Origin of the sequence: Endozoicomonas numazuensis, from assembly GCF_000722635.1 — a bacterium.
GTDB lineage: Bacteria > Pseudomonadota > Gammaproteobacteria > Pseudomonadales > Endozoicomonadaceae > Endozoicomonas_A > Endozoicomonas_A numazuensis.
On the sequence record NZ_JOKH01000007.1, the window covers coordinates 116951 to 158908 of the forward strand.

Annotated in this window: 30 protein-coding genes (1 of these 30 running past the window's edge); 14 read left to right on the top strand and 16 right to left on the bottom strand. The window is 45.9% G+C overall.

All coding sequences use genetic code 11. The features are described from left to right. A protein-coding gene (locus GZ78_RS22685) for a lytic transglycosylase (protein WP_051786473.1) crosses the window boundary here: on the bottom strand, nucleotides 1-822 show its 5' portion. 795 nt of this gene lie to the left of the window's left edge; 822 of the gene's 1617 nt are visible here — the first part of the coding sequence; its start codon is at nucleotides 820-822; the stop codon falls past the left edge of the window. 39 nt (nucleotides 823-861) lie between these two features. Then, nucleotides 862-1647 (bottom strand): hydroxyacylglutathione hydrolase, encoded by a 786-nt coding sequence (gene gloB / locus GZ78_RS22690; RefSeq protein ID WP_034841376.1) that lies wholly within the window; start codon nucleotides 1645-1647, stop codon nucleotides 862-864. 254 nt (nucleotides 1648-1901) lie between these two features. Here gloB and GZ78_RS27840 point away from each other — a divergent pair, with 254 nt between their 5' ends. From GZ78_RS27840 to sohB, 5 genes are all read left to right on the top strand, one after another. Then, complete coding sequence (locus GZ78_RS27840; RefSeq protein WP_051786474.1) at nucleotides 1902-2675, top strand: class I SAM-dependent methyltransferase; 774 nt, start codon at nucleotides 1902-1904, stop codon at nucleotides 2673-2675. Next, nucleotides 2672-3124, top strand: coding sequence for a ribonuclease HI (rnhA, locus tag GZ78_RS22700; protein ID WP_034841379.1), 453 nt, complete (start codon nucleotides 2672-2674; stop codon nucleotides 3122-3124). Before GZ78_RS27840 ends, rnhA begins: the two co-directional genes overlap by 4 nt. Next, a complete protein-coding gene (gene dnaQ / locus GZ78_RS22705; RefSeq protein WP_034841381.1) occupies nucleotides 3121-3807 on the top strand; it encodes a DNA polymerase III subunit epsilon in 687 nt (228 codons plus the stop codon). The genes rnhA and dnaQ overlap by 4 nt, the downstream gene beginning before the upstream one ends. Before the next feature lie 203 nt (nucleotides 3808-4010). Continuing rightward, on the top strand, nucleotides 4011-4808 hold the full coding sequence (nudC, locus tag GZ78_RS22710) for an NAD(+) diphosphatase (RefSeq protein WP_051786475.1): 798 nt from the start codon (nucleotides 4011-4013) through the stop codon (nucleotides 4806-4808). Between the two features lie 244 nt (nucleotides 4809-5052). Beyond that, on the top strand, nucleotides 5053-6093 hold the full coding sequence (gene sohB / locus GZ78_RS22715; protein ID WP_034841587.1) for a protease SohB: 1041 nt from the start codon (nucleotides 5053-5055) through the stop codon (nucleotides 6091-6093). A gap of 69 nt (nucleotides 6094-6162) precedes the next feature. On the opposite strand, the gene GZ78_RS22720 is transcribed toward sohB, so the two are convergent. From GZ78_RS22720 to GZ78_RS22750, 7 genes are all read right to left on the bottom strand, one after another. Then, on the bottom strand, nucleotides 6163-7332 hold the full coding sequence (locus GZ78_RS22720; protein WP_034841384.1) for a cation:proton antiporter: 1170 nt from the start codon (nucleotides 7330-7332) through the stop codon (nucleotides 6163-6165). 451 nt (nucleotides 7333-7783) lie between these two features. Then, complete coding sequence (locus tag GZ78_RS22725) at nucleotides 7784-8272, bottom strand: DUF934 domain-containing protein (protein WP_034841387.1); 489 nt, start codon at nucleotides 8270-8272, stop codon at nucleotides 7784-7786. After that, entirely contained in the window at nucleotides 8256-9911 is a 1656-nt protein-coding gene (locus tag GZ78_RS22730; protein ID WP_034841589.1) for a nitrite/sulfite reductase, read from the bottom strand. The genes GZ78_RS22725 and GZ78_RS22730 overlap by 17 nt, the downstream gene beginning before the upstream one ends. A 450-nt stretch (nucleotides 9912-10361) precedes the next feature. Beyond that, nucleotides 10362-10562, bottom strand: a complete 201-nt coding sequence (locus GZ78_RS22735; RefSeq protein ID WP_034841389.1) for a DUF2970 domain-containing protein — start codon at nucleotides 10560-10562, stop codon at nucleotides 10362-10364. Nucleotides 10563-10668: 106 nt separating this feature from the next. Continuing rightward, complete coding sequence (locus GZ78_RS22740) at nucleotides 10669-12369, bottom strand: hypothetical protein (protein WP_034841392.1); 1701 nt, start codon at nucleotides 12367-12369, stop codon at nucleotides 10669-10671. Between the two features lie 45 nt (nucleotides 12370-12414). Beyond that, nucleotides 12415-13860 carry a hypothetical protein gene (locus tag GZ78_RS22745; protein WP_034841395.1) on the bottom strand — a complete coding sequence of 482 codons (1446 nt, stop codon included), beginning with the start codon at nucleotides 13858-13860 and terminating at the stop codon, nucleotides 12415-12417. 278 nt (nucleotides 13861-14138) lie between these two features. Continuing rightward, nucleotides 14139-16100: a cation:proton antiporter gene (locus GZ78_RS22750; protein WP_034841398.1), complete on the bottom strand. Its 1962-nt coding sequence runs from the start codon at nucleotides 16098-16100 to the stop codon at nucleotides 14139-14141. Between the two features lie 144 nt (nucleotides 16101-16244). Between GZ78_RS22750 and GZ78_RS22755 the strand changes: the two genes are divergently transcribed. Further along, entirely contained in the window at nucleotides 16245-16514 is a 270-nt protein-coding gene (locus GZ78_RS22755; RefSeq protein ID WP_034841401.1) for a glutaredoxin family protein, read from the top strand. 157 nt (nucleotides 16515-16671) lie between these two features. After that, on the top strand, nucleotides 16672-17559 hold the full coding sequence (locus GZ78_RS22760; RefSeq protein ID WP_034841592.1) for a cation diffusion facilitator family transporter: 888 nt from the start codon (nucleotides 16672-16674) through the stop codon (nucleotides 17557-17559). On the opposite strand, the gene GZ78_RS22765 is transcribed toward GZ78_RS22760, so the two are convergent. After that, a complete protein-coding gene (locus tag GZ78_RS22765; protein WP_034841403.1) occupies nucleotides 17534-18340 on the bottom strand; it encodes a TatD family hydrolase in 807 nt (268 codons plus the stop codon). The two genes, GZ78_RS22760 and GZ78_RS22765, sit on opposite strands and share 26 nt — an antisense overlap. A 79-nt stretch (nucleotides 18341-18419) precedes the next feature. Between GZ78_RS22765 and GZ78_RS22770 the strand changes: the two genes are divergently transcribed. Beyond that, complete coding sequence (locus GZ78_RS22770; protein ID WP_081870005.1) at nucleotides 18420-19259, top strand: MOSC domain-containing protein; 840 nt, start codon at nucleotides 18420-18422, stop codon at nucleotides 19257-19259. Nucleotides 19260-19465: 206 nt separating this feature from the next. On the opposite strand, the gene xthA is transcribed toward GZ78_RS22770, so the two are convergent. Next, nucleotides 19466-20284: an exodeoxyribonuclease III gene (gene xthA / locus GZ78_RS22775; protein ID WP_034841406.1), complete on the bottom strand. Its 819-nt coding sequence runs from the start codon at nucleotides 20282-20284 to the stop codon at nucleotides 19466-19468. A 263-nt stretch (nucleotides 20285-20547) separates the two neighbouring features. On the opposite strand from xthA, the gene GZ78_RS22780 reads away from it, so the two are divergent. Continuing rightward, nucleotides 20548-21645 carry an efflux RND transporter periplasmic adaptor subunit gene (locus tag GZ78_RS22780; RefSeq protein WP_051786476.1) on the top strand — a complete coding sequence of 366 codons (1098 nt, stop codon included), beginning with the start codon at nucleotides 20548-20550 and terminating at the stop codon, nucleotides 21643-21645. Continuing rightward, nucleotides 21642-24734 carry an efflux RND transporter permease subunit gene (locus GZ78_RS22785; protein WP_034841407.1) on the top strand — a complete coding sequence of 1031 codons (3093 nt, stop codon included), beginning with the start codon at nucleotides 21642-21644 and terminating at the stop codon, nucleotides 24732-24734. The genes GZ78_RS22780 and GZ78_RS22785 overlap by 4 nt, the downstream gene beginning before the upstream one ends. A gap of 261 nt (nucleotides 24735-24995) precedes the next feature. Here GZ78_RS22785 and galU read toward each other — a convergent pair whose 3' ends face one another. Continuing rightward, the gene (galU, locus tag GZ78_RS22790; RefSeq protein WP_034841411.1) at nucleotides 24996-25889 is read right to left on the bottom strand and encodes a UTP--glucose-1-phosphate uridylyltransferase GalU; all 894 of its coding nucleotides are present in this window, start codon (nucleotides 25887-25889) and stop codon (nucleotides 24996-24998) included. Nucleotides 25890-26124: 235 nt separating this feature from the next. On the opposite strand from galU, the gene GZ78_RS22795 reads away from it, so the two are divergent. Continuing rightward, nucleotides 26125-26454 (top strand): MarR family winged helix-turn-helix transcriptional regulator, encoded by a 330-nt coding sequence (locus GZ78_RS22795; protein ID WP_034841414.1) that lies wholly within the window; start codon nucleotides 26125-26127, stop codon nucleotides 26452-26454. Between the two features lie 404 nt (nucleotides 26455-26858). Here GZ78_RS22795 and GZ78_RS22800 read toward each other — a convergent pair whose 3' ends face one another. Next, nucleotides 26859-27161 (bottom strand): high-potential iron-sulfur protein, encoded by a 303-nt coding sequence (locus GZ78_RS22800; RefSeq protein WP_034841416.1) that lies wholly within the window; start codon nucleotides 27159-27161, stop codon nucleotides 26859-26861. 196 nt (nucleotides 27162-27357) lie between these two features. On the opposite strand from GZ78_RS22800, the gene GZ78_RS22805 reads away from it, so the two are divergent. The 3 genes from GZ78_RS22805 to GZ78_RS22815 all read left to right on the top strand — a co-directional run bounded on the left by GZ78_RS22805 (nucleotide 27358) and on the right by GZ78_RS22815 (nucleotide 30645). Continuing rightward, nucleotides 27358-28443 (top strand): DNA-binding protein, encoded by a 1086-nt coding sequence (locus GZ78_RS22805; protein ID WP_034841419.1) that lies wholly within the window; start codon nucleotides 27358-27360, stop codon nucleotides 28441-28443. Continuing rightward, complete coding sequence (locus GZ78_RS22810; RefSeq protein ID WP_034841422.1) at nucleotides 28440-29552, top strand: tyrosine-type recombinase/integrase; 1113 nt, start codon at nucleotides 28440-28442, stop codon at nucleotides 29550-29552. The genes GZ78_RS22805 and GZ78_RS22810 overlap by 4 nt, the downstream gene beginning before the upstream one ends. A 70-nt stretch (nucleotides 29553-29622) precedes the next feature. Beyond that, nucleotides 29623-30645 carry a protein DA1 gene (locus GZ78_RS22815; RefSeq protein ID WP_034841425.1) on the top strand — a complete coding sequence of 341 codons (1023 nt, stop codon included), beginning with the start codon at nucleotides 29623-29625 and terminating at the stop codon, nucleotides 30643-30645. A gap of 178 nt (nucleotides 30646-30823) precedes the next feature. On the opposite strand, the gene GZ78_RS30730 is transcribed toward GZ78_RS22815, so the two are convergent. The 3 genes from GZ78_RS30730 to GZ78_RS22835 form a co-directional block, all read right to left on the bottom strand. Then, nucleotides 30824-30952 (bottom strand): hypothetical protein, encoded by a 129-nt coding sequence (locus GZ78_RS30730; protein WP_269078787.1) that lies wholly within the window; start codon nucleotides 30950-30952, stop codon nucleotides 30824-30826. 489 nt (nucleotides 30953-31441) lie between these two features. Further along, nucleotides 31442-32776, bottom strand: a complete 1335-nt coding sequence (locus GZ78_RS22830) for a TolC family outer membrane protein (RefSeq protein ID WP_051786477.1) — start codon at nucleotides 32774-32776, stop codon at nucleotides 31442-31444. A gap of 74 nt (nucleotides 32777-32850) precedes the next feature. Continuing rightward, nucleotides 32851-41952 carry a tandem-95 repeat protein gene (locus GZ78_RS22835; RefSeq protein ID WP_152558898.1) on the bottom strand — a complete coding sequence of 3034 codons (9102 nt, stop codon included), beginning with the start codon at nucleotides 41950-41952 and terminating at the stop codon, nucleotides 32851-32853. Between the last annotated feature and the right edge of the window lie 6 nt (nucleotides 41953-41958).

A 41958-nucleotide genomic window follows, 5' to 3' on the forward strand; every position in this document is an offset into this window, starting at 1 on the left:
GGGCTTGAGCTTAATGCCATACTTGGATGGATTTCGAACAATCTTGCCCAGTGCAATCAGTTTTGGCACATAAGCTGTGGTTTCTCTAGGCAGGCTAAGATGCCAGAAGCGAGTGGATTTACCCAGCTTCTTGTTCTTGTTAACTGCATTCAAGACCCGACCGGGTCCGGAGTTAAAAGCAGCCAGGGCTAATTCCCAATCCCCAAACATCTTGTGCAGGCTGACCATGTAGTCCAGGGCCGCCTGGGTAGCGGAAACGACATCGCGACGACCATCGTACCACCAGTTCTGCTTCAAACCGTAATGTTCACCGGTTGCAGGCATGAACTGCCAGAGTCCGGAGGCACCTGCATGAGAGTAGGCAAAGGGGTCAAACGCACTCTCTATGACTGGCATTAAAGCCAATTCCAAAGGGATACCCCGTTTTTCCGCTTCCATTAAAATAAAATAGAAATAAGGACTGGCACGGTCTGAAACCCGGTTAAAGTAACCCTGATTTTTTTTGTACCAGCGCAGTTCTGCCAATACTCTGGGGTCATTATTATCAAGATTCATGGCCAAACCCCGGCGGGTTCTTTCCCAAAGATCCGTGGCAGGTTTTTCAGCTACTTGTTTTTTAACCGCTTTCTTGGCCGTTTTTCCTTTGGTAACTTTTTGCTCGGCCTTGGCAGGAGGTGTTGTGCCAGCGTCTTCCATAGAAAGACTCTGACAGCCTGTTAGCGTCAGTGCCAGTGTTGCGGCTCCTACTACACGCGCCAGAGTTTTAACCTCGGCTCCTGCAGGTCGGACAGATGTTTGTTCTGTAATCGAAGGTTCAGACATAAAAAGGTTATTTATCTAGAAGGAACACAGGTTTTATCGTCATTGAAAGCGATCCTTCCACTGACGCAAAGCACCAAACACTTCTGCCTCGCTAGACAAAGTTGTATCCGGGGCGTGCTCCTTAACTGCAGTAATGACGCTGTTCTGGTCAGTACGCATAAATGGATTAATGGTCAATTCCAGCTTGATTGTAGAGGGGAGACTTGGCCTGTGCTGTTGGCGAAGCTGTGTCACTCTATTCAGATAATTGTCAATGGAGTGATTCTCGGGTTCTACAGCCTTTGCAAAAGCCAGATTTGCCAGAGTGTATTCGTGTGTACAGTATATCCGGGTGTTTTCCGGAAGAGAGCGAAGCTTATCAAAAGAGCTCTGCATCTGTTCAGCGGTGCCTTCAAACAGGCGGCCGCAGCCTGCCGAAAAAAGGGTATCACCACAAAACATAAACGGGTCACCTTGATCAGGGATTGAAAAAAAGACGATATGATCGAGGGTATGTCCCGGAGTTTTTAAAATTTGAAAGTGTGTGTTCAGCACCGTGAATGTATCAGAATCTCTGAGCGGGTGCGTGATGGAAGTAATGGCTTCATTATCAGGGCCATAGACGGGTATGTTACGGTTTTTTGTTAATGCTTCTATACCGTTTGTATGGTCCCAGTGATGATGGGTAACCAGAATGCCAGATAGCTCAAGACCCCATGCTTCCAGTGATTGTTCAACAACAACAGCATCACCTGGATCGACAACCAGGCACTGTTGGCTGCTGTTTTCAGAGAGCAACCAGATGTAGTTATCTTGAAAAGCCGGAATGGCTCTAATCTGGATCATGGATGGTATTCTTCGTTTATGACAATTTTGTCTGTAATGTTCACAGCCATTCTAACGTCAAGATCTGTTAGAAACATCATTTTTTACAGACATTAAGTGTAAAGTCGGTACTATTTTCTTTACGATTGTTATCTGAAGATTACACAGATGCTGGTCGAATCCTGTTGCGCCAGATAAGATGTGTCATTGACCAGGACAACATTCTGGCTCGAGATTTTTGCTGAATTGACTACAGCATTCATGGAAAAAGCCTGATGCAACGGTTTAAAAAATCTACCAGGCCTGAAATGCCCCAGAGGCTTCAGGCTCTACAGGACTGGATGACCTCCGGTTCGGGAGAGTTTGTACTCAAGACAGAACGCAGCCTTATCGAGCATGAGTTAAACTATATCTTCGGTTATCATGCTGTGGAGTTATCTGTGTCTCCGACTGCAAGCCTTCTTTCAGGCTCTCAGGTCAGTCGAAATTTTCAGTTTCATCCTTTAATGACTGATCCCTCGTCTTCATTGCTGCTGGACCCTTATCACTGGCCAGTTACCCCGGGTAGTCTTGATCTCGTATTACTGCACCATATGGTTGAAGTTTCGGATCGCCCGCATCGACTTCTCAGTGAGGCGGGTAATACCATCATACCGGGCGGCAAGATGGTGGTCGTAGGCTTTAATCCTTTGAGTCTTTGTAATGTGAAGCGAATGTTACTTCCGAGTTATCGAAAGTTGTTCAGCGGCGTTCAGTTCATCAGTCCCAGTCGAATGAGGGACTGGTTAACGCTTTTGGGATTCAGTGTTGAGAAAGTTATTCATGGCGCGTATTTGTTTCCGGGCAATCCTTCGGTGAAGGGCATGGGAGCAGAACTGGTTGAACAGCGCTGTCATAATTGGACGCTGCCGTTTGGCAGTTTTTACATCATAGTAGCTACCCGGGAAGTGGCGGGCATGACACCCATAAAGCCCAGCTGGTCTTCCGTGGGTCAGCCCCTGGTCGGTAACCCGATTACCGGATCCAGTCGAGTAGGAGATAATCGTTGAGCAAGCTCGTTGAGCTTTTTACAGATGGTGCCTGTAAAGGGAATCCAGGTCCTGGAGGTTGGGGCGTGGTGTTGCGCTTTGGTACCGCTGAAAAAGGATTATATGGTGGTGAAGACGATACCACGAATAACCGTATGGAGCTGATGGCTGCTATTGTGGGCCTTGAAACACTGACCCGGTCTTGTGAGGTTCGTTTAACAACGGATTCTCAGTATGTCCGCAAGGGGATAACCGAGTGGATGTCAGGCTGGAAACGCAAAGGTTGGAAAACGGCCGCGGGAAAACCGGTAAAGAATCAGGACTTATGGGAGCGTCTTGATGCCCAGAATACTCGTCATTCGGTTGAGTGGTGCTGGGTAAAAGGTCATGCCGGACACCGGGAGAATGAAATGGCCGATGAGCTGGCCTGCCGTGGTGCTGAAGAGATTATTAAAGGTAAGAAGCAATGACCCGTCAGATCATTATGGATACGGAAACCACCGGAATCGATCCGTCTCAGGGGCACCGGATTGTTGAAATCGGTTGTGTAGAGATGATCGACAGGAAGCTGACCGGTAAGACTTATCACGTCTATATCAATCCTGAACGACATATGGACGATGAGGTTATTCAGATTCATGGCATTACCAATGAGTTTGTTAAGGACAAACCTTTATTTGCTGCGGTCGCCAATGACTTTCTTGAGTTTATCAAGGGGGCCGAGTTAATAGCCCATAATGCGCCGTTTGACGTCAATTTCCTTAACCATGAGTTGAAGTGGTTGGACTCAGCCCTGGGCCAGCTTGAGGATTACAGCAAGATAACAGACTCTCTGGCGCTTGCCAGAAAGAAGCATCCGGGCCAGAAAAATAATCTTGATGCATTATGTAAGCGATATTTTATCGATAACTCAGCCCGTACGTTTCACGGAGCGCTGCTTGACTCGGAAATACTTGCAGAAGTCTATCTTGCCATGACCGGTGGCCAGACTTCTCTTCTGCTTGGCGGCAGTGGCGAAGGAGGTGAGGACGATGCTTCTGTTATCAGACGTTTATCATCAGACAGGCCTGCTTTAAAAGTCATAAAGCCTACGGATGAAGAGCTGAAGTTTCATCATGAAAAACTGGAAAAAATTGGCCAGCAAGACTGGTAAAACTGTCCTCTCAGGGCGGTGTTACTGCTCTGCCTTTCGACTATACCCGATGCCTGAGATTAGTAGGTGATGGGTATAGCCGGTCTCACCGCTAAATATCTATAAAACCAGTCATAAAAAATCATTAAAGCCATTGTCTTTGAATTCTTTTAGGTGGCACCCTATGAAGAAGGCACCGTCCTAAGCCGTTTAATGGCCTAATTATGAGAGCAGTGACCCCCATGAATCAATATCAACCAGCAAGTGGATGGACACTGGAAGGAGATCTTGCTGATCGCTTTCTGATAATGTCCGGCCATGAGATTCTATTAACGCCTGATGGGAACTACCTTTGGCAAAAACAAGCCTGGATGGAAGGACTGGACGCGGTCAGAACAGGCAAGTTAGATGCCCACTCAGTATCAATAATACAAACCGACAATGTTCCAGCAGAAGGCACAGTAGTTAATGTGCGTCAGCTTATGGCCACTCAGCCCGCTGCAATGGTGGCATTTTACAGTCATGCCTCACAAATTTTGAGATCACAAAAAGATCATCGGTACTGCGGGTGCTGTGGTAGCCCATGCTCACCCCGAGTCGGGGAGTGGGCAATGGTTTGTTCAACTTGTGATATGTCTTACTATCCCAGGATTTCCCCCTGCATCATTGTTCTTATCCATAAGGGAGATGAAGTACTTCTTGTTCAGCATAAAAAGCATTTACGGAATACATCAATACACACAGTCATAGCTGGTTTTATCGAGCCAGGGGAAACAGCAGAAGAGGCTGTAGTTAGAGAGGTCAGAGAAGAGGTGGGTATAGAGGTTGGGCAAATAGAGTACTGTTTAAGTCAAAGCTGGCCGTTTCCACATGCATTAATGTTGGGCTTTCGCGCTGAATTCAAGTCTGGTGATATTTGCCTCGAAGAGGAAGAGTTAGTGAGTGGCGGCTGGTTCCACAGAGACAATCTGCCGGAGATACCGCCTCAATTCACAATATCACGGCAGTTAATAGATATTTAATATTATACAATCATATCTATAGTGGTATTTGAAAATATGCACCGTGCAAGTCTCAAGTTAAGAATAATAATGAAGGACTGATTGTAATCAGTCCGCATCTATAGCGTGATTATGTGCTTGTTTTAAGATCTGATTTTGCCGTTATATGAACGATTGCCTGCTCAAATTACCGAAGCCATAAAACAAAACGCCATTTTCAGGTATCCTTAGCCAGTCATATTAAAATTTATTGTGGGAGGCTCACTTGGAGTATCTGGCGGAATACGGCTTATTCCTTGCCAAAGTGGTCACATTTGTTGTGGCACTGCTGATCATCATTGTTGCTGCGGCTGCAATGGGACAAAAATCTAAAAAGATCAGTAAAGGGCATCTTGAAATCAAGAAATTGAATGAACACTATCAACATCTGAAAGATGAACTTCAGCATGCCATTCTCGACAAGGAAGGGTTAAAACAGCTGGCAAAGGATAAGAAAAAAGCTGAAAAAGAACATAAAAAGGATAAGGATAAAGACAAAGCATCGAAGCCACGTTTATATGTTCTCGACTTTCATGGTGATATAAAGGCTTCTGCTGTTAAGTCACTCCGTGAGGAGATAACCGCAGTACTGTCCGTTATTAATGATAAGGATGAAGTGCTTTTGAAGCTGGAGAGTGCCGGCGGTATGGTTCATGCCTATGGTCTGGCCTCTTCTCAGCTTCAGCGAATCAGGGATCGTGGTGTTAAGTTCACCATTGCTGTCGATAAGGTTGCCGCCAGCGGTGGTTATATGATGGCTTGTACTGCAAATCAGATTGTTGCAGCTCCTTTTGCCATCATCGGCTCCATTGGTGTCATGGCACAGCTACCCAATATCAATAAACTGCTTAAAAAGCATGATGTAGATGTAGAGCTTCACACTGCCGGTGAATTTAAACGCACACTTACCGTTCTTGGTGAAAATACTGATAAAGGCCGTGATAAATTCAAGCAGGATATCCAGGATACTCATGAATTATTCAAGGACTTCATCAAGGAAGAACGTGAACAGGTGAATGTAGAAGAGGTCGCTACCGGTGAGATCTGGTATGGCCGCCAGGCCATTGGCAATAACCTGATCGATCAGGTCATGACCAGCGATGAGTACATCTATAGCAAGGTCGATACTGTTGACATCATTCAGGTCAGCTATGAAGTGAAAAAAGGGTTGGCAGGAAAACTAGGCCTGGCTGCTGAAACAACCCTGGACAACACCGTTGGGCGAATCTGGGAAAGATTGTCTCAGCAGGGGCGTTATTTTTCATAGGCTACTGAGTAATTCCCCCATAAAAAAACCCGCTGTTCATGCGGGTTTTTTTGAATGTTTAAAACGTTATCAGTCTCTTCTTAACTTTTCCGACACAGCTATAGGCGACTCATAGTTAAACACCACGATGTAAGAAGAGATAATCAGAGTCAGGATCGCCGTGGCCTGTACCACATGAGCAGCAATCTCCCCCATCAGCATTTGTCCTGCCGCCAGTACCGCAATCAGAATAGAAAACTCACTGGTTTGGCCCAGTCTGAAACCAACTTCCCAGGCGGTAGATTTCTTTTCGTTTGCCCTGAGCAGAACGCCAAAAGTGGTCGGCTTCAGAATCAGGCAGATGGCGGTCATAACCATTGCGGGTAACCAGACCTCATCGAACAGACTCAGATTGAAGCTGGCTCCGATTGAGAAAAAGAACAGGACCAGAAAAAAATCCCTCAACGGTTTCAGGTTAATTGCAATATATTGCGAAATTGGGCTTGTCGCTATGCTGACTCCAGCAATAAAGGCTCCAATTTCATACGAGAGATTCAATGCGTGAGCCAGTTCAGCAAAACCCAGACACCAGCCTATGGCTAACAGGAACATATATTCATGGAAGCGATCGAAACGTGCCATTAAGGGTAACAGTGCATAGCGCACTGCAAGGAATGCAGCAGCGATAATCATAGGCAGGGCTGCAAGAGCCATCAAAACGTCCATTTTGCTGTTAGCGAAGCCACCGTCAAAATTGTAGAGCAGCAGCAACACCAGAATGGCCAGAAGATCTTGAAGAAGTAGGAGACTAACCAGAATTTCACCGGTATGTTTGTGATGGAGTACTGTGGTAGGCAGTAACTTAATGCCAATAATGGTACTTGAGAACATCATAGTGGCACCGGTGATAATGGCTTCCTTTTGAGTGAATCCAAAAGCCAGCCCCAGGCCGTATCCGGTTAAGGCAAATATTATGGAGCTGATTAAACCCACAGTAGCGGTTTTTTTTAGTAAGTGTCCCAGATGGCTAGGCTGCATATCCAGCCCCAGCAGGAACAGCAGAAATATAATGCCCACATGGGCAATATCATTCAAAAGTCCTGTGTCCGTCACCATTTCCATGCCATAAGGGCCAAGGAAAGCCCCCAGTACAATATAAGCGACCAGAAGGGGTTGACGGGTAAATAATGCAGCGGTAGCCAGTACCGCTGCACCACTGAAAATAAGAAAGAAAGAGAAGAGCAGGGAACCACTTTCCATTAGACGCGCCAAATAAATAATTGTTTATAAATATAGGGCTCTACCAGCCCTCATTTTGGATGAAGCTAAAAGATCAAGTATATACCTAAGCCATGGAATGCGGGTAACTCGTAGAGGTGTTGGTTTCTATTATTCTGTTTTTTATGCAATATGCGCTGGCGGAAAGAGGGGGCAGGGCTGTTGATCACAGCCCTGAGATGAACTTCTTACAATAAAAATGCCAATCTGCTAGGAGGCTGACCGAGAATAGCGTCCGAGCATAAAATTCAGTAGAACGAGTCAGCTTTTTCACTGAATTTGTGCGAATAGTTGACCTATTTAAGCAAATTCAGTGGAAAAGATGGCCGTTCTTTCTGGGTTTTAGGCCGGGCTGTCTATTCTCGGTCAGCCTCCTAGGCCTTGTAGCCACTTCCATACTTCTGGATCAGCCACAATTCCTGCTCATGGTTGTTTACGCTCTTTTTCGGTACAAAGGCTCAGGGTCATCACTGCTGCCCTGGTAGCGCAGTGTAAAAGTATCCAGTGCTTTAATCGCATCTTCAGCTTTCTGATCATCTCTCAGATAGTAGCTGGAGAAACCACAGCGTTTCATCATAAAGATCTGATCAACCAGAACATCACCCACAGCACGGATATCCCCTTTAAACTGATAACGATCTCTTAAAAGCTTACTCAGAGAGTATCCTCTGCCATCCATAAACTTGGGAAAGTTAATGGCAATTAACTCAAAGTTGGAGAGTTGCTCTTCATAAGCTTCCAGTTCATCATCGCTGTCAAGAAACAGGCCTATTGGCTGATCATGTTGTTGCAGTCTTTGCAAATGCTGATCCAAGTGCTTCGCCTGAACCAACACCGTGCCAGATGTACTTTCAACATCTTCAGAACCCAGTACCTGGTACTCTTCCTGAAAAACTTCGTTATTCTTAAGCAGCCTGGCCATACACTCGCTCCTTGAAAGGGGTTATACCAATGCGCTGGCAGGTATCGACAAACAGTTCGTCTTCATGTCGTTGGTCAATATAAACACTGAGAATTTTCTCAAGAACACTGGGGACTTCCTCTCGTTTAAAAGAAGGTCCAATGATCTTGCCCAGTGAGGCATCTTTAGAAGCAGAACCACCTACCTGAATCTGGTAATACTCAATGCCTTTACGGTCGACACCCAGAATACCTATATGGCCTACGTGGTGGTGTGCACAGGCATTCATACAGCCAGAAATATTCAGATCCAGTTCGCCGACATCGTGTAGATAATCAATATCATCAAATTTACGCTGTATTTCCTCTGCCAGAGGAATTGAGCGGGCATTAGCAAGAGCACAGAAGTCTCCGCCCGGGCAGCAAATCATATCAGTCAGTAAACCACGATTAGCAGTCGCCAAACCGATGGCACTGAGCTTTTCCCAGAGTTCGATCAAAGCGCTCTGTTCAACATCAGCAAAAATCAGGTTCTGTTCGTGACTGACTCGAAGCTCACCCAAACTGTATTGATCAGCCAGGTCTGCAATAATATCCAGCTGTTCTGCTGAAACATCACCCGGAGCATCACCTGTTGCTTTGAGTGTTAATGTGACAGCACAGTAGCCTGGTTTTTTATGAGGGAATACATTCTGCTTTAACCAGGATTGAAATCCAGCCGGGGCTTTCAGTGCCAGATCATTGAGATCATGATCATTAAGAGCCTGGTATTCAGGATCGATAAAATGTTGGCTGACACGCTGAATTTCAGTTTCCGGGAGCAGGGATGCACTCTCCTTGATTTGTTCCCATTCCGCTTCAACCTTTTGGCTGAATACTTCTGGCGTCATAGCTTTGACAAGGATTTTGATCCGTGCCTTGTATTTATTATCACGGCGCCCGTAGCGGTTATAGACCCGAAGTATGGCGTCCAGATAAGTCAGTAAGTTTTCTGGCTCAATCGACTCTCTAATAACGCTGGCCACCATAGGTGTGCGACCCAAACCACCACCAGCCAGTATCTTGAATCGAACTTCACCCTTCTCATTCCGAAAAGCATGAACACCAATATCGTGAACCATAGTTGCAGCACGATCTTGTTCAGAGCCGCAAACGGCGATTTTGAATTTACGGGGTAAAAATGCAAACTCAGGGTGGAATGTTGACCACTGACGAATAATTTCGCACCAGGGTCTTGGGTCTACGATTTCATCGCGAGCAACACCGGCAAACTGATCCGTAGTGGTATTACGGATACAAGCACCACTGGTTTGAACCGCATGCATTTCAACTTCTGCCAGATCGGCTAGAATGTCAGGCACCTGTTCAAGCAGAGGCCAATTCAGCTGAACGTTCTGGCGAGTGGTAAAGTGGACATAGCCTTTGTCGTATTTGCGAGAGATTTCTGAAATTCTTCTCACCTGATGGGTACTCAGCAGACCATAGGGAATGGCAACCCTGAGCATGGGAGCAAATCGCTGGACATAGAGACCATTTTGTAATCGTAGGGGTAAAAACTCGTCTTCTGCGATCTCACCGGCGAGGTAGCGTAGAGTCTGGTCCCTGAACTGACTCACTCTTTCGTCGACGATGCGCTGATCGTACTCATCGTATTTATACATGGGAATCATTTATTCTAATTGAGTTGGCGAGCTATTCAGAAATCTGTTTCATGCTCGATCCAGATTCCAGCCACGACCGGGAGTCCAAACGATACCAGTAAAAGGGGTTTTAGTAATAAAAAATTTATTTATATAACTAGATGAAAACAGCATATCTGTTCATTGAGCAGCAATAAAAAAACAGCTAACACACTATTTTATGTACGTTTATTGTGTCAGTTTGATGGGGCTTTCAATCGATAATAAAGGTTCAGAAAACCCTCTGTGAGTAGTTGCCTGAAGTTGGATAATCAGCTAGTTTGGTGTAACACTATCGAACGATTTAATGAGGGGATGAGAAATGGCTCAGGGAAAACCCATGAAAGACAGTACAGTAGATGCAATGGCTGCGATTTCAATCATATTTCTGATTGTGGTTACTGCTGTTTACTGGGTCAGTCAACAGTAAGATTACCCAACCTGACTGAGTACCAGCTTCACCACCAGCGCTAGTACCAGAATAAACAGAACGGTTCCTATCACTCCGGCGATAATGAAGTGCGCCGTACGCCCCTGCGAAAAATCTCTCTCTCTGTTTTTATCACTTTGCACGCCAAATGCCGATGCCAGAACACTTTGAAGCGTTGATAAAAAGCCTGTACCTTTTGCCATGAAAATTCTCTGATTAGAAAACCTCTCTCATCTTATTACATCCTTGAGCAGAAATCGCAAGTGATAAAATGAGAGAGGAAATTTCACGACACATGAATGAGAAAAATCACCTCAAGATCGTTGTATGAAAGTATATCTCAGCCAAAGTGATTAAAGTGGTGCCCGCCAGTGTCATTAAATATTTTGCATAACGATTACTGAACCCAGTCGCAAAAGCTTTACTGAAGGAATAGTTACTGACACTCATAAACACGGCTCCTCCCGTTAGTGCTGTATAGCGGGTAAGATCGCTCACCCCTTGGGCAACCAGATATTTATCGACACCATCCACCACTGCATAGCCGGCCCCTTTTATATAGTGTCCACCACAAACGGTCATCCCGAGCGCATTGAATGCTTTACCAATGGCGGCCTGCGTCATGGCTGATGGAATATATGAAAGGCCCGATGTTACTTTTTTAGCAGGCTCCAAGGCTGTTGCAGGAACAACAGTCATGTCCGCATCACCCAGTATCCGATGGAAAAACAATTGAATACAGCCACCATTAGTACTGATAGAGCAGGAAAGTAAATGATCAGCAGGGATAGCTTTTATAATATGGTTGGCGTAGTTATTACCTGTGTATGCTGAAATCAGTAATTTCGCTCCATAGGGTAGAGCGGTTACCACGCTGGTAAACAAAGAGGCTTTCATTTTTTTGAGATCAGGGTCGGTCTCGCTGACAAATACTTTTTGTGACGCAAGTTCATTAATAGTTTTGGTTACAATGTTGGCAAACAGCTTCCAGGCAAAAAACGTCCGTACATCAGCTTGTGTCATCTCCTTTTTATTTAGAACGAGATTATCCCAGTAATATTTGTAAGTGACATAAACCGCAAGAGCGAGAGAGTATCCTGAAGCATCTACCTGAGGGGAAACAATGACAAGATTATGATCTTTGATTAATGCAGGTAATGAGTCACCTAATGCAAGAACTTCTGCCAGAACCTGGGTGTTAGCAAAATGTCCATAGTAACCGGCACCAGTATTAATCGGGCCAGAATAGAAAAAAAGAGCATTGAAAAGATCCAGTAGAAGAGGTAACGACTTACCAGAGTAGTAGACAATATTATTCAGTAATACCAGGTTGTCTCCATTTTCCTTGTTCTGATAGACGTGAACTTTTTTTAGCCAGTCTGGATCAAGTTCCGGTAGCTCGGTTTCTCGTAGGGTATCTAGAGTGTTAGTCGTTTGTGAAACTGATAGGGAAGGGCTTGGGCATGGCATGTCTGCACTGCAGAATGAATTATTTACAACATCGTTTGAATCGGAACTTGCTTCATTTGTCTGATCAACTTCAGGTAAATCATGAGCTACTGATGGCCTCAGTCCCAGAATAACCTTAAAACGCTTGATCTCAACAGGGTTTATTAACTTTGGATCTTTATCAAATAGGTGAATCTCAATTTCACACTTTCGAGTTTGCTGGTTACAAGGCGCCCGAACCTCATAGCGCAAGTTTCGCTCCTCGAGTTGTCGGGGTAAAGCAATCTTAATAAAACTCTCAACATCTTCGGAGTACATGTCAGGCAACTCAGTGATAATGGGCGTTGCAGAGTCATCTTGTGTCTCCGCATGTGTACTGAAGTGCTGTTGAAACCAGGCTCCATCAATATTCATCTGCTTTTCAAGACCCAAGCCCGGATCAGGTAATAATGTGGGGGCAAATAAAGGAATACTGTCACCCAGACTGGATTCTGCGACACAGTGAGGAGTGATATATGTCAATAAAATCAGAACACAAAACGTCTTGACTAGTGATCGCATGGAGCATCCTTTAAATACAATTCCGCTTAAATGTTTTTGGACCTGTTACTCAATAATATTTTTATCAACCGGCGCTCTTGAGCTACACCGATAATTATAAGTGCCCATAACAGTATGACCGAGCGCCAGAATTTTACCTGCAACAGGGAATGAGTGGGCTACCAATGCAGAACCCCCTTCGTAGAGCATTATCAATCCAGCCCCGTGAAAGATGTTCGTCATATGAAGCCCTTTAGCAATATAAAGATTGATATAGAGTGAACCTGCGGTGAAAGTCCCTCCCAGAGTCAAACCTGCCACATCTTTTGCTAATGGATGTTCAAAAAGGTTCCGACCCGCTGTTATTGCCATTTCAGTACCGACCAGACCAGAGGCTTCTGCTGCGTTTGTCAGTAAAACTGAGGGAAGTCCACTGGAATATTTCAACAATGCTAAACCCGTTATCGAGGCCACTGTGACAGACGCGATCCCTTTACAGAAAACCAGCTTTTCAGAGTCAAGATAATTGGCGTAGGGTAAAAGTTTATCAAAATTGGCCATGCAATAATTTTCAAGAGAGCCAATACTTTCGTATGCAGCACTGATCATGAGTCCTGCAGAAAGCGACACATGGTAGTATTTCTTGCCAATATATTGAGCCATTGAACGGGAGAATCTCTGGATAGCCTCGGGGTCGATACCTTTCATGGCTTCAGAGTTAAGAAGGCCTGTATTGACCACACCCGCCAGCGCAAGGGTATAAATAACGGTTACATCTCTGGAGGCAGCAGCAGTCGCCTCATGATTTGTATAGCCTTTGCTCAGATAGTCATTCTTGAAATGGGTTCTCAGGGCTGACGCCATATTACTGGTAAAACCAATAGATTTGGCACCAATGGCGAAGTTTTCGGCAAAATTAACGCCAGGGCCGGGGGACGGGTAATGAACATTGTAATAGTCCATCAATAAATTCAGGCCAGCAAATGTCAGGCCTGTCATGGCGTACCCTGCAGCAGGTTCCTCTTTGTACAATTGAGTATTATTACTGCCAACCGTTGCTATATGATCAGCTCTCTTTTCCACTTTACGAAATTCTGCAGCCGGTAAAGCATATTCATTGGTATAACCAGTTTGGGGAATTGACCAGGTAAGAACAACGATCAGATTCAAAAGAAAAAGGGGCTTATGCGAATATTTATCAGGATTGACACCACCTGGCATGGCATAGGTAATCAGGGTGGCAGGAATGGCGAAGGCACCAAATTTAAGCAGTGGTGTTAATGCTGCATTATTAAAATCATCGTAATTCTCCTGATAATCCTTACAGAAAAACGGCTCTTCTTGCTGCACAAGAGTGACATTTTGTGGGGGGAGAGTGTCAGATGTATTGGTAGATTTTTCAGACTGGAATAAACCAAAGAAATAGGCGTGGGCTTTAAGTGGTTGAATAATCAAGATCAACATCAGCAAAAAACACAAAGAAAGAGAGCACTGAGTCGATCGAGTAGCCATATATACACCTGAATTATATAAGTTTTTAATAACTCCCTGTTTTTTTCTAAATCCTTCGGAGAAATTATTATAGTGTCTACTTGAATAACTATGAGTTCATTTTTGTATCAGATTGAAATTAATAGACCTATTTTTATTATATAAAAATCTGTTTTTATAAGTGTATATGGCAGGGCAGAACAGAGCGGTTGGGGGAGGTGATAGAGCAGCCCATACTTCTGGACTGCTCTTGGTGTCTGTTTAGATCTAAATTGCTTATGTCCGAGTGATGATCTGGTTCAGATGAGGTTCTTCTCAGACTGCTGCATGGGCGCCAGTGGGCCTGTCAGAATAACAATATCATCATGTTCAAGAGCATCAACGTCTTCTGGATCAAGACTCTGACCACCCCGTTTGACTTCAACAACAGAAACTTCTTTTTCCAGGGGGAGTTCGCAGGGATTCAACCCTTCACAGGTGTTACCCCGACAAACATTCACCGCATGCCTCAAAGAAGTCTCTTCACTGTCAGCCATGACATCTTCATAACCGGGGTAGTAACTGTTGAGAATGTCATAGTGTTGTTCTCTGGCCGTGCTGATTTTGCCTCTGACCTGGTTTCTATCCATTCCCAGCATTAACAAGACATGTTTGACAATCAACAAGCTTGATTCAAGTACTTCCGGTATTACGGCAGTGGCACCAGCATCTTTGAGAGTCGCTGTCAGGCTGTCATCCCGGGTTCTGACCAGAATCGGAATATCATGGTAATGAGAGCGCACGGTTTTAACGATTTCCAAAGCATTTTCACTGCGATCGATACAAATAATGACCTGCTTCGCCCGTTTCAGTCCAACAGACTCAAGCAGCTCAAGGCGACGACAGTCACCGTAAAATACCGGTTCTCCCGCCAAACCCGCTTCATGTACATGAAGTGGGTCATCATCCACCGCGACAAATGCCAGTTTTTCCTGTCCAAGAAAACGGCTGATGGTCTGTCCTACACGGCCATAGCCACAAATCAGAGTGTGTTGATTGATATGGGATACCTGTTGCTCAATATCACCCTGATCAATCTGAGACTGTATCGCTTCCTGCTTTTTATAGAGGAAATTGACGATTCGACTGCTGTTTCTGATAAGCAGCGGAGCCAGAATCATAGACAATATGGTAATGGCAAGGACAACCGAAGCTCGTTCGCCTCCGGTCTGTCCATATTGCGTAGCTAAAGCAATCAGTGCAAAGCAAAATTCACCGCCCTGGGCCAGAGCCAGACCAGTTTTAAGAGAGGTACTTTTTTTCTCTTTGAGAATTCTGGCCAGAAGTGTGATGACACCCAGTTTGAAAATGACCAGTCCGGCAGTACCCAGAATGATGGCAGGCCAGAATTTCAGCAGAATATTTAAATCCAGCATCAGGCCAACCGACACAAAGAACAGACCCAGAAGGATATCCCTGAATGGGCGAATATCTGCTTCTACCTGATGTTTATAATTGCTTTCTCCCATCATCATGCCAGCAATGAATCCACCCAAGGCCATGGATAGACCAAGAACATGGGTTAACCAGGCTGCCATCAAGGCAATCATCAGCGCCGTGAGTACAAACAGTTCTTCAGAGCGGGCCCTGGCCACTTCATTAAAGATCCGTGGAAGCACCCATTTACCAATAGCCATCATGGCCAGTACAAACAGCAGCCCTTTAACCATCGCCATACTGATGGTTGTTAAAACAGATTTGTCGCCGGCACCTGCTAGAGCGGGCACCAGAATCAGGAAGAGGACCGCAGCAATATCCTGAAAAAGAAGTACACCAATAGCCATTTGTCCCTGGCGACTTCTGATTTCATTACTCTGGGTCAGCTCTTTGGAAACGATAGCCGTGGAGGAGAGCGCCAGAGCGGCCGCCACTATCAAGGCTTCCTTGACCGGAGTTCCCACCACCAGCAATGCGGCAAATATTCCTGCCCCGCACAGCATGACCTGGACACCCCCAAGCCCAAAAACCTCCCGTTTCATGGACTTGATTCGTTTCATCGAAAATTCAAGTCCCAATGTAAACAGCAGGAATACAACGCCTATCTCAGCCAACAGGCTGATATCAAAGCTATAGTCAATCAAGCCGGTTGCAGTGGGCCCTACCACAATGCCTACTGCCAGATAGCCAAGACTCTCCGGTAAGTTCAGGCGATGAAACAGCGCAATGGCTCCCACAGAGAGAGCCAGAATTAACATCAATTGATTAAAAAAGGTAAAGTCCATCGTTTATCAGACCTGGTTATCTTTATTGGACTGGAAGAAATTCATTAGGGGGCCTGCTCAATAAAGCAATGAGACAAGCTCCATAAATCTGTGCAAGCTGGTACAATTGTACTCGACATAGTCTCCCGCTGTTCAGGAAAACTTGTGCTGCACTTATCTCTCTATACCACATCCGGTTGCCATCTGTGTAATCATGCCGAGGAATTCCTTAATATTCTCGGCCAACATCCCCAACTCCATAGTCAATTCCAATGGTCTTCGGTAGAAATCAGTGAATCAGACGCCCTGATCGAGCGTTATGGTGTGAGAATTCCGGTAATAGGCACTGACAACGGAGACGAAATAGGCTGGCCATTTGAAATGGAGCAGCTAGGTGAATGGATCTATAGCTGTCTGGTTCAAAAGAGCCAGTAAAAGTAATGTGTTCTAGGATTTTTATGGCAAATTCAGTATTCTGAAGATAAAGGAAGGACGATAAGTCCTATGGTGCTCTAGCGGGTTCCGAAAGGCAATGTAAAAGACTTGTTCGCATCTTCCTATGGACTCAGTCATTTCAGCATTGATGGATCGTATGTCTAAACCCTTTGAAAACATCTCTGATAATCATGAAAAGCTGATGAAGCTGGCTTCAGTCGCGTCTGTTGCTACCGCCGCTATCCTGATTATTGTCAAAATTGCCGCCTGGTTTATGACCGGGTCCCTGAGTGTTCTGGCTACACTGCTGGATTCAGTGATGGATGTGATAGCTTCTATTATCACTCTGGTCGCCGTAAAAATTGCCCTTGAACCCGCTGATGAAGAGCATCGATTTGGCCATGGAAAAGCTGAATATCTTGCAGTGCTGGCTCAGTCAGCATTTATATCAGGCTCAGCCATCATTCTGTTTCTCAGTGCTATTGACCAATTGTTAGGGGAGGGCAATAGCATCGACAATGAGTCAGTAGGCATGACTGTCATGCTGTTCTCAATTGTCGCAACTCTGATGCTTCTGGCCATTCAATCCTATGTAGTGAAAAAAACCGGGTCAGCAGCTATTGCTGCAGACTCCATGCATTACCGGGTTGATTTGCTCACCAATGTGTCCGTCATTATTGCGCTCTATGGTGTCAGTCAGGGCTATTTCTATCTGGATCCAACTTTTGCACTGTTGATTTCTATTTATATGTTGATCAGTGTTGGGAAGATGGCCTGGGATGCGGCACAGCAGCTGATGGACCATTCACTGCCAGAACATCTGGTACACAAGATCGAGAGTATTGTACTTGCCATCGAGGGTGTCAGAGGTATTCATGAGATGAGAACCCGTATTTCGGGCCGGGTTCCCTTCATTCAGATGCACATTGATCTTAATGGTGATCAGAGCTTGCGAGAAGCCCATGATATTGGCCAGGCAGCGGAAGATGCCATCATGGAATTTCTACCCAACGCCGATATCATTGTTCACCTTGATCCAGATTGAAAAAATGCGTGGCCGTCTCTGAGGTCTCTTTAGCCACTAGCTCGATTGTTTTGCCTGTTTGTTCAGCAATGGTTTTTACCACCCAGGACAAATAGGCAGGCTCATTTCTTCTGTTCTTTGGCTTTTTATCCATGCTTCTGGGTAAAAGCCAGGGCGCATCGGTTTCGATCATCAATCGGTTGGCTGGAATATCCTTTAGCAATGGGTGTAGGTGAGTACCTCGCCTTTCATCACAGACCCAGCCGGTAATCCCTATGTGAAGATCCAGATCAAGGTACTGATACAGTGCTTTCTTGTCGGCAGTAAAGCAGTGAACAACCAATCCATTGAGCTGATCTCTGAACTCTTTGGCAATGGCCACAAAACGATCCGCAGCATCACGTTCATGGCAGAATGCTGGCAGCCCGGTTTCAACAGCCAGTTGCAATTGTTGCTGGAAGACTTCTTCCTGAACAGGTCTGGGAGAAAAGTCCCGGTTGAAGTCCAAACCCATTTCACCAGCGGCTACCACTTTTGGGACTAAAAGCAGCTCCTTGAGTGTCTTGTAACAGCTGGTTGTGGCATGTTTGGCATCATGTGGATGAATGCCAGCAGTGGAATAGCAATATTCAGCGTATGTTTGGGCTAATTCCAATGCTTGTTGAGACTCGTCAACAGAGGTGCCAGTGAGAATCATTGTACTGACACCGGCTTCAACAGCACGCTCAATAACAAGGTCACGATCCTTGGAAAATTGTTTATCGGTCAGGTTAACACCGATATCAACCAGATTAGGCTGCATAATACCTCGAAGTTCTGGGTAAAAATCTGATACATTCTCTCCAAAATCCGGTGGGCATGGCAATCATGCTGTTCGCTCAATGTGTAAAATCGTTCGTGAGATTGTGATGACTCATTCTTTATCTGTTTCCCATCTTGCTATTCATCCTGTTAAATCACTCAAGAAGATTTCAGTGGAGCAGGGAGTCATCGATCACATGGGATTTGTTAATGACCGTCGTTGGATGGTCGTTGAGCCCAATGGTAAATTCATGACTCAGCGGCATTATCCAAAAATGGTGCTGGTTTCAGCTGTTCCAAATAATGAAGGTCTGACACTGTCCGCACCAGGTATGTCTGATTTAGTCGTTGAAGATCCAGAACAACAGCCTACCACCTCCGTAAATAATGTTGTCGTCTGGAACGATACACTCAAAGCTGTGGACGCGGGCAATACCGTTTCCCAATGGCTCAGTGAGTTTCTGGGTGTATCTTGCAGAATGGTAAAGTTTTCAAAAGAGGTTCAGAGGCAGGTTGATCTTCGTTTTGCCAGTAAAGGTGACAGCACCGGTTTTGCTGATGGTTTTCCCTTCCTGCTGACAACAGAAGCCTCTTTGCAGGAACTTAACAGCCGGTTGTCGTCTCCGGTTACTATGGATCATTTCAGGCCCAACATTGTTATCCGGGGAGCAGAAGCTTACGCAGAAGATACCTGGAAAAGAATCAAAATTGGCGACGTTGTTTTTCGGGTAGCCAAACCGTGCAGTCGTTGTGTTATGACAACCGTCGATCCCATGACAGGAGAAAAAACAGGCAAAGATCCTTTGATGACACTGTCACGATATAGAAAAACAGAAATGGGTGTGATCTTTGGACAAAATCTGATTCATGAATCGGAAGGTAAAATTCGACTGGGTGACAAGATCGAGATCATCGAATAATAATAAGCTTTAGAAAGTCGACATAGGCTCTTGATATAAGAGGCTATTATTCCACTCAGCCACTAAGGATTTGTCTTGAAATCACTTCCCGGTTAAAACATGAACTCCGTTCACCCTGAGCCTGTCGAAGGGTAGTGGCTCTGGGCTTCGATAGGCTCAGCCCGAACGGGGGCGGGTCAAATAAGAAGGTTATTTACGGACTATTCCTAAACGTCAAATTCCACCCAAAGTGGCGCATGGTCAGAAGGTTTCTCCAACCCTCGGATATCGTAATCAATTCCGATGGCCTTGCAGTGTTTCATCAAACAGTCCGTAGCAATAACACCGTCTATACGCAGTCCGCGTTTCGGTTCACGATCAAATCCACGACTGCGGTAGTCAAACCAGCTATAGAGTTCTTCACTGCTCTTTTCGGAACATACCCGGTAACAATCAGTGAAGCCCCAGGCCAGAAGACGGTCAAACCATTCTCTTTCTTCCGGCAGAAAACTGCATTTTCCGGTTCTTAGCCAGCGTTTAGCATTATCAGGACCAATGCCAATATCAGTATCAGTATGGGAAATATTAAAATCACCCATCACCAGTAAGGGGTGATCCGGTGAATAGTCTGTTTCCAAAGTGGTCATCAGATCCCGATAAAAATTTTGCTTGGCAGGAAATTTGGTAGGGTGATCACGACTCTCTCCCTGAGGGAAATAACCATTAATCACAGTAAAGGACTGACCACTCTCTGTCTGGTAGTCTGCTGTGATCAGCCGCCTCTGAGCATCAGGAGCATCGGACTTAAAGCCTTTCTCAACCCTGACGGGCTTTCGACGACTCATCAAGGCGACACCGTAGTGTGTTTTCTGCCCAAAAAACTCGACGTGATAACCCAGAGCCTCGATGGCAGCAACGGGGAAGTCCTCATCAGTCACCTTAATTTCCTGGAGTCCGATGACTTCAGGTTGATGCTTTTCAATCAGGGCTTTGAGCTGATGCAGGCGAACGCGGATTCCATTGACATTGAATGTAATGACTTTCATGACCTTGAAACGGCTTCCTTAGGGGGTATGAGCTGCATCATAGCTGAAAAGTGCAGGTGTTTTAAGTTACAGCAAGCTCTGGAAAGGGACCTAAGGTCAGAGAAGTGCAAAGATTTCGCCCTTTACTTGCTGCTGACATGTCAGCTTCTTTATAGTGGCCTCTACAGAATCGTACAAGGTCGTACGACATCATAAGAACGATCACGACACATTGCGAACACTCTATGCCTGACATAAATCGATCCTGGGTCCTAGCTGGAGGAATGGCGGGGCTTTTAGGAGTCTATCTGCTGACAGCGGACGTAACCTCCATGTCTGATACCAGCAAGTCATCGTCTCAAACTGAAAAGTCTCCTGAGCAGGAACTGCCACAGGAAATACTCCTGGCAAAAGTAACAGCCAGAACCTTTCCTGTTGAATCCATCTACCGAACTCTGACTCTTTTTGGCGAAACCCTGCCTGACCGGACGGTAACCATCAGTGCAGAAATCCCGGCCAGGGTCGTCTCTGCAACGAGCCAGAAAGGGCAATTCATAAAACGTGGCGAAACCATTGTAAACCTGAGAGAGGGGGCTTTACCCGCTCAAATTGCGACGGCCAAAGCCCGAGTCAGGAAAGCTGAACTGGATTATAACTCAGCGCTGTCTTTGAAAAGTAAAAACCTGATTGCCGAAAATGAGCTGCCTCAGCTTGAAGTCGCATTAAGTGAAGCGCGTTCTGAGCTTTCCAGACTCGAAATAGACTTTGCCAATACAAAAATAAGTGCGCCGGTAACAGGCATATTAAATGATCGCTTTGTTGAACAGGGTGATTATATTGAAATGGGCAAACCCGTCGCAGAAATACTCGACCTTGACCCTCTGGTGGTTTCTGTTGATGTTCCCCAAACACATATTGCTTCGGTGACTTTGGGTGATCATGCTGATATCCGGTTTGCTTCTGGCCAGACAGCTGAAGCACAGGTCCGCTATATTGCACGACTTGCAGAGTCAGGTACCCGCACCTTTAAAGTAGAACTCAGCCTGCCTAATAGAGCCATGGAAACACCTGCAGGCCTCAGTGTTGAAGCAGAACTTAAACTGTCGCAAGTACAAGCTATCAAGGTTTCACCGGCATTATTAAGCCTGAATGAAACCGGCAGCCCGGGTATTAAATGGGTCGATGAAAAGAATAAGGTACATTTCACGGCCGTAGACATTGTGAAATCTGAAGCCAGCGGTTTATGGCTGACCGGTATTCCTACTCATGGGAGACTGATTACCAGAGGTCATGGTTTTGTCCGGGAAGGGGACCAGGTAATTGTTGAATCCGGGCAGGCCCTTGCCGTTCAAGCTGACAGGGTTGCAGGGGAAGCACCATGAGCAGTCTGATAGGCCTGTCATTGAATCGCAGTCGTACGATTCTGATGATGTTTGTCCTGATTCTGGTTTCAGGTATGCTTTCATATCTGACCATTCCCAGGGAGTCTACTCCCGACATTCCTATTCCTTATGTGTATGTCTCGGTTAGTTATGAAGGCATTTCTCCAGAAGACTCTGAACGACTTCTTGTTTTTCCCCTGGAAAAAGAGCTGCAGGGCCTTGAAGGGGTTAAAGAGCTTTCTGCAACGGCAGCACAGTCCCATGCCTCAGTGACATTGGAGTTTGATGCCGGCGTTAAATTGGATAAGGCGCTGGCGGATGTTCGGGACAAGGTCAATCTGGCTAAAAGTAAATTGCCTGACGGTACCGATGAACCGGTGATTAAACAGATCACCATGGCCAGCGAAAATCCGGTTATTACGGCCATTCTTTCTGGAGATCTGCCAGAAAGAGCCATGGTCAGGATAGCGAGAGCTTTGAAAGATGAGCTGGAAGCTCAAAAAGCCATTCTTGAGGTTGAAATTGCCGGTGACAGAGAAGACGTAGTCGATGTCATTATCGACCCTATGAAACTGGAAAGTTATGGTCTGGTTCCCGCCGATGTTATCAATCTTGTATCACAAAACAATCAGCTGGTTGCTGCAGGCAGTATGGATACCGGACAGGGTAGCTACTCTATCAAGGTGCCTGCGGTGTACAAGACGCCAGCAGATATCCTTTCGCAACCCGTAAAAGTTGAAGAAAACCGGGTAGTGACTTTTGCAGATATCGCTACAGTTTTAAGTACTTTCAAAGAGGGCGGAGGTTATGCGCGGCTTAATGGTGAAAACAGTATTGCTCTTGAAATTAAGAAGCGTCCCGGTGAGAACATTATTGAAGCCATTGAAACGGCTCGCTACATCATTGATCAGGGTGTTGGATCAGGTCCTGAGACATTAAAAGTCGATTATGTAGGGGATCAGTCAGAAGAAGTGAAGATGATGGTGACAGACCTTCAAAATAACGTACTGTCAGCCGTCATTCTTGTTGTTGTTATTATTATCGGTGCTCTTGGTGCTCGCAGCGCGTTTCTGGTGGGTATCGCCATTCCAGGCTCGTTTCTCTCAGGTATCCTGATCTTGGGTATCATGGGGTTGACCATCAACATGGTCGTACTTTTCTCATTGATCATGGCCGTCGGCATGCTGGTTGATGGTGCCATTGTTGTTACTGAATACGCTGACAGGAGAATGGGGGAGGGGATTCATCGTAAACAGGCCTATCTTGAAGCCTCCAGAAAAATGGCCTGGCCGATTATCGCTTCTACGGCAACGACTCTGGCTGCTTTCTTCCCTCTGATGTTCTGGCCCGGGACCATGGGCGAGTTTATGAAATTTTTGCCGTTGACTCTGATTGCTACTCTGGCTTCATCTCTGGCTATGGCTCTCATTTTCATCCCGACTATTGGCGCAATGATAGGAAAGCCAAGGGTGTTGGCTGCTAAAGAAAAAATGTCCATGAGCGCCATTGAGTCAGGCGATCTGAATCAGGCAGAAGGCTTTATCGGACGTTACATTTCAGTACTCAGCAAAGCCATTGACCATCCTGGTAAGGTATTAGTGTTTACCTGTATGACGGTAGCGCTGATTTTTACGTTATTTATGAAAACCAGTCGTGGCATAGAATTTTTTCCGGATGTAGACACCAATGCCATTGTCATCACGGTCAAAGTTAATTCGGGCAACCTCTCTGTTGATGAGAAAGATACTCTCCTGGAGAAGATCGAATTGAAGCTTATGGACTTGCCTGGCATGGAAACGCTCTACGCAAGAACAGGCGACAGCCAGATTGTAGGAACATTGAGGGTTAATCTGGAAGACTGGCAATACCGGGATACGGCTCTTGCCATTGCACAGGATGCAGAACACAGACTCAAGGGATTCTCTGGTCTTGATATCGCCGTTGAGCGAGTGAAAGATGGCCCTCCCACCAGTAAGCCTCTGGAACTGGTTGTACGGGCAGATAATCTCGATACCTTATACGATGCCGTCGGCAAATCGCGGCAAGTATTGGAAAATCTGGGGACCTTCACGAATATAGAAGATTCTGGTCCGGCACCGGGTTATGAGTGGCGCCTGAGCATCGACCGGGCCGAAGCTGCCCGCTATGGAGCTGATGTAGCAACCACGGGTAGCATGGTCAGAATGGTTACATCGGGATTAACCGTTGGTTCTTACAGGCCCGATGATGCTGATGATGAAGTCGATATACGCATTCGATACCCTGAAACTGAACGTCATCTGGAAAGTATTGATACTCTTCGCCTGATGACATCTACCGGCCTGGTACCCATTGATAACTTTACCGAGCGAGAAGTCAGTACCAAGCTCGATAACATCAAACGAGTAGACGGAAAACGTACCATTACTCTCTCTGCCGATCTGGTAGAGGGTGAGTTACTTTCACAGCAACTCCCGATACTGACAGAAGCGCTGTCTGCTGCAGAAATAAGCAGTGATGTTAGCTTCGACTTCAAGGGTGAAGAAGAAGACCAGAAAGAAAGTGGACTGTTCCTGATCAAAGCTTTCAGTGTTGCATTATTTATCATGACCATGATCCTGGTGACACAGTTTAATAGCTTTTATCAGGCTGCGTTAATCATGTCTGCCGTCATACTGGCAACAGGCGGTGTTTTCCTGGGGCTGATGATTACCGATCAAAACTTTGGGATCGTTATGTGTGGTATTGGCATCATTGCGCTGGCAGGTATTGTTGTAAACAACAACATTGTTCTGATCGACACGTTCAACAGTTTGAGGAAGGAAGGTTACGACACCAGAGAAGCTGTTCTCAGAACCGGTGCCCAGCGGCTTAGACCCGTTATGTTGACCACCATCACCACAGTATTAGGGCTGATGCCCATGGTGTTATCCGTCAATATTAATATGTTCAGCCATTCTATAGAGATTGGAGCACCGTTCACCCAGATGTGGAATCAGCTAGCCACCTCGATAGCCGGAGGGCTCAGCTTTGCGACGTTGCTGACACTGGTAGTCACTCCTTGCTTGCTGATGATCTCTGGAAAGTGGCAAACCAAAAGCGTTCAATAATAAAAGACCGGGACCTGACTTATTATGTTGAGTTTTGTCCCGGTTACTCAACACAATCTATTGCATCGAGGTTGGTGGCAGGGCCAGGGAACTACAGATTCAGGTATCTCTGCATACAAACGTAGGGCGGGATAAGGAAACCTAAAGGCTATAAGAGATGCATAACCATCTTAATTACCGATTTAACATAATATATATTATGCGCAATATAGTGTTATTAAAAAGCCGGATCTAAACACCGGCTTCTTAGGCGCATTATAATCAAGCTTCTGAGTCTGCTGCTTCCAGGGACTCTTCATTTACTTCGATTTCTCGAACCGTCTTGCTCTCTGCTTTATAGATATTCTCGTAGCAATAATTAGTAGCTTCTATGTAGCCTTCAATGCTACCGCAGTCGAACCGTGCGCCTTTGAACTTGTATGCAAGTACCAGACCTTTCTGACATTGCTCACGCAAAGCGTCGGTGATCTGGATCTCTCCATTTCTTCCTGGTGCGGTATCTCTGAGGATATCGAAGATATCAGGCGTCAGAATATAGCGTCCAATGATGGCCATATTACTGGGTGCTTCACCTTCAGCAGGCTTCTCAACCATGTCTTCAACACGGTACAAGCCGGGCTTAATCATTTCGCCGCTGATGACACCATATTTGTGAGCTTCTTCAGCAGGTACTTCTTCAATAGCCACAATACTGCAGCGGAATTGTTTATAGAACTCTACCATTTGAGCCAGAACGCCATCGCCTTCAAGGTTAATGCAAAGATCGTCAGCCAATACGACACCGAACGGTTCATCCCCGATCAGTGTTTCACCCGTCAAAATAGCATGACCCAAACCTTTCATCTCACGCTGACGTGTATAGGAGAAAGTGCATTCATCCATTAATCCACGGATACCCGACAAAGTTTCTTCTTTTGCGGTTCCCTGGATCTGGTGTTCCAGTTCGTAATTGATATCAAAATGATCATCCAAAGCACGTTTGCCACGACCTGTAACGATACAAACTTCGTGCAATCCGCTCTGCAGTGCTTCATCCACCCCGTATTCAATCAGAGGCTTATTGACGATGGGCATCATTTCCTTGGGCATGGACTTTGTTGCTGGCAAGAAGCGTGTTCCGTAACCAGCTGCAGGGAAGAGACATTTCTTGATCATGGGTTAATTATGGCCTTACTTGTTTCAAAGCGTAACAGCTATGTTACTTTTCTAATAAAAATAGACGACCTGACTCTTAAAATTTGCCAGATCAGTATAAAACTGTCTAATATTTGTTCTGGTACCTCTATTGTTGCACCCGTTGTGCAGTAGGCTCTAGAGGCTGGCGAATAATAAGTATACGACGCCTTGAGCTCACAGCGTACCTATAACCTAACTAAAAGGTAGATTAATAATGACACTAAAAGGTCTGATTAAACTCACCCACCTCCTTCAGGAATATCCGCTCACCATCATACAATGGCAAATTCTGCTGGTAGTGGCTGAAAACCCAGGGGAAACCATCACTGACCTGGTGAATGCTGAAAAACTGACTTGTGGCACTCCCAGCGATATTGCTGTCAGCGTAAAGCGTCTGGGTGAAGGCCGTCATGACCGCCCGGGTCTGGGGCTGATCAAGAAGGCTCAACATGAAGACGATGGTCGATATTTCAAGCTGACCTTGACTCCAAAAGGCAAAAAGCTGGTCGAAAAAATTAAATCCAAAGCACGCTATATCAAATGAGGCACCCTTTTGGGCTCAGGAATGCTGCTAACTGGTGTTGTTGCTAGTACGGTTTTCCCAGCTTGAGCCCTGATTGCGGTTCTGGCCGCGTTATAGCTTTGGTAGTTCCACTGGATGGAGCTGTTGTACCTGCTTCAGGGTTCTTTTCCTAACACCCTCAAATTCTCTCAATGAGAGTGGCTTCTTTTTATTCCATTCAGTGTCATTAAGGCAATTAGATTTCTCTAATCAATCCGACATTCTGTTTTCTAAAAGGTTTCATGAGCATCTTTCTGCTCTGTCTTTAAGAACAAATAGGCATCTGTGATGCGAAGGGTTGGTCTCAACTGGTATGCAGATCAGGTCATAAGCTATCAGGGTTGATTTAACAGCATGAACTCCAAGACCAACCCTGACTCTTTAAATTAGGCTGGCTTTGGATTCCAGGCAGCACACCAGCCCCCCTGCTCTACCCTGCGGCCAGCAAACAGAGTGCAGCCATTATTCTTGGTGGGCTCAAAGAACATACAGTTGTTGCAGGTATTTCCTTCTTTGTATTTAGGGTTGTCCTTAGCGTCAGAAGCCTTTCTAACGTAATTCAAGGCTTTAGCCTGAGTCTCATCCTCTTCAACCTCTCCAGTAGGTGCTGTCTCAGCTGCAGAGTCCAGAGAGATCAGCGGTATCAAGCTACATGCCATTCCAAGCTGCATAAACTTTCTTCTGTCCATTATGACTCCTCATTGTTTGTCATCCGAAGCACTCTTTTGTACGCACTCTAATAAAAAGCAGATCTTTAGCTATTCCGCAAAAAACCATTATTTACTACCGGTAAGTTCAGTTACCGGTAGTAAAAGAAATACTTTAATACTATTAATACCAGTATTATAATACTGGTATTAATGGTCCGTTTCAGGATATCAAAACATGGATAACAAGACCCCTACTGAAAATCAGAAGGATATTCAGCGTAGAGAGCTGATTTTCAGAGTTCTGGACGATCTGAAGACCAAAGGCGAGCGTATTAACGCCGACAAACTCGCCCGTATTGCCAAAATGGGGAAACAAACCGTTCTACCGCATTACAATGAATGGCGGTTCCTCGATGACGCAGAGAGAGAGGTAGATGAAGAGCTCCCTGTCGATCTGGTACGTGTACTGAAACGTTCACTGATTCAGTGGAAACACGACGCAACCACTTCCCTGCGAGACTTTGAAGACCAGGCCAATCAGGAAATTGATGAACTTCAACAAGTGGTGCAGCAGCTGACAGAAGAAAGAGTGTCTCTGAAGCAGCAGTGGGAACTGTTGGAATCTGAGAATCAGAGCCTGAAAGAGCTCAATGAAAAGCTTAACCAGCAGCAATCAGAAGACGCTAAGTGCCTGGTTCAACTGAAAGAACAATTGAATGCTGAAATAGAAAAAAATAAGAAGCTGGAAGAAACCCTTACCTCCAGTAAAGAAGAGCACACCCAAGCCCTCGCCTCTCTGGAAATCAAACTCGACCACCAGTATCAGGGGCAAATCAATCACTGGATCAAAACAGTAGACAGTGAACGCAGGTTAAGAACGGATATAGAGTCAAAACTGCAGAAACAGAAAGAATCCGAACTGGCAGCACAGAAAGCACACAACGAAATCCAGTACCGGTTGGAAGCCAAGTCCAAAGCTCATCTAGATGCCTGTGAGGAGAGAAACCATTACAAGACGGCCGCTCAAGCATTAGAACCTCAGGTACAAATCATCAATGAATTGGCTCTATTACTGAACCAGCCAACGGAAGCTCTCTGCAATACGGTAAGACAGCTGTTGAATACAGAACAAAAGGCCAGACACGATCAGGATATCGTCAAGGAATCGAAAAAAGTCCAGGCTGCCCTTGAAAATAAAAACCGGGAGCTGAACGAAGAGCTGAATTCAGCAAAAGCATTGGAGCGTGAAGTCGGACGGTTAAAAGGTTACAACGACGCATTGAAACTCACTATTGAGCAGAGTAAAGAGACCCGGTCATGACCTTGCCTGCTCTCTCAGAACTGTTACACCTATCAGACCTGCAGAGCCCCTCTCCTGCTATGGATACCGATATGACCGGGGCAGCCAACGACAGCGAAATCCTTACGCTGTTTCTAAATAAATCTGCGGCGCGTTCAAGCGAAACATTGCGCCGGTATGAAAGAGAAATTCTACGTTTCAGTGCCTGGCTGTACCAAGATATGGCCGTAGGTTATAAAGAGGTACGTTTGAAGCACCTGCAAATGTATGTACATCATGTACAAAACCTCCCTGATCGCTGGTTGAAAAAAGGGGTTCTCCCCGGGCAGCCAGAAAGAATTCTTTTCAAGGCTTCTATCAAATTCGGCAAAAGCACTGATCAGGTCATCGACGTGCTCTCCTCTTTCTTCTCTTTTCTGGAGAAAAACCGTTACACCCATGGCAACCCTGCTGTCTCGTTGATTCGCTCTGGAGAAAAGCTCGCCAGAGGTACTTCTACTATTCGATTCTTCCATGAGGAGGAATGGCAACATTTATTGAATTGTCTTGAGCTTCAGAAACACAATAGGCAGATATCTGAATCGGAGTCTGCCCGAACACGATATATCATCACACTTGGTTACAGTCTGGGACTACGTGAATCAGAGCTGACCGGACACAGTTGCAACGATATTCATCCAGATGCCGATGGTGGTTACTTTCTAAGTGTTCTGGGTAAAGGACGGAAACGTCGTCAATTGCCACTGAACCATAAATTGATTGAAGAGATTAAAACCTTCAGACAAAGATTTCACTATGAAGGCCTGTTGGGAGACGACTTCCCGCTGGCTCCAAGAACCCGAAGAATCAAGGGGTCACTGGGCAGCCTATCCTCTAGGGGCTTACGCTTCTGGTGGCAAAAATTTATGACGTTCTGTGCCTCACAGACAGACAACAGCCAGCAAGCCGCAAGGTTTGATGTGATGCCATTCCATGCTTTGAGACATACCGCATTGACTCATCTTGCCCAAAAAATGGATATTGAAGATCTGGCTATTTATGCCGGTCACGACTCTATCAATACAACCAGTCAGTATTACCATACCGAGGCCAAAAGACTGAGAAAAATGACTGAAACGCATTATCTTTAAGTCGACTAGAAGCCTTGAAAGCAGCGCCTGCTAAAGTTATTGAGTGAGTATCACATGGCCAGGGAAGGACATGAATTTCTGCAAGAGCTGTCGAAAGCCAATCCATGGTAATGGCCTGGAAGCACTGGGCAGTCACTGGCACGTGCATTGTTTTAACTGTCGAACCTGTAAAAAGCCTCTCCTGAATAAATCTTTTGTTGGCTTTAATGGCCGTCCTTTTCATTCACGCTGTTTAAAATGCCCCGGATGTCGCAAAACCATCAAAAACAAATACATAGAAAATGATGGAATGCCCTGGCATCCGGACTGCTACCAAAAACAAAATCACCCCCTCTGTGCCGTTTGCCGAAAACCCTTAAGCGAACACTATTTAGTGGATTTTTGGGGCAATGCCTTCTGTGACACCCATCAGGACTATACCCAATGTTCAAGTTGCAGCCGTACTGTTTGCAAAAACATTACCGATGGTGGAATGTCTTTCCCTGATGGGCTGGTCATCTGCAATATCTGTAACCTTAGAGGCGTGATTACCCAGGAACAGGGCGACCGGTTAATGGATCAAATGCGATCAGCACTGGCTTCAGTTGGGCTTAAGCTTCATAAGTCCAGCACCCCGTTAACCTTGTGTGATCGGGACGAACTGCGTGAGGCTAGCCGCCATAATTTTCATAATGAAAGACCCATCCTGGGTCTGGCTCGCTGGAGTACTACCACAGCAGGTAATGGACAGGTTATATCCAGAGAGTTCAACGATATATTGATTCAGAAACATCTGCCTGAAGAGCATTTCAGGACAGTTGCTATCCATGAACTGACCCACGCCTGGTTCTTTTATAACAATTACCGTGATTTGCCACTGGAACTGGAAGAAGGCATGTGCGTTATGATGGAGTATATCTGGCTAAAAAGTCAGGACACTCAAGACGCAGAATTCAGGAGAATGGCCATAGAAAGCAGCGATGATCCTGTTTATGGCCTGGGGTTTCAGAAAGCAAAAGCGTCACTAAAACTGATGCCTTTGAAAACTTTGCTGCTATTTATCAAGGAAAGAAAGACATTTCCTACCCGCTGGAGTGCATTCTTTTTTCAATAAACATCTCATTCAATAAGCCGATTTACTGTTCATAGACTTCACAGCAGAGATTGCTATGATTTCAGGAACAGAGGGTTCTCAACCCAAAAAGACAGAATTCCACGAGGAAGAAACTTCATCTGAAGAAGTCAAACAAAAGCCCCTGCCTGGGCAAAGTGATAAAAGCCCCCCTACCCTTTCAGATCATAGCCCGGATAGTAGCCAGAACTTTGGAACTCCGGTTCTTAGGGTAGACATTAAGCCCCTCCCAGTGAGCATAATCCCAGCCGTGTTCGACCTGAACAACCATCCCGCGCAGGGTGTTCACGCTTAGCGTTCTGCTCCCAGAACGTAAATAGCTTTTTGATGCAGGACGTCAAGAAAGAACTTTTTCAACTTGCTGGGAAATGGTTAAGCAAGACAGAAGCCTGTTACTTCAGCATACAACGGGGTCATGGAAATAGACCTGAAGAGCTGGAGGATATAATAAAAAATCGATATGAACATAACCCGGATCTGAAAGCAGATCCTGAATACAGGAAACGAATTCGATCGATCTGCTCGTCAAGAGGTCACCTGTATTCTCTTATGGCGAGTCATTCAACTAAACGCAAGCAACACTCATACATGACTGATCGCTATCGTGCTTTCTACCAACTCAAATCACTGGCGGATCCGGGATATGTCAAATCAAGCTGATTCTATTAATCAACTCTGTCTTTGTATAAAAGAGATGGAGATGAATCAGAGTATTTCAAAGAAGGAAGTGTCAGACTTACGTAAATAACGAAAGTCTGACAATCAAATTAGCTAAAGATTAAGAACGACACTGACTGGCAGACTCGGGCAATGTGGCAGACAGTCCTGTTGCCAGAGAACCCGTGCTCTGAAGTAAGCGATACTCACTGAACTTGAGATCATTACTGCCACGAATCAGCGCGTTACTGGCATTAAAGAATTCTCTCTGACTGTCCAGCATATCCAACAATGTTCGAGTACCCACCTGAAATTGTTTTTTATAATAATCACGAGACTCTCTGGACAATGAAACGTGACTTTCCAGTGGATTCAGCCTGTCCTGACCAAAGCTGACCGCCACCCAGGCCAGGCGTACCTCCTCTTCTATCTGGCGTTGCACTCGATTTTTAACTTCAATCGCTTCGTTCATCAGCTGACTGGTCTGAGCTTTTCTGGCTGAATCAGCGCCACCGTTATAGAGATTAAAATTAAATCTCACTAAGGCAGAATGATCATAAACGGTGCCTTTATCGCCATTAACATCTTTCCCCCAGGTCGCCCCCAGAGCTAACTCAACAGTGGGACTGAACGTGCTTTTACTGCCTTCATACTGCGCTTCAGCGGCTTCAACATCGGTTCTTGCTATCTCTAAAATAGGATGATGGCTACCGGCCAGTTTTAACGCTGATTCAAGATCCATTGGCATTTGATCGACTGAATCAGGTGTTTCAAAGGTTTCAGGTAGATTTCCGACGACCCTCCGATACAAGGTTTCGGCATCTCTCAACGCGGCCTGACTGGTGATATGATTTGCTTTTGCCAGTACCAGACGACCTTCTGCCTGGGCCTGATCAGCGTCGGAACTCAAACCAATATCAGCCTTTCTGCGAATCAGTTTTACAATCTCTTCATGCTGAGTCAGGTTGTCTTCTGCACTTTCTACCAGCAAGCGGTTTCGAATGACACCAATATAGGCTTCTATAGCATTGAGACTGATACTCTCAACGATGGAACAAATCTCCAGATTAGCGGCCTTGCTACGGGCCTCCTGTCGTTCAAGATCATAGGAGGTAAATTGACCATCCCATAACAATTGGGTCGCAGTCAGGCTGGCTTGCCTTGTTGTTCTGTCAGCATGTTTATCTGTACTTTGCCCGGTGTTGTAAGCACCCAGTGTGGTGCCATTTCGGGTGCGCTCGTAGCCGACATTCCCACTTAAATCGACTTTTGGATAAAAGCCTGCTCTCGCCTGTTTGACCTCATGACCAACGGCCTGAGCAGCGCTGGTTCGTACCATGATTTCCGGATTAGTGGCCAGTGCTGTATTCACACTGTCCAGTAACGTGTCGGCTGAAGCATACCCTGAAGTCAGTACAATGCTCAGTCCTATCGTTTTTACTACTCTCTTGGCCATTAGAATTCTCCCTGTATTGGCATTTTGTTTCTTGTTGTTATTCTTATTTAGAGTATTTCTGATGAGATCTGATTCTAAACAATCAGCTGTCCATTGCTGATAAGCTGCGTGATGACATCTTCATCCGATGCATTCACGCCCCATTCTGTGCTGACGCCATCAAGAACAATGTGTAACGTCTGCAAATCTGAATCTGCAGTACTGTTAAACTCAATAACTGTGTTGTCCTGATTAACGGTCACAGTCAGTCCCTCTGCCGTAATGTCAGAGATAAACTGAGCAATATCCGATGTGTTCTCTGTTACCAGAAGATCACTGAGGTCCAGATAATCCGCTTCAGTATCGCCACTGGTGTTTCCTACTTTGAAATCAAGGATACGGTCTATCTGTACAGAATCTTCTTCAAGCAGGTTATTGAGTGTGAACTGGAATGTATCTGCACCCCCATTACCGATCAGTACATCGTCAGCAGTGGTTCCCGTTATCAGATCGTCCGCCTCTGTACCTGAAATTGCGCCCCCTTTTATATTGACGGTTTGCACGACACTGACGGCATCATCAGGGTCCACGGCTTTGTATGAGAATGAATCACTGACACTGCTTTCAATGGAGCTGAGCACCCAATTACTGAGACTGTTATTCGATGCTGCGGAAAAGTCCATCTGTACAATGCCCAGACCTTCTGTATTGATCAGGTGCTGACTGCCGTGGCCCACAGAAATTGAAGCGCTATAGTCACTGTCGCTGATGCCTAACTGAGCTTTATTAAAAGACCATGTACCCTGACTGCCATCCTCGAAGGTGACAGAAACCTTAACAGCCCCCTTCTGACTGGCACCAGCATCAAAATGACCTCCCAGCCCATCTACACCAATAACAGCAAAAGCGATAGCGGCAGAATACTGGACACTGATGGCATTACTTCGCTTGATACCATGATTCTTGATTCCAAGCCCAATACCGACATGACCCGGCTGGTTATATTGTTGAAACTCGCCATTCTGGGTAGACGTGGTGACAGTGACATTCCCGTGAGTACTGGTCAGAACATTGCCATCATTATTCAGAATGCCCCACCCCTGCATACCTGGCTGTGATGCTGTACCCAGATCAAGATCAGCGACTTCATAGTTGAGGTCGTCAAGATTGTACTGTGTAGTGCCCAGATCACTGACCTCAACGTTTTGCTCAGTCCCATTGTGCTGGAGGAACAATCGGCCGTACTCAGGCAACTGTTCAATAATGACTTGTAACTGGGCATCAGAATGATCCGGGTCAGAAACATATTGACTGAAATCTACGGTTTCTGAGACCGGCTCAATGACAAACCCCTGAGCAACAGGGTGGTCATTCTCGGCAGTGACAGTCAACGTAGCGTTCAGTACATCACTATCCAACTCGCCATCATGAGCCCATACACGAATCTCTCGATCGCCCTCAACAGGGTCATCCGAGGTATTCTCATAATGAATGGAAGACAATAAAGCCTGGTAGGCGGCAACCGGAGCTGTGCCTGAAAAGGTAACGGTCAATACTCCGTTTTCATAGTTATCCTGTCGTATTATCCCGGCAGGAAGCTGAGCCTGGTAAAGATCGGACTGCTGATCAAAATCGCCGGTGATCTCAACCACCAGACTCTCCAGTGTGCCATCCACATCAGATAGCATCATCCCCTCAAACAGTTGGGTGGGTTCTGTCTGCCCTTCCTGATATGTTTGCTCTATCTGACTGTTACTAAATAGCAGACTGGCATCGAGTATCTGGCCATCCATGCTCACTTCCAGAACAGCACTGCCTCTGTTTTCCCAGTAAACGATTTCTATATCGTAGAGTCCGTCAGTGTTCGCACTGAAACGACCACTGCTGTTTCCTGCTCCACGATCTCTATCAAATTCGGTGACGACTTGACCATTAATCTTCAGACTGAAACCGTCATCTGAACGAACCGTGAAGTTATGGTCACCGGCATCCAGCTTGATTTGCCCGGTAAACCGGAGTCCCATCGATTCGAAGGGTTCATCTCCCAGACCTGAAAGTTCAGAACCATTATTACCAATGAACTGGCTGAGGGTGTCCGGATTACCATCATCAAAAGCAAGCGTATGGGCAAGGAAGGTGGCATCGGGCGCTTCATCATCCATAAAGGTCAGTACTTCTGACAACGAATTAAAAGCACTTTCAGAAACAGGACTGACATCAAACACTTCGACTTTCAGGCCAGAACTCGTTGCCAGCAGTGGTTTGTCATTCACAGCCGCAACGTCAATGGCAATTTCTGAGCGGGTCTCCTGAGTTCCACCATTACCATTATTACCCCGGTCATTGCTGATCATAACCAGCTTGTCGCTGCCGTTATAATCTGGAAGTCCCTGGTAGGTGAGAGTTTTCAGCGCCTGGTTTATCGCTTTCTGACTGCCCTGAAGAGTAAGACTGTTAGAATCCTGGCCATTCAGACTCAAGCCATCGGACGACCCCATGGAAAGACGACCATGCTCTACCTGAAGAGTCACCCGAATAGCTTCATCATTGGCGTCAGCATCCTGAATACTGAGTTGATCAATCAGAAGCACCGTATCCTCAGTAGCCTGTATTGGTGATTGAGCAAGATTCAATGCATCAGACGACAGCTCATTTTCATCGAAATAGTTTTCTGGTGCATCATTCAGCGCACGGATAGAAATTCTCGAAACGACTGATTGCCCATCTCCTTGACCATCATTTACTTTCCAGGTCAGCTCTCTTTGGGCTGTCGAAGGATTGTCACCCGTACTGGTAAATGTGATGGTTTCAAGTACCTGTTCAAATGCTTGTTTCTCAAGACCAGCAGGGTTCAATGCTGTAATCGACAATGTTCCTGTAAGAGCATTCCAATTGACGGATACATCTGGCTGTTCACTTAACACTCTCAGCAGATCATGATCAGCATCGTAATTCTTGCTGATTGATACAGTGACGGACTTAATATGAGTACTGTCAGGATCAACCAGTGTCAGGGCATTATCGAGAACGACCTGGCCACTATTTTCTTCATAAGTCCAGTTACGCACCTGAGTCACATAGGCACTATCATTCTCGGCAGTTACATTAATGGTCGACTCAACCGTCAGGCTGTCATCCTGACCATCATTTGCAATCCAGGAGACCGTTCTTGCTCCCTCCACCGGGTTATCACTGCTGTTTTGATACTGAACCTGTCTTAGAAGAGCCTCAAACTCGCTCACAGAAACCGGATTATTGACGGGGTCTTTGGCAGTCAGCTTCAAAAAGCCCTGACCATTCCACAGTGCAGAAATTTTTGCAGAATCGTAAAGGCTGTTATCAAGCTCCAGTCGTTCTTGTCCATTAACATAGCCTTCAGAGATTCGAATCGTCACACTGTGGAGGTTCTCATTATCAACATCCGATAATGAGAGATTGCTGTCCAGGGTTTGATAACCATCGTTTTCAACATAATCAAGTGGCAAGCTTTGCACTGCCATTTCAGGCGCGTCGTTTATTGCAAAGACGGTCAGAGTGGTTGTAACCGGGTCACTCCATGTATGACCATCATTTATTTTAACCGACAGTAAACGTTGACCGGCCAATGGATCTTCGGATGTGTTTTCATAAGTCACAGCCGCCAGAGCCGATTCATAGGCAGCAATACTGGCCTTACCGGATAACCTTAAAACTCCAGTCTGGCTGTCATAGCTTTCTACACTAATGCCATTTGCAGCGGTGAAATCAAGTACATCTTCGCCCTGCTGGAAGTTTATAATTTTAACTTCGGCACCGGCCAGTTCTGTATCATCAGTATCACTGAGCCTGAGCCCCTGATTCAGTGATATTGCTCCGTTACCTTCCATGTAGGAAGTGCTGTTCTTCAGCGTACTGCTCTGATCGAGAATCTCATAACCATTACCACGATCAATCTCTACTTTCAGGACAGCATTCACTGCATTCTCGAAGTAAATCAGCTCAAACGACTGAGCCCCTCCCTCATTCACATCAACGGTGTACGTTCCGGCAGTGGGTGCGGCAGACCTCAGTCCTTCATATTTAGCGACTTCCTGACCATTTATTCGAAGTATAAAGCCATCGTCGGAAGTGATGCGGAAGCTATGTGTCCCCACCCCTAACTCGATCTGACCTGACAGCCTGAATGCCATGGTTTCAACATTGGCGGTAGTATCTCCAGTCAGATCTTCTGCACCATCCCCCAGGAACTCAGCCAATGTGGGAGCAGAATTATCGCTATAATCAATCTTTGTTGCCGTAAAGGACGCATCAGGCTGATTATTTTGAATCAGATCAAAGGCCGCCTGAAGGTTTGGAATAGAGCTGTTGGTATTAAACACTTCACCAGTGAGACCCGATGAAAGCATGATGACAGGGTCATCATTATCGTAGGTAATGGTCTCTTCAAAAAATTCATTGCCATTACCGGCATTATCTTCAACAGCGTCTGCTGCCAATTGAATGCTGATATTCCCCTGATCAACACCGGGATCAAATGCAGGTTTGATCTTGAGCTCATACTGACCGTTACCAAGATCAGTGACGGACTCGATTACACCATTTTCAACATTAAAATCACCGGGCAGAAGCTCGGGCCACTCATTTTCATCGGTGTAACGGGTATCACTGAGACTGAAGATCGTTGTGAAGGGTTGGCTGTTTACCTGACCCGGGCCAGTCATATCCGCTTCAGGTGAAGTGGTATCCAAAGTAAATAGATAAGCAGGACCTTTCTTGGAAGTATTTCCTGCATCATCACTGATTCTGGCGTTGATCTTATATTCACCATCGGTCCAACCATCAGCCAGGAGACGCTCAGGAATCATCACTTCAGCCTGATCATCCAGAAGGTCTTCAGCAGTCACAAAATAATCAATAGATTCAGATTGTCCGCCCACCTGTTTCAGGCTCAGTCGGACGCGATCACCGACTTCAACACCTTCTGGCAGAGAGACCAGAACCTTGAAGCCTCCGGTGTTCTCGCCTTCATTAATGTAACCGTCATCGGGGCCAAGCAGAGTGACAACGGGTTTGCCCAGATTATCGGGCTCATGGTCTCCATCCGTATCGCCCGGAACGGTAAAATCCAGTGTTACAGAATGCTGTTGATCAGCCTGATTATCCGAAAGATCGTTGGTTGAGGCTTCAAAAGAGACAGAACTGTCATCGTCGAATTGACGCAGGAATGCCTGCTCCAGTTCAAGCGTAAACCGTCCATTATCAACTAGGGTCGTATAGGAATACTCTGTGGCTACACCGGCAATCAATCCAGTCAGTTTGATACTGACAGACTGACCGGATTCTACTCCCTGAGTTCTGCCATTCACTTTTACCAGGCTGCCGGCTTCGTTCCAGCTGATATCTCCGGATTTGTTCAGGCTAAGAGAAGTAATGACAGCATGATTATCAAAAACAACCTGCTGAACTGCATATTCTTCCTGAGGTGCAAGATTACCAGCTTCATCCACCACTCTGAGCCAGTAATTGACTTTTTGACCGTTTGTGCGACTTGTTCCTTCCGCTTCAGTATACGACCAGTCCTGCCCATTGACGGTCACACTATTAAGCCAGGTTCTTCCTTTATCCATGGAAATCTGCAGTGATTCATCTTCAGTCAGAGCCTGATTCAGCGAACCTGTCAGTGTTAACCCGTCAAAATCATGGGTTCTGAAATCATTATCGACGCCGGAATCATTACTGATGGCCTCAATGGTAATCTCTGTACCTGATAATGATGTATCAAGAACCGTTGAATCGGTTTCAACGGGAGATGGATTGCCCAGTTTGTCAGTAACACGGGCATCTATCTGAATCGTACCATCATCAAAACTTTCAAGGTCTATACCACGACCACTGTCGTGTTCAGGATTTTGAGGATAAAGGGTGAGAACGAAAGAACCGTCGGCTCTGACAGAAGCTTCATAATTGAACTCGGTATCACCCTGGTAGAGCTTGATCTGAACTTTCTGGCCCTGCTCTGCCCCATCGGTCATGCCCGATACTTTAAATGTTTTGGTAGCTTCAACACTATTGATACTTTCACCAGTACTGAACACTAAACTGCCGGGGGCGATTTCCGGTGAGTTTACATCAACCAGTAAATCAGCAGTGTCCGGGGGTGACTCATTTCCAGCTCTATCAACAACGTTTGCTTCAACTTCAAACTCAGTACCGAATTCATCTGAACTATTGATAGAGTCCTGATCAGGTATCGAGAAGTACCAGCTTCGATCATCTTCACCCATAATGAATTCTACAAGCTGAACCCCCTCTTCCTGCTCAGGAAACTCACGATTAACGTAAGTTTTACCGTTTACAGTCACCTTCAGGTATTCATCTGCACCCAGAGTGGCTTTTAACTTTCCAGAAATCTCAGGAGTCGAATCATTGGTCTTGTGGTTAAAGACAACAGTTCCCTTGGGTGCTCGGGTATCAAAAACCAGCTCATTCTGAGTGGAATCCTGAATAGAATTTGGATCAAGAGACGGGTTAAGAACCGTAGCTGTCACCTCATAAACGCCGTCTGCTGGCAAAGGATTACCCGCCATATCCAGAGACCATTGGCCGTCACCGTCTACTTTTAAAGGAGCTGATCCGACACCGGCAGTAAACAGTTGTCCATTGACCAATACCTGCAGAATCTCGTTTTCACCCAGAGCAACCTGCCCTGTCAAAGTAGGTTCAGGATCGTTGGTGTAAAGCAAATCAACAGTCGGTGCATCCAGCACGGGAACTACATTCACAGAGATGATCTGCGGGTCGGTTGTCGCTTCAGAATCACCATCTCGGGTAACGGCTGTGACCTGAAGTTGAAAATCACTGTCACTGTTTTCGGGCGGCAAGATGGTTAACTGAGCGAGGTTCCAGCTAAGAATATCCATCTCAACATCAGACGGGGTGATGGTCACAGACTGCTGTCCATCTGAAACCACTGAGCCTACTGGCATACCTTTTAGAATCAGTTGGGTGACCTGTTCATTGGTATCACCAGTATCACCAACAGAAACCTGGATGCCGGACAGATCAATGGGAGTATCTTCATTTCCAGATGTTGATGCAGGTACCACCAGGTCGGCTGGTTCAGCAACAGGTAATATTTCAACTTCAAGTGGTTTCTGAACAAGTTCAGAGGAAGTACTGTTTTGCTCGTTACTGGCCACACTGACAGTAAAGGTATGAGTACCCGAATAATTCAGTGGCGGTATTGCTTTTAACCCCACCTCATCACCAGGATTCAAAACAAGAATCCCCACCGATACAGCCAGCTCACCCTGGGCATTTATAAACTGCCATCCTGGAGGAATATTACTGATGGAAACAGGCGACAAGAGCTCACTGCCATCCTGATCACTAAGCATGGCCTGAATATTCAGGGCGACAGCCGTATCTTCATTACCACTGGTATTAGAGACATTAAGAATGGGTTTATCAGCAACAGGATCAACAGTCAGTGTGGCAGTTGAAGGCGTTGAATCCACGCCATCAGACACGTCGAAGTTGAAGGTAACCTGACCACTCCAATCTTTTGAAGGTTTAAAAGTCCAGCTTTGGCTCAAAGGATCATAGCTCAGTGAACCACTGCCTGATGACACGGAAGAAATGGAGAGGTTTTCTGCACTTAAATCTTCCAGTGCATTGTCAACATCAGTGGAACCGGCCAGCAGTTGCTGTTGTGTGATGACGATGCCCTGATCTTCATCGGTACTGTTCAGGTTTATTGGAGTTTCTGTCACCACAGGAGCATCGTTACTGCCCGCGATCGTAATGGAAATTTCAGCAGGTGTTCCATCAATAGAATGTACCGTGATGATATCTTCAAGGTCAGGGCTATCAGTGTTCAGTGCATCGACAACAGGATGGTTATTATTCAGGGTGTATTCCCAGACACCATTAGCCTGCATAACCAGTGTGCCGAACAGGCCATTTATCGATTTAGCCTGAAAACCATCAGCGTTACTATTATCAACATCAGTAGCAGATAACTGACCCGTCACCTTAGAGCCCGGAACACTGTTTTCTACAACATTACCGCTGAATCCATTAAAGACATCTTCAATCACGGCGGGATCGTTCAGTCCTGTGACTGTTATCGTGGCTGTTGAACTGGATTCTGCACCACTGTCATCGGCCATGGTGTAGGAAACAGTGACAGCCGTTGATTCGCCAGAGGCCAGAAAGTCAAAATCAGCGCCTGGATCAAACTTGAGCTGATTATTTTCAATGCTGACAGTTCCTGTTCCTTCCTGACTCAGAGCAACCGATTTAAGGGTGAAGTTTTCAGGTGTGTCACTGTCATCTTCATCCGTGTCGTTTGCCAGAACATCGACCATTAGAACGGAATTCTCTTCCGTTGAAAGATCAACATCAGCAACGGCTACAGGAGTATCGTTGGAACCTGAGATGGTCAAAGTGACCGTTTTTGCATCACTGCTGGCTGAACTGGTGCCAGAATCATCGGTAGCGATATAGTCAAAAGTGACCGTAACCGACTCATCTTCATCCAGACGATTAAAGTCAGGATTGATGACACTGTAGCTACCATCAGGGTTGATGGTGACTGAAGTATTCTCCGGATTTACAACATCCAATTCGCCGTCATTGGTAGAGACAGATTCAGCTACCAGACTGAAAGTATGTGAGTCGGTAGAGTCTTCATCACTGACCGATAAAGAGCCTGTAAACCTGGCCGCTTCCAGACCATCATTCTCAACCAGATTTCCATCTTCTGTCAGATTACTGAGCGTAACATCTTCAATCACTGGTTGATCGTTGTTGCCAGTGATGGTCAGAGTAACGGTCTTCTCTTCACTGGACGCTGAATCAGTGCCAGAGTCATCGGTTGCAATATAACGGAAGGTGACTGTGACGGATTCACCGTCGGCCAGTGCATTGAAATCTGGATTTACAACACTGTAACCACCGTCTGTGTTTACAGTTACAGCAGTATTAGCTGCATCAACTACACCCATCTCATTGTCATTGGTCGTAACAGACTCTGCAACCAGACTGTAGCTATGAGTATCAGTGGTGTCTTCATCAGACACAGATGGCAGAGAGCCTTCAAACCTGGCTGCTTCCTGACCATCGTCTGCAACCAGGCTGCCATCTTCGCTCAGATCAGACAGTGTGACATTCTGAATCTCAGGTTGGTCATTATTACCGGTAATGGTGAGAGTCACCGTTTT

Excerpts from the sequence above, each read along its gene's own strand:
- GZ78_RS22740 (WP_034841392.1), bottom strand. The coding sequence starts at position 12,369 with ATGCGATCACTAGTCAAGACGTTTTGTGTTCTGATTTTATTGACATAT.
- GZ78_RS22830 (WP_051786477.1), bottom strand. The coding sequence starts at position 32,776 with ATGGCCAAGAGAGTAGTAAAAACGATAGGACTGAGCATTGTACTGACT.
- GZ78_RS22745 (WP_034841395.1), bottom strand. The coding sequence starts at position 13,860 with ATGGCTACTCGATCGACTCAGTGCTCTCTTTCTTTGTGTTTTTTGCTG.
- galU (WP_034841411.1), bottom strand. The coding sequence starts at position 25,889 with ATGATCAAGAAATGTCTCTTCCCTGCAGCTGGTTACGGAACACGCTTC.
- GZ78_RS22770 (WP_081870005.1), top strand. The coding sequence starts at position 18,420 with ATGTGTAAAATCGTTCGTGAGATTGTGATGACTCATTCTTTATCTGTT.
- gloB (WP_034841376.1), bottom strand. The coding sequence starts at position 1,647 with ATGATCCAGATTAGAGCCATTCCGGCTTTTCAAGATAACTACATCTGG.
- GZ78_RS27840 (WP_051786474.1), top strand. The coding sequence starts at position 1,902 with ATGCAACGGTTTAAAAAATCTACCAGGCCTGAAATGCCCCAGAGGCTT.
- GZ78_RS22720 (WP_034841384.1), bottom strand. The coding sequence starts at position 7,332 with ATGGAAAGTGGTTCCCTGCTCTTCTCTTTCTTTCTTATTTTCAGTGGT.
- GZ78_RS22800 (WP_034841416.1), bottom strand. The coding sequence starts at position 27,161 with ATGGACAGAAGAAAGTTTATGCAGCTTGGAATGGCATGTAGCTTGATA.
- dnaQ (WP_034841381.1), top strand. The coding sequence starts at position 3,121 with ATGACCCGTCAGATCATTATGGATACGGAAACCACCGGAATCGATCCG.
- GZ78_RS22780 (WP_051786476.1), top strand. The coding sequence starts at position 20,548 with ATGGCGGGGCTTTTAGGAGTCTATCTGCTGACAGCGGACGTAACCTCC.
- GZ78_RS22810 (WP_034841422.1), top strand. The coding sequence starts at position 28,440 with ATGACCTTGCCTGCTCTCTCAGAACTGTTACACCTATCAGACCTGCAG.
- GZ78_RS22725 (WP_034841387.1), bottom strand. The coding sequence starts at position 8,272 with ATGGCCAGGCTGCTTAAGAATAACGAAGTTTTTCAGGAAGAGTACCAG.
- GZ78_RS22765 (WP_034841403.1), bottom strand. The coding sequence starts at position 18,340 with ATGCAGCCTAATCTGGTTGATATCGGTGTTAACCTGACCGATAAACAA.
- GZ78_RS22785 (WP_034841407.1), top strand. The coding sequence starts at position 21,642 with ATGAGCAGTCTGATAGGCCTGTCATTGAATCGCAGTCGTACGATTCTG.
- GZ78_RS22735 (WP_034841389.1), bottom strand. The coding sequence starts at position 10,562 with ATGGCAAAAGGTACAGGCTTTTTATCAACGCTTCAAAGTGTTCTGGCA.
- GZ78_RS22750 (WP_034841398.1), bottom strand. The coding sequence starts at position 16,100 with ATGGACTTTACCTTTTTTAATCAATTGATGTTAATTCTGGCTCTCTCT.
- GZ78_RS22815 (WP_034841425.1), top strand. The coding sequence starts at position 29,623 with ATGAATTTCTGCAAGAGCTGTCGAAAGCCAATCCATGGTAATGGCCTG.
- nudC (WP_051786475.1), top strand. The coding sequence starts at position 4,011 with ATGAGAGCAGTGACCCCCATGAATCAATATCAACCAGCAAGTGGATGG.
- GZ78_RS22795 (WP_034841414.1), top strand. The coding sequence starts at position 26,125 with ATGACACTAAAAGGTCTGATTAAACTCACCCACCTCCTTCAGGAATAT.
- xthA (WP_034841406.1), bottom strand. The coding sequence starts at position 20,284 with ATGAAAGTCATTACATTCAATGTCAATGGAATCCGCGTTCGCCTGCAT.
- GZ78_RS22805 (WP_034841419.1), top strand. The coding sequence starts at position 27,358 with ATGGATAACAAGACCCCTACTGAAAATCAGAAGGATATTCAGCGTAGA.
- GZ78_RS22760 (WP_034841592.1), top strand. The coding sequence starts at position 16,672 with ATGTCTAAACCCTTTGAAAACATCTCTGATAATCATGAAAAGCTGATG.
- GZ78_RS22730 (WP_034841589.1), bottom strand. The coding sequence starts at position 9,911 with ATGTATAAATACGATGAGTACGATCAGCGCATCGTCGACGAAAGAGTG.